Source organism: Nonomuraea sp. NPDC049750 (assembly GCF_040659625.1).
Classification (GTDB): domain Bacteria; phylum Actinomycetota; class Actinomycetes; order Streptosporangiales; family Streptosporangiaceae; genus Nonomuraea.
On the sequence record NZ_JBFANB010000002.1, the window covers coordinates 166,495 to 223,016 of the forward strand.

Sequence of the window (56,522 nt, forward strand, 5' to 3'; positions counted from 1 at the left end):
TCGGCGACTTCACCTCCATGACCCTCCAGGCGCTCATCGGCAAGAACAGCGCCGGCGTCGGCGGCGACGTGCTCCAGCGCCTCAGACTGATCTCCTCCAGCCGGGTGGAGCTGGGCACCCGGGTACAGAACGACCCCTGGGGCTTCAGGCGCGAACTGACCGGCTTCCTGGCCGACTTCGCCGCCGCGGCCTTCGAGGCGGACTGGCCGGGCCTGCGTACCGCCCTGGCCGCCGAGGCGGCGGTGCGCGAGCGGGCGATCGCGGTGCACGGCCCCATGGCGCTGGCCGACTTCCCCACCGCCACAGCCGTCGAGGGCGGGCGTCGAATCGTCCTGGACAAGCTCTACAACGCCACCGCCCGCATCGGCGCCGGCCGGCCCTGCCTGCTCGTCCCCAGCCTGTACGGCCGCCCGCACTTCGTGGTCAAGCACTATCCGGGCTACCCCGTGGTCATCCAGTACGGCGTGGGCACCTCCGCCGGGGTCTCCCTGGAGACCGCCCGGCAACGGCTGGCCGTCCTCCAGCACCCGACCCGCCTCAAGCTCTGCTACGCCATCCTGCGCAACCCGGTGGCCACCTCGGAGCTCGCCAACCAACTGGGCATGACCGCCCCCCAGGTCTCAAGACACCTACGCCACCTGAGGGAGGCCGCATTGGTGCACGTGCACCGGCGCGGCTCGGTCGTCTACTACCAACTCGACGCCGAGGCGATCGAACGCCTGGGCACCGACCTACTGACGGTGCTCTACCGCTGAACCGCTCACATCCGATCACTCCCGCTCCCCGGAGGGGGCCCCTCTCTGAGGACCTCAGTCACGACGGACCGGCTTCTTCCGCTCCCCGGAAGGGGTTCCCCTCCTTGGAGACCTCTGCCACGACGGGCGGTTCTCTTCTTCGCCCCCGGGACGGGGTCTCTCTCCCAGGGCCCCAGCCATGACGGACGGTCCTCTTCCTCGCCCCCGGAGGGGATGCCCTTCCCAAGGACCCCAGCCACTACGGACGGCCTTCTTTCGCTCCCCCGAAGGGGGTATCTCCACAAGGACGCCAGCCACAACAGACCGTCGCAGGGACTGAGACGGTTGTGTGGACGGACCCCTGGGGTGGGCCGCTCTCAGCCGGTAGGCCCCGCCATCCCGGGAAAGGCCGTGGTGATCGCGGGACGGAAGGAGTAGGAGCGGGCCACCGACTCCTGCATGGCCAGCGCCGCGTACCGGCGCAGCGACGCGTCGTCCGACGCCACCAGCTCCAGGTAGGCGGCCGTGATGCCGGCCTCCACGTGGACCGCGAGCTGGACCGCCTGCGCCGCCGTGGACGGCACGATCGGCAAGGCGTAGCCCCCCTCCGGCTCGGTCGGCGTGCCGCCCCGGGTGGTGATGGCGGTGCGCAACTGGTCGCGTCTGGCTCGATGGGCGTCGAAGGCGGTCGTGACCCGTGACCGCAGCGAGCCCGTGGTGCGCGCGCCGATCAGCCCGTACGCGAAGACGGCGGCATGCTCAGCCGACAGCGCCTTGCGCAGCTTCTCCACATCGGCAGGTGTCACGTCGACCTCGGCAGGGCCAGGGCGTGGGCGGCCTCGCAGGCGCCGATGGCGGCGATGAGCTGGGCCAGCTGCGGCGAGACGCCGGCGAGCTGGCGGACGCGCAGCGCCGCCGACCGGCGCTCGGCCTCACGCAGCCGCGACACCGACGTCTTGGGCACGGGAGCGGGCGTCGTGGGCGCGGGGGCGGAAGAGGACGGGGCGGGCCCGCCGGGCAGGCGTTTGCGCAACTCGTCGAGGTGAGCCCGGTGGCGGTCACGGAACGGCGTCAGCTTGGTCGCGCCGCCCGTGATCAGCGCGGAGTAGAGGGCGATCGTGTGTTCCTTGTCGGCGATCAGCTGCCGCAGCAGCACCCGCTCAGGATCTTCCGACGGGGTGGGCGACGGCTGGGGGGTGTCGGACGCGTCGCATCCCGACAGGGCCGCGGCGGCCGCTCCGCCCGCCAGCACGGCTCGCCGTGACAGAGAACGCGGGCGCACGGGCAGGGACCTCCTGTAAACGGAACGCAGATAGCATCGTACGGTCTTGCGCTCGCTCCCCGTGTCAGGCGACGCTCGCCATTCGCACGTGCCGAGTGGCGCTCTCTTCGTGCCCTCGTACAGATAGGGTGTCAACTGTCGTAGCTGGCTGAGCGGCCAGGCGACTTGAGAGCCAGAGGCGAGGTCCGCCCGGCTGAGACATGACAATAGGGAGGTCGATATGGGCAGCGCATCACCCCGCGACCACCTGATGAAGCTCCTTGAGCCCGTCGTCGGCGCGGAGGGCCTCGATCTGGAGGACGTCACGGTCACCCAGGCCGGCAAGCGCCGGCTGCTGCGTGTGATCGTCGACCGCGACGGCGGCGTGAGTCTCGACGACGTGGCCGACGTCAGCCAGGTCGTCTCCGCGGCGCTCGATGACGCCAACGCGATGGGCCAGTCGGCCTACACGCTGGAGGTCTCCTCGCCGGGCGTCGACCGCCCGCTGACCGAGCCGCGTCACTGGCGGCGCGCGGCCAAGCGGCTGGTGAAGGCCGAGATGAGAGATGGTTCCGTGGTGGAGGGCCGCGTGCGCTCCGCGGACGAGAGCGGCGTCGAGCTCGACGTCGACGGCGCCGGGCGCCGATTCGACTATCAGGACCTGGCCCGCGGACGGGTGCAGGTGGAGTTCCGCCGGTTCGACGACGAAGACGTCGACGGCGACGAAGGCTAAGGGGAAAGCCTCGTGGACATCGACATGAGCGTCCTGCGCAGCCTGGAGCGGGAGAAGGACATCTCCTTCGACCTGGTCGTCAAGGCGATCGAAGACGCGTTGCTGATCGCCTACTTCCGCACCGAGGGTGCCGCGCCCAAGGCGCGCGCGGAGCTCGACAGGACGAGCGGGCACGTGACCATCTTCGCCGCCGAGATCGACGACGAGGGCGAGATCGTCAGAGAGTTCGACGATACGCCGGGCAACTTCAGCAGAATCGCGGCGACCACCGCCAAGCAGGTCATCCTGCAGCAGCTGCGTGACGCCGAGGACGAGATCAACTTCGGCGAGTTCGCCAGCCGCGAGGGCGAGCTGGTCTCCGGTGTGATCCAGCAGGGCAAGGACCCGCGCGTGGTGCTGGTCGACCTCGGCAAGATCGAGGCCGTCCTGCCGCACAACGAGCAGGTGCCCGGTGAGGACTACGTGCACGGCGAGCGCATCCGCGCCTACGTGGTGCAGGTGAAGAAGGGCCACAAGGGCCCCTCGGTCACGCTGTCGCGTACCCATCCCGGCCTGGTCAAGAAGCTCTTCGCGCTGGAGGTGCCGGAGATCGCCGACGGCACGGTGGAGATCGCCGCCGTGGCCCGCGAGGCCGGTCACCGCACGAAGATCGCGGTCAGGTCGCGCAGGCAGGGCGTCAACGCCAAGGGCGCGTGCATCGGCCCGATGGGCTCGCGCGTGCGCAACGTGATGACCGAGCTGCACGGCGAGAAGATCGACATCATCGACTGGTCCGAGGACCCCGGCGAGTTCGTGGGGAATGCCCTGTCGCCGGCCCGCGTTTCTCACGTTGAGGTCCTCGATCTCGAAGGCCGGGTCGCGCGGGTGACCGTGCCCGACTACCAGCTCTCCCTGGCCATCGGCAAAGAGGGACAGAACGCCCGGCTTGCCGCGAGGCTCACTGGATGGCGGATCGACATCCGGCCTGACACCCAGGCCGAGGATGCTGCCGGTTCCGTAGATGCGTCAACACGGTAAGCTGGAATATGGTGGCCACGCGACTCCACAGCGCACCTGTGTGGGTTGCAGGGTCCGTACGGCTAAGTCCGACCTGCTCCGCTTGGTGCGGGTCGAGGATCACGTGATCCCTGACCTGCGAGGACGGCTTCCTGGTCGAGGTGCGTCACTGCATCCGTCCGAGAAGTGTCTGGAGCTTGCCGAGCGTCGCCGAGCGTTTCCGCGCGCGTTCCGCGTGCCGGGGCCGCTTGACGTCTCGCGCGTGCGGGTGCACCTGGAGAAGGGGAACCAAGAAATGTCATGTAGGACGCCGAGTTGATGGGCGGAGTCAGATTGCTATGAGCGCCTGATGAGCACGCGGCGATGAAGATGTCAAGGTAGCGACGGTCCGGACGGCACAGCCAGCCTCCCGGGCCGAGTAAGGGAGTGCAGTGGCGAAGGTCCGGGTATACGAGCTCGCTAAGGAGTTCGGCGTAGAGAGCAAGGTCGTCATGGCCAAGCTCCAGGAGATGGGGGAGTTCGTCCGTTCGGCGTCCTCCACCATCGAGGCGCCGGTGGTCCGCAGGCTCACCGAAGCATTGGGCGCATCCAAGGGTGGGTCCTCGAGGGGCGGCGGTTCGTCGTCCAAGCCGCAGCCGCCAAGGGCTGCTCCCCGGCCGGCGGACAGCCTGGCCGGTAACGGCGTCGCGGAGGCGCCGACCCCAACATCAGCTCCGCGTCCGGGTCCGGGCCCCAGGCCTGGTCCGCGTCCGGGTCCGGCAGGTCCCGCGGGCGGCGGTCAGCCGCGCCCGCCGGTGCCGATGCCGCACCAGCCGCAGCCTGAGCCCGAGCGTGCCGACACCTCCGGCGCTCCGCAGGCGCGTTTCGACAGCGGCACCCGTCCCGCGCCCGCTCCGGGCGCCCCCACTCCGGGCCCGCGTCCCGGTCCCGCCGCCCGTCCGGGTCCCAAGCCCGGCCCCGCGGCGCGTTCCGGCGCGCCCTCCGGTGGCGGTGGCCCGGCGGCTCCGCGTTCCGACCGTGGTCCGTCCGATCGTGGCCCGTCCGACCGTTCCCCCTCCGGTGGCGGTCCTCGTCCGGGTCCCGGTCCCAAGCCGGGTCCGCGCGGCCCGCGTCCGGGCAACAACCCGTTCTCGTCCAACGCCAGCGGCATGGGCCAGTCCCGGCCGCCGCGTCCCGGTGCCAACCGCGATGGTGGCGGCACCGGTCCCGGCCAGCGCGAGCGTCGTGACGGTCCGCCGCGCGACGGCGCGGCTCCGCGTCCCCCGCAGGGTCGTGGCGGCGACGGCAGGCCCGGTGCGGCCGGTCCGCGTCCTGGTCCGCCCGGTGCGGCCGGCCCGCGTCCCGGTCCCGGTGCGGGCGGTCCCCGTCCCGGCGGTCCGCGTCCCAACCCGATGATGATGCCTCAGGGTCGTCCCGCCGGTCCCGGCGGTGGCGGCGGCGGTGGCCGTCCCGGTGGCGGCGGCGGTCGTCCCGGCGGCGGTGGCGGCGGTGGCCGTCCTGGCGGCGGTGGCGGCGGCGGTCGTCCCGGTGGTGGCGGCGGTTTCGCCGGTCGCCCCGGTGGCGGCGGTGGCGCCGGTCGTCCGGGCACGAGCACCGGTGGTCCCGGTGGCGGCGGCGGTTTCGCCGGTCGTCCCGGTGGCGGCGGCCGTGGCCGCGGTGGCGGCACTGCGGGCGCGTTCGGGCGTCCCGGTGGCCGTCCCACGCGTGGCCGCAAGTCCAAGCGTCAGAGGCGCCAGGAGTTCGACAACATGTCGGCCCCGGCGATCGGCGGCGTGCAGGTCGCTCGCGGCAACGGTGCGACGATCCGCCTTCCGCGCGGTGCGTCGCTGTCCGACTTCGCCGACCGGATCGGTGCCAATCCCGCCTCGCTGGTGCAGATCATGCTGCACCTCGGCGAGATGGTGACCGCCACCCAGTCGGTCAACGAGGAGACGCTGCAGCTGCTCGGCTCCGAGCTCGACTACAACATCCAGGTCGTCAGCCCGGAGGAGGAGGACCGCGAGCTTCTCGAGGCCTTCGACATCGAGTTCGGCGAGGATGAGGGCGACGAGGCCGACCTGGCCGCGCGTCCGCCGGTCGTGACCGTCATGGGTCACGTCGACCACGGTAAGACCAAGCTGCTCGACGCCATCCGCAAGACCAACGTGGTGGCGCGCGAGGCCGGTGGCATCACCCAGCACATCGGCGCTTACCAGGTCGCCACCGAGCACGAGGGCGAAGAGCGCAAGGTCACCTTCATCGACACCCCGGGTCACGAGGCGTTCACCGCCATGCGTGCCCGTGGTGCCAAGGCGACCGACATCGCGGTGCTGGTGGTCGCGGCCGACGACGGTGTGAAGCCGCAGACCATCGAGGCGCTCAACCACGCCCAGGCGGCCGACGTGCCGATCGTGGTCGCGGTCAACAAGGTCGACAAGGAGGGCGCCGACCCCAACAAGGTCCGTGCCCAGCTCACCGAGTACGGCCTGGTGGCGGAGGAGTTCGGCGGCTCGACGCTGTTCGTCGACATCTCCGCCAAGAACGGGACCGGCATCGAGCAGCTGCTCGAGGCCATCCTGCTCACCGCGGACGCCGAGCTCGACCTGCGCGCCAACCCGGCGATGGACGCTCAGGGCATCGCGATCGAGGCCCACCTCGACAAGGGCCGTGGCCCTACCGCGACCGTCCTGGTCCAGCGCGGCACGCTGCGCGTCGGCGACTCCATCGTCTGTGGCGAGGCCTACGGCCGCGTCCGGGCGATGCTCGACGACAACGGCGAACTGGTCGAAGAGGCCACGCCGTCCCGTCCGGTCCTGGTGATGGGTCTGACGGCCGTGCCGGGCGCGGGTGACAACTTCATCGTCGTCACCGACGACCGGATGGCCCGTCAGATCGCCCAGCAGCGCGCGGCGCGCAAGCGCAGCGCCGACATGGCGAGGTCGAGCCGCCGCCTGACCCTTGAGGAGCTGTTCAGCAACCTCGAGAAGGGTCGCGTCGACGAGCTCAAGCTCATCATCAAGGGTGACGTGTCCGGTTCGGTGGAGGCCCTGGAAGACGCTCTGCTCAAGATCGATGTCGGCGACGAGGTCAGGCTCCGTGTCCTGCACCGTGCCGTCGGTGCGATCACCGAGTACGACGTCAACCTGGCCGTCGCCGACGACAACGCGGTCATCATCGGCTTCAACGTCCGGCCTGAGCCCCGGGCGCGCGACCTGGCCGAGCGCGAGGGCGTCGACATCCGCTACTACTCGGTCATCTACCAGGCGATCGAGGAGATCGAAGCGGCGCTCAAGGGCATGCTCAAGCCCGAGTTCGAAGAGGTCCAGATGGGCACCGCCGAAGTCCGCGAGGTCTTCAAGGTGCCGAAGATCGGCAACGTCGCCGGTTCGCTGGTCCGCTCCGGCACGATCGTGCGCAACAGCAAGGCCCGGATCATCCGCGATGGCGTCGTCGTCGCCGACAACCTCACCGTTTCGTCGCTGCGTCGCTTCAAGGACGACGCGACCGAGGTCCGCGAGGGCTTCGAGTGTGGTATCGGGGTCGGCTACAGCGACATCCGGATCGACGACGTCATCGAGACGTTCGAGATGCGGGAGAAGCCGCGCGCCTAACACGCGGCCGGGCGCCCGGCGGACCATCCGCCGGGCGCCTCTCGCACGCCCGGGCCCGCTTTCCACCGCAGCGGGGCCGGGGTGCGCTTCACACACCAGGACAAGCGGTGGTTGCCAACGATGTATGTGGGTGCTCTGACCCTGGACATCCTGCTCGGCGACGTACATTCGCTGAAGCAGAAGCGTTCCGTCGTGCGACCGCTGGTCGCCGAGCTGCACAGGCGTTTTCCCGGTGTCGCGGTGGCCGAGACCGGTCACCTCGACCTGCACCGCCGGGCGGAGGTCGGCATCGCCGTAGTCTCGGGCTCGGCGGGCAACTGCCAAGAGGTATTGGACGCCTGCGAGCGCATGGTGGCCTTCCGCCCTGAGATCGAGCTGCTGTCGGCGAGACATCGGCTCTACAACGACGAAGACTGAACGACTGCACGGCCTCCGGGTCGTGCGTGAGGGGGAGCGAACATGGTGGATGCAGCACGAGCGCGCAAGCTCGCCGACCGCATCCAGCAGATCGTCGCCGAGATGCTGGAGCGCCGGATCAAGGACCCGCGCCTGGGCTTCGTCACCGTGACCGACACGCGCATCACCGCCGACCTGCGTGAGGCCACGGTCTTCTACACGGTGTTCGGCTCCGATGCCGAGCGGGCCGACACTGCGGCCGCCCTCGACAGCGCGAGAGGCATCATCCGCTCCGAGGTGGGCCGCCAGACCGGTGTCCGCTTCACTCCGACGCTGGAGTTCAAGCACGACCCGCTGCCTGACAGCGCGCGCCAGCTCGACGATCTGATCAACGCCGCCAAGGCCAGGGACGCCGAGGTGGCGCGCAAGGCCGAGGGCGCGACCTACGCCGGCGACCCCGACCCCTACCGCAAGCCGGAGGAGGACGACGAGCCGGACCTCCTCGGCAAGCCTGACGAGGACGGGCAGCCGGCGAAGTGACGCCCGACGTGCGCGACAGAACCGATCGCCCGCCCCGCATGGGTCCGGGCGCGTCGGGTTCAGACGCTGCGGGTCCGGGCTCGTCGAATCCCGACGCCTCAGGTTCGGGCGCTGGGGGGCAGGGTCGTCTTCAGGCTCCGCCGCCCAGCGGCCCGGACGGCGTGCTGCCGCCGTCCGGCTCGGTGATCCCCGAGCCCGCCTGGCGGCGCGCGCTCGACCTGATCGGCAAGGCCGACGAGATCGCGCTGGCCTGCCACGTGTCACCCGACGGCGACGCGCTCGGCTCGATGCTGGCCACCGGCTCCGTCCTGCGGGCCCAGGGCAAGCGGGTCGTCGCCTCCTTCGGCGACCGGCAGTTCGACGTGCCGCGCCTGCTGCGCTTCCTGCCCGGCCAGGACCTGCTCGTGCCGCCGGCGGACTTTCCGGCGGAGCCGGAGCTGATGATCACCTTCGACTCCTCGACGCCCGACCGGTTGGGCCTGCTGGGCCCCAACACGGCCAAGGCCCACGAGGTCATCGTGGTCGATCATCACCTGTCCAACACCGGGTTCGGCACGCTCAGCCTCATCGATCCGCATGTCGCCGCGACGGCCGTGCTGGCCGAGCAGTTGATCTACCGTCTCGGCGGCAGCCTGGACCGTGACATCGCCACCTGCCTGTACGCCGGGCTGGTGACCGACACCGGTTCGTTCCGCCACGCCTCGACCACGCCAGAGGTGCACCAGATGGCCGCCCGGCTGGTCGCCACCGGGCTGCGGACCGACGAGATCGCCCGCGAGCTGTGGGACCGGTCTCCGTTCGGCTACCTCAAGGTGCTCGCCGCCGCGCTCGAGCGGGTGTCGCTGGATGACGGCCTGGTCTGGACATACGTGCCCCGGGTCGACCGGGCCGCGTACGGTCTGCCGTACACCGAGCTGGAGGGCCTCATCGACATCGTGCGGCGCACGGACGAGGCCGAGGTGGCGGTGGTGCTCAAGGAGGACGACCAGGGAGCCTGGCAGGCGTCGAGCCGGTCCAAGGGCGCGGTCGACGTCGGCGCGATCTGCGCCGTGCTGGGCGGCGGCGGTCATCACAACGCGGCCGGATTCACCTCGCACCTCAGCGTCGAGGACACCATCGCGGCGTTCCGGGCGCTGCTGCCGAGTCGAGACGGAGAGGCTTGATGGCCGAAAGTGGCTTGATCATCGTGGACAAGCCGGCCGAATGGACGTCCCACGACGTGGTGGCCAAGATGCGGCGGCTGGCCGGCACCCGGCGGGTGGGCCACGCGGGCACTCTCGACCCCATGGCGACGGGCGTGCTCGTGGTCGGCGTGGAGAAGGCGACCCGGCTGCTCGGGCACCTGGCGCTGACGGAGAAGGTCTACGAGGCCACGATCCGGCTCGGCGTGACCACCAACACCGATGACGCCGAGGGCGAGGTCATCTCGACGGCCCCGGCGGCCGAGGTGCGCCCCGCCGAGGTCGAGAAGGGCATCGCGGCGCTCACCGGCGAGATCATGCAGATCCCGCCGCAGGTCAGCGCCATCAAGGTCGGGGGGCAGCGGGCGTACAAGCTGGCCCGGGCGGGCGAGGACGTCGAGCTGGCCGCGCGACCGGTCACCGTGCGGGAGTTCTCCGTGCTGGACATCAGGGCGCACGACGACGTGATGGACATCGACGCCGTGGTGACCTGCTCCAGCGGCACCTACATCCGGGCCCTGGCCCGTGACCTGGGGGCCGGGCTCGGCGTCGGCGGGCACCTGACGGCGCTGCGCCGCACCCGGGTCGGCCCGTACGACCTGTCGCGGGCTAGGACCATCGACCGGCTGGCCGAGGAATGCGTGGTCCTGCCCATCGGGGAGGCGGTCTCGGCGGCGTTCCCGCGCTGGGACCTCACCGCCGAGGAGGCCAGGGTCGTCAGCCACGGCGGACGGTTGCCCGCCGCGGGGCACGGCAAGGGGCCGATCGGCGTGTTCGGGCCGGAAGGCGAGCTGCTCGCCCTGGTGGAGGAGCAGGGCCGCATCGCCAAGCCCCTGGCCGTGTTCATTTCCTAAAAGGTTCATTTCCTAAAGGTTCATTTCCTAAGGTTCATTTCCTAAGAGCCGCCCGTGGTCTGGTGGGCGACGTTCGACGGCGGCCCGTAGCGGAAGGCGCGCACCCGGTAGGACGCGCGGCTCTCCTCGGGCAGCGTGACCAGGCCGAAGGCGTTGACGTCCGGATCGAGGGCGGCGACGACCCGGAAGTCCGGCCGGCCCGACGGGCGGTCCTCCAGCAGGAAGCCCTCCTCGTCGGAGGTCCGGTCGGTCCACCGGAACGCCACGCCGTCGGCCTGCGTCACGATGGCCCGCAGATCCGACGGCGCCGCCCCCTCGCTCCTGACCGGCCGCGCCCCTTTCGGGCCGCCGGGGATGGTCCGCGGCTCCGACCAGCCGGGCTGCGGCTTGGCGTACGGGCCGCCGCCCAGCGCCACGTCCACCGGCGCGGAGGCCTGGCCGTAGTAGGGCCGCAACCGGTAGTAGAACGGTGTGCGCGGGATCAGATCGGGATGCGTGTACGTGCTCTGCTCCGGCGGCAGGAACCCCAGGATCGTGTACGGCCCCTGTGGCTCGGTGGCGAACTCCAGGACGTGCCCCGAGGCGTCCGGCTCGCGGCCCTCCCAGCGCAGCGTGATGTCGGTCGGCGACACAAGGGTGGCCGTCAGGCGGACCGGCGTCTGCCGCGGCGCCGAGCAGGCGGCCGTCAGCAGGAGCAAAGCCACCAGAGCTGCTCTCATCGCCGCTACTTGCGCCAGAACTGGATGCCGCTCCACTCGACCGTGGCCGGACCCTTGCCGCTGCCCGTCCGGTAGGCGCCGAACTTGTCGTAGAAGCTGCCGCCCTCACTCGACACGGTGTGCTTCAGCGACCCGTTGATGTAGGTCCGATGGGTGCTGCCGACCACATGAACGGTGTTGACGCGGACAGTCGTGCCGATCGTGGCGCCGGTGGCGATGGTGTCGCCGCCGTGCACGGAGTAGAGCCGGCCGCCGCGTTCGACGGCGAGCATGAAGAACGGGCCGGTCGTCTTGAAGGTCTGCTTCAGGCTGATGCGGGTGCCTTCCAGACTGGTGATCTTGAAGTAGCCCTCGAACTGGCGGGTGCCGCTGGAGTAGGTGGCGTAACGCCGCTCGGCCCGCTGGTCGCCGCTGCCGGTGGAGCAGCTCAGCTTGAAGGTCAGGTCGTTGACGTCACCGCAACCCCGCTCCTGGACGGTGAACGTCGGCTCGTATGAGGTCCAAGGTCCCGACTCCACAGGGTCGGCCGCGGCGGGCAGAGCTGGGACGAGTAATCCGATTGCTAGCGCGCCCGTGGCGACTAATCGCATCGTTCCTCCCGATTAGGAAACTTTCCTATCAGGATTCATAGGATCACTCGTCACACTCCTCGTCAAGAGTTGTGATGTGAGCTGTCGGAAGCGGGGGAGAGGTCCGACCTCTTATGGCTTGCGGGCCACCATGATGTCGCGGACGATCGCCTGGTCGACCCAGTGCTCGAAGTCCGGCAGATCGACCACGTCGAGCCCCGCCTTGGCCAGAATCTCGGCCAGGTCGTCGCGGGTGCCGCCATAGGTGTTCCACGAGATGCCGAGGGCGCCGCCGGGCCGCAGCAGCTCCGCCCAGACGGGCGCGGCCTTCCTGATGAGCTCCAGGGGGCTGCGCGACAGCCCACCGCCGCCGCCCCTGCTGCCGTGCTGCACGCCATAGGGGGCGTCGGTCACCACGACGTCGAAGGAGCGCGGCTTGAAGAACTCGCGGCTGCGCAGGGTGTCGGCGTTGACCACGGAGACGCGCTGCGTGTCGCCGGACTTGAACTCCTCCTTCGACCGGCTGAAGGAGATGTTCAGTCGCCGGCCGACCAGCGCCCGCTCGCGCCGTACGGGTACGGTCTCGGCGGTGTGCTTGAACCGCTTGTTCTTCAGCCAGGTCCTGAGGAAGCCGGCGTACGCCTCGAAGTCCTTGCTGTCGACATCGGCCCCATAGGCGTCATATCCGTACATGAGGGCCTGGTTGAGCGTGGTGCCACGCCCGCACAGCGGATCGAACACCGACAGTCGCTCGTCCAGCCGCCGATCGCTGGCCAGCACCGTGACGTTCAGCAGCAGCTTGGTGAAGTGCTCGTTCGTCTTGCCGGCGTATTTCTGGATCGTGATCAGATCGCTGCTGAGCCGGTCGAGCGGCGACACGGTGAGCGGCCGCAGCAGCTCGCCCTCGATCCCATAGAGCGCGTAGACCGAGGAGAGGTTGGACAGCAGCGCGACGTCACCGGCGCCGAGCGGCGCGGCCGTCTCGAAGCTCACGTACGGCAGGCCGCCGATCACGCTCTCCCCGAGGTCCGACACCTCGGTCTCCAGGGCCCGCCGGCCGAAGAAGGCCAGCTCGGCGAGGGTCAGGCGGACCGCGCTCTCACCGTAGACACGGTTGAAGGCAGGCAGGATCAGAAGTGCGTATCGAGGCATGGTGCGGCCGATCGTACCCCCTCGATTGGAGCTGACGCGGCGCCGCATGGCAGGCTGGTGGGGGATTGATCCGCGACAAGCGAATGGGGCCGGGCGTGCAGGGTTCGGATAGGTCCGCCGTCACGATCGGCGTGTTCGACGGCGTGCACCGCGGGCACCAACAGGTGGTCGAGCGGGCCGTGGCCGCCGCCCGGGAGCGCGGTCTGCGCGGCGTCGCGGTCGTCTTCGAGCCGCACCCCGCCGAGGTGGTCCGGCCCGGGTCCCACCCGGCCCGCCTGACCACGCCGAGGCGCAGGTCGGAGCTGCTGACCGGGCTCGGCGTGGGCGAGGTGTGCGTCGAGGAGTTCACGCTGGAGCTGTCCAGGATGAGCCCCGGCGAGTTCGCCCAGTCGATCCTGGCCGACCGGCTGCGGGCCGCCGTGGTCGTGGTGGGGGCGAACTTCACCTTCGGCCACCGCGCGGCCGGCACCACCGAGACGCTGGTCGCGCTCGGCGAGAAGTACGACTTCGCCGTCGAGGTGGTCCCCCTGCTCGACGGGGTTTCCGCCACCGAGATCCGCGGCCGGCTGACGGCCGGTGACGTCGAGGGCGCCACGGCGGGCCTGGGCCGCCCGCACCGGGTGGAGGGCGTGGTCGTGCGCGGCTACCAGCGCGGTCGCCGGCTCGGCTTCCCCACCGCCAACGTCGAGACGCCGCCCCACACGGCCATCCCCGCCGACGGGGTCTACGCGGGCTGGCTGGAGTGCGTGCCCGTCGCCAACCTGCCCGCCCTCTACGCGGGCGAGCGCTGGCCCGCCGCCATCTCCGTCGGCACCAACCCCACCTTCGAAGGGGTCCCGCGCACGGTCGAGGCGTACGCGCTGGACCGCGACGACCTGGAGCTGTACGGCGTGCACGTGGCGGTAGACTTCGCCGCGAGACTGCGGGGAAACACCCGGTTCGACTCGATCGAGGAGCTCATCGCCCAGATCCACAGCGACGTCGACCAGGCCAGGCGGCTGACCTCGGGCTGAGGATTGATGACGCGGCGCTTGACCGCGATGGTAACCTTGCATGTCGGTCCAGTGACGGCGGCGCTGCGCGCTGCTCTGACGGCCTTCGCCGCGGCGACTGTAGGCACGCACGGTCGCTCGCATCATTTATCTATTCGCGCGTGCCTGTAGCTCAAAGGAGAGCCGTGTCCCTCGACACCGCTGCCAAGAAGACCATCATCGCTGAATACGCGACGGCCGACGGCGACACCGGGTCGCCCGAGGTGCAGATCGCGCTGCTCAGCAAGCGCATCAGCGAGCTGACCGAGCACCTGAAGACGCACAAGCACGACCACCACAGCCGTCGTGGCCTGCTGCTGCTCGTCGGGCGTCGGCGCCGCCTGCTGAAGTACCTGCAGAAGGTCGACATCGCGCGTTACCGTGCGCTCATCGAGCGCCTCGGCCTGCGCCGATAGAGTGAGAGGGAGCGGCGTTCGCGTCGCTCCCTTCTCATTGCACCACCGGCGCGTCGAGCGCCGTACAACTGAATATCCGAGACACACTTAAGAGCCCCCGCGTCCGCACAAGCACCAAGCGACCCGCGACGCATGCGGGCCGGTCCTCGGTAGTGGCTTCCGGTAACAGTGACAGTTCTGACCGGGCGCTTCGATCGAAGACCGGCGCTGCACCTAACGAGGGTGCCGGTGAGAAAGAGGGCGCGGGAGACTGACTGACCAAGGAGGTCCCCCGTGGAGGGTGTCCACACCGCTGAAGCCGTCATAGACAACGGCTCATTCGGCACACGCACGATCCGGTTCGAGACCGGTCGTCTGGCGCGCCAGGCGGCGGGTTCCGCCGTCGCCTATCTCGACAACGACACGATGGTCCTGTCCGCGACCACCGCCTCGAAGTCGCCCAAGGAAAACCTCGACTTCTTCCCGCTGACGGTGGACGTCGAGGAGCGCATGTACGCCGCGGGACGCATCCCCGGCTCGTTCTTCCGCCGTGAGGGCCGTCCCTCCGAGGACGCCATCCTCACCTGCCGCCTGATCGACCGGCCGCTGCGCCCGTCGTTCGTCAAGGGGCTGCGCAACGAGGTCCAGGTCGTCGCCACGGTCATGTCCCTCAACCCCGACCACCTCTACGACGTGGTCGCCATCAACGCGGCCTCGCTGTCGACGCAGCTCGCCGGGCTGCCGTTCTCCGGCCCGATCGGCGGCGTCCGCGTCGCGCTGATCGACGGCCAGTGGGTCGCCTTCCCGACGCACCACGAGCTCGAGCGCGCCACGTTCGACATGGTCGTGGCCGGGCGGGTGCTCGGCGACGGCGACGTCGCGATCATGATGGTCGAGGCCGAGTCCACCAAGGACACGCTGAAGCTGATCGCCGAGGGCGCCGTCGCGCCCAACGAGGAGACGATCGCGCAGGGCCTTGAGGCCGCCAAGCCGTTCATCAAGGTGCTGTGCGAGGCGCAGTCGCGGGTCGCGCAGGTCGCGGCTAAGGAGACCGCCGAATACGCCGTCTTCCTCGACTACCAGGAGGACGTCTACGCCGCCCTGGAGAGCGCGGTCAAGACCGAGCTCGCCGCCGCGCTGACCATCGCCGGCAAGAAGGAGCGCGAGACCGAGCTCGACAAGGTCAAGGCGCTGGCCGTCGAGAAGCTGCTTCCCGAGTTCGAGGGCCGCGAGAAGGAGATCTCCGCCGCCTTCCGCTCGGTGATGAAGAAGCTCATGCGCGAGCGGGTCATCAAGGAGGGCCTGCGCATCGACGGCCGCGGCACCAAGGACATCCGCGCGCTGTCCGCCGAGGTCCACGTGGTGCCGCGGGTGCACGGCTCGGCGCTGTTCGAGCGTGGTGAGACCCAGATCCTGGGCATCACGACCCTCAACATGCTGCGCATGGAGCAGGTCATCGACACGCTCAACCCCGAGCGGACCAAGCGTTACATGCACAACTACAACTTCCCGCCCTACTCCACCGGTGAGACCGGCCGCGTGGGCTCGCCCAAGCGCCGGGAGATCGGTCACGGCGCGCTGGCCGAGCGGGCGCTGATCCCGGTCCTGCCCTCGCGCGAGGAGTTCCCGTACGCCATCCGCCAGGTCTCCGAGGCACTGAGCTCCAACGGCTCCACCTCGATGGGCTCGGTCTGCGCCTCCACGATGGCGCTGCTCGACGCCGGTGTGCCGCTGCGCGAGATGGTCGCGGGCATCGCGATGGGCTTGATCGGCGAGGGTGACCAGTACGTCACGCTGACCGACATCCTCGGCGCCGAGGACGCCATGGGCGACATGGACTTCAAGGTCGCCGGCACCAAGGACGTCATCACCGCGCTTCAGCTCGACACCAAGCTCGACGGCATTCCCGCCTCCGTGCTGGCCGCCGCGCTGAAGCAGGCCAAGGGCGCCCGCCTGGCCATCCTCGAGGTGATGCAGGAGGCGATCGACTCTCCGGCGGAGATGAACCCGACCGCGCCGCGCATCATCACCATCAAGGTCCCCGTGGACAAGATCGGCGAAGTCATCGGCCCGAAGGGCAAGATGATCAACCAGATCCAGGACGACACGGGCGCCGAGATCACCATCGAGGACGACGGCACCATCTACATCGGTGCCACCGACGGCCCGTCGGCCGAGGCCGCCCGCACGGTGATCAACGGCATCGCCAACCCGCACATGCCGGAGGTCGGCGAGCGCTACCTGGGCACGGTCGTGAAGATCGCCGCCTTCGGCGCGTTCGTCTCGCTGATGCCCGGCAAGGACGGCCTGCTCCACGTCTCCCAGATCCGCAAGCTGCACGGCGGCAAGCGCATCGAGAACGTGGAAGACGTCATGAGCGTCGGCGAGAAGGTCCAGGTCGAGATCGCCGAGATCGACGGCCGGGGCAAGCTGTCCCTGGTTCCGGTCGAGGTGATCGAGAAGGAGGCCGCCGAGAAGGAGGCCAAGGGCGAGGCCGACTCCTCCGAAGGTGCCGAGGCGCCGGCCGCCGCGTCGGATGACAAGCCACGCGACGACCGTCCCCGCCGTACCCGCACCCGGGTGCGCGCGCCCCGCGCCGACGGTTCCGATGGAGACGACCGCAACTCGTGAGAACCACCACGCTGCACCCCGGCCGTGACGGGGCCGGGGTGGTAAGGCGCACCGTCCTTCCCGGTGGGCTGCGCGTGGTGACCGAGACCATGCCGACCGTGCGTAGTGTCGCGGTCGGCATGTGGGTCGGCATCGGCTCGCGTGATGAGGACTCCCAGCACATGGGGGCCACCCACTTCCTCGAACACCTGCTCTTCAAGGGCACGCCCACGCGCGACACCATGGAGATCTCGGCGTCCATCGAGGGCATCGGCGGGGAGATCAACGCCTTCACCGCCAAGGAATACACCTGCTACTACGCCCGGGTGCTCGACGAGGACCTGCCGGTCGCGGTGGATGTGCTCGCCGACGTGGTGACCAGCTCGCTGATCACCCCCGACGACGTCGAGTCCGAACGCGGGGTGATCCTCGAAGAGATCGCCATGCATGACGACGACCCGTCCGATGTCGTGCACGAGCAGTTCGCGGCGGCGCTCTACGGAGACTCGCCGATCGGACGGCCCATCCTCGGCACGGTCGAGTCGATCAACGAGCTTCCCCGCGACCGGATCGCCGGCTACTACCAGCAGCACTACGAGCCGCGCCGCACGGTCGTCTCCGTCGCCGGCAACATCCGGCACGAGGATGTCGTCGAGCTGGTCGTGCGCGCCTACGAGCGGGCGGGCGCGCTCGGCGGACCGCTGGAGGCCGACCCGCCCCGCACGAGCGGGCCGGGCGCCCGAACCTGGTCGGGGGTCAAGGTGCTCGACCGTCCAACCGAACAGGCCAACCTGGTGCTCGGTACGACCGGCATGTCCCGTACGGACGACCGGCGCTTCGCCCTCGGCGTGCTCAACGCGGCGCTCGGCGGCGGCATGTCGTCTCGTCTCTTCCAGGAGATCAGGGAGAAGCGCGGGCTGGCCTACTCCGCCTACAGCTACACCTCTGCCTACGCCGACACCGGCCAGTTCGGTATCTACGTGGGCTGCCTGCCGTCGAAGATCGACGACGTGCTCAAGATCTGCCGTGACGAGGTCGTCAGGGTGGTCGACGACGGCCTCGAGGCCGACGAGATCATGCGCGGCAAGGGGCAGATGCGGGGCGGGCTGGTGCTCGGGCTGGAGGACACCGGCTCACGCATGTCGCGGATCGGGAAGAACGAACTGGTCTACGACGAGCTGCTGTCCGTGGACGAGGTGCTGGCCAGAATCGAGGCCGTCACTCCGGACGAGATCGCCGAGGTCGCGGCCGACGTCCTCAACCGGCCGCTCACGCTCGCCGTGATCGGTCCGTACGGCGACAAGGACTTCTCCAGCGCCATCGCCTGATGCCTTGCCGAGGCGCGTGTGACCCTCCTCCCCGGAGGGTCCGCGCGGTTCGGCAGGTATAGGGTTGACCTGTGATTAAGGTAGGTGTGCTGGGCGCGCGTGGTCGCGTGGGCGTCGAGGTGTGCAAGGCGGTAGAGGCGGCTCCCGACCTGGAGCTGGTGGCGGCGCTCGACAAGGACGACGCCATCGAAGGGCTCCAAGGGGCAGAGGTGGTCGTCGACTTCACCCATCCCGACGTCGTCATGGGCAACCTCGAATGGGCGATCGCCCACGGGATCCACCCGGTGGTCGGCACCACCGGCTTCGGCGCCGAGCGGCTCGACACCGTGCGCGGGTGGCTGGCCAAGTTTCCCAGCACCAACTGCCTGATCGCCCCCAACTTCGGCATCGCCGCCGTGCTCATGATGCACTTCGCCCAGATGGCGGCCAAGCACTTCGACTCCGTCGAGATCGTCGAGCTGCACCACCCCAACAAGGCCGACGCGCCGTCCGGCACCGCCCGCCGCACGGCCGAGCTGGTCGCGGAGGCGCGCGCCAAGGCCGGGATGGGCCCGATGCCCGACGCCACCTCCGCCGAGCTCGACGGGGCGCGCGGCGCCGACGTCGGCGGCGTCCACGTCCACGCCGTACGCCTGAGCGGGCTGATCGCCCACCAGGAGGTGCTGCTGGGCGGCGACGGGGAGATCCTCACGATCAGGCACGACACGATGAGCCGCTCGTCGTTCACCCCGGGCGTGCTGCTCGGTGTGCGCCGGGTGCGCGAGCTGCCCGGCCTGACCGTCGGCCTGGAGCCGCTGCTCGACCTCTGAACACACGTCATGCCCACGACCTGACCCGGGTCATGGGCACGACGTGAGGAGGGGATCCCGGCACCGCACAGCCGAGCCTGTGCTCACCACATTAATATCCAGGGGCGCGAGCAGGCCGAACATGAGAACGTGTCGGCATGGCGCGATGGGTCGAGCCGGGGGAGCTGCCCGGACTGGTCGATGTGGAGCTGGCGGCCGACGGGCTGTTCGAGCAGGTGGGGATCGTTTTTCCGCCGGGGACGACCATGATCGAAGAGGTCACGGATCCGTCCGTCGTGCTGGTCGAAGGGGAGCCGCCTGCCGGGTTCGCGCTGATCGGCTGGGTCGACGGCAACCTGCACCTGGACCAGCTGGCCGTACACCCGTCGAGGATGCGGCAGGGGATCGGCGGGCGGCTCGTCGCGGCGGTGCGCGACCACGCGACCGCGAGCGGCGCGGCCGCGGTGACGCTGACGACCTACCGGGATGTCCCCTGGAACGCGCCCTGGTACGCGCGGCACGGCTTCTCCGTGCTGCCCGAGCCGGAGTGGGGGCCGGAGCTGCGGGCGCTGGTCGAGCACGAACGCGAGCTGGGCATCGAGGTGGCGCCGCGCGTGGTCATGCGGTCGGTCGTGGCAGGTTAAGCCGTGGCAGGTCAGGCCGTGGCGGATGCCGTGACAGATGCCGGGCCCGGTCGAGTCGTGGCGGGTCAGACGCCGAGCTCGTCGGCCAGTCGCTTCAGGTATGAGGCGAACTGCCGGCGGTCGTAGTCGTCCCACCCCACGGTGAGCTCGTCGAAGGCGCGGCGCTGCCACTGGCGCGAGCCCGCCAGGAGATTCTCGCCATGCGCGGTGAGCTGCAGCGACGCGCGCCGGCGGTCGTATTCGGACGAGGCGCGGGCCAGGTAGCCCGCCTTGGTGGCGTCCTTGACGATGCGGCTGGCCCCGGAGTGGTCGAGACCGAGCTGATGGGCCACGGTGCCGACGGTGGCCTCCTCGGTGGCGTCGTTGCCGGTGTCGACGGCCTCCACGGCCAGGATGTGCTGCACGTGGCGGGTCTCCCCGGTCTGCTCCTCCGAGGCGCTGTTGATCCACCGGCGCGACCAGAAGCGCACCAGCCGGAAGAGCGCGGGACCGCCGTCGCCGTCAGCGGGGGTAACGCCGTGCGCGTTCATGCCCACACTGTACCCCCGGATGGATGCGATATGCACATATAGTGTGTGCGAATCGCATATATTGTCTCTCGTGAGGGTAGGCGACATGTCCATCGTCCTGAACCATCTGATCGTCCCGGCGGCCGACAAGACGGCCGCCGCCACGTTCCTCGCCGACCTGCTCGGGCTGCCGGTCTCCGAGCCGTCCGGTCCGTTCGTGCCCGTCAGGGTCAACGACGACCTGGCGTTCGACTTCGACGACCGGCACCAGGTCCAGCCGGGCCACTACGCGTTCTTGATCGACGACGACACCTTCGACGCGGTGCTGCGCCGCCTCCAGGAGTCCCCGTCGATCTCGTACGGCTCCGGCCCGGGCCACGGCTGGGACCGCGAGATCAACCACCTCGGCGGCGGCCGTGGCGTCTATGTCAGGGACCCCAACGGTCACAGTTACGAGCTGTTCACGGCCGTCCCCTAGCGGAGTAGGGTGGCGACCGTGACTGCCGGGTCGGCCAAGTGCCATGACGAGACGGGGCGCCCGGTCACGCCTTGATCACCGAGCGGGCCCGTGGCCCGCCGCCTCTCGCGTACCCCCAGCGGAGATCGCAGAGGAAGGAGGTGATCGCATGTCCAGTGCTTGGGAAGGCTTCACCGCGCGGCACACCGTCGGTGACGTGCTCGACGGGCGAGTGGCCAGTGTCTTTCCGTTCGGCGCCTTCATAGAGGTCGCCGGCGGCATCCATGGGCTGCTCGTCGGGCCGGAGCAGCGACAGGTCGGGTCGAGCGTCTCGGTACGGATCGCCGAGGTCGACCATGACAACCGGCGGCTGAGACTCACCGCGAGCTGAGGCTGATGGCGCGTGCGGGGGCCCTTACCGGCCCCCGCACGTCGCGTAACCGCCTACAGGGTGACCGACCGCAGAGCTACAGGGTGATCGCGAGGCCGAGGGTGAACAGCAGCCCGTACGCCAGCTGCAGCTTGCCGGTCTGCTGCAGGACGCCGATCAACGCCGGGCCGACGGCGCCGTTCAGGACCGTCTTGACCGGCGCGATCGCCAGTGGCGCGGCGAGCACGGCCGCCGCGGCCAGGGGGGCGACCAGGATCATGGCCAGGGCGATCACGAACGGCACGATCAAGCACGTCGCGTACAGCGTACGAGTGCGCGCCGCGCCCAGCACGACCGCCAGCGTCCGCTTGCCCGACTCGCCGTCGGTCGCCACATCGCGCAGGTTGTTCACGACGAGCATGGAGCACGACAGGAGCCCGATGGGGATAGAGGCCACCAAAGCGGCCCAGGACAGGTGCTCAGTCTGCACGTACGCGGTGCCGACCACGGGCACGATGCCGAAGAAGACGAACACCGCCACCTCGCCGAGCGCGCGGTAGCCGTACGGAGACTTGCCGCCGGTGTAGAACCAGGCGGCGGCGATCGCGGCGGCGCCCACGAGCAGGATCCACCACGCCTGGGTGGCCAGGACCAGGATCAGCCCGAGCACCGCGGCGACGCCGAAGCAGCCGAGCGCGGCCGCGAGCACCTGCGGCGGCGTGGCCACCCGCGAGCCGACCAGGCGCATCGGGCCGACCCGCTGGTCATCGGTGCCGCGGATGCCGTCGCTGTAGTCGTTGGCGTAGTTGACGCCGATCTGCAGCGACAGGGCCACGAGCAGCGCGACGATCGCGCGCCACCAGACGAAGCCGTCCTCGCCGATCGCCACGCCGGTGCCGACCATGACGGGCACGATGGCGTTGGGCAGGGTGCGGGGACGTGCGCCGGCGATCCACTGGCCGGGGGTTGCCATATCGACGAATCCTCTAGCTGATGTCGGTGGTGAGCCTGACCATGCGGATAGGACGCCCCATGTCGAGCACGCGCTCGGCCATGTCCTCGCCCCAGCCGGCCGACTCCAGGAAGCCCAGCACCGCGTAGTTGTCGGCGAACACCCAGGTGACGATCTGCCGGAAACCGTCCTCCCGCAGGTGGTCGACGGTGGCGTTGAGCAGCCGGCTGCCATGCCCGCGCCGGACGAAGTCGGGATCGACCAGCAGGGTCAGCATCTCGGCGACGATGGTCGGGTCGAGGTCGGGGTCTTCGGCGGGGGCGTGTGAGGCCAGGCCGACCACCCGCTCACCGCCGCGCGGCGTGGCCAGGGCGGCGCTGCCCCCCACGCCCAGAGCCGGGAAGCCCTCGGTGTCGAGGATGGTCTCCACCGCCACCAGCACCCGGTGCATGGGTGTGGGCGGGGCGACGATCGCCTCGTCCCACTGCCGCAGCCACATCTTCTCCGCCGCGGCCCCCGTCATCTGCTCGAGCGGCCCCTCGGGGAGGAACTCCCGATAGCCGTAGCGCCAGGCGCGGATCTGAGTGTTCGCAACCTGGAGCACATCCTCGCGCCGGGCCGCCCGGACGCCTACGTCTGCCATCTCGGCCCGCTCCTTCGCCTGCCGTCCATGCCACAAGGCACGAGTTACACCGTATCGGTGTTTGAGCCTTGGAGATGACGCGAACCCTGCTTCCTCGCCCGGTAGGCGCGCGTTTTGGTGCGGTTGCCGCATACCCGCATGGAACACCACGAGCGTGATCGGTTCTTCGAGGAGTCGATGAACGCCCACTGGCACATGCTCTCGGCGCAGACCTTCAGCCGGTGCCACGACTGATCCGTCACGGCGGCGGCGATCCTGGCCAGACCGCCCCGGACGCCGTCCTCGACGGGGATCAGATCCGGGGTGGCGCCGACGCGTACCAGCAGCGGAAAGGCCAGCAGTCCGGGCATCTCCGGAGTTTCGCGTCTTAACCCCATCCGCAGGACTTCCCGCAGGGTGAGCGCGGCGGTGAGGTCCTCGTCGGTCGCGCGGTCGCGCGTGCCGATCAGACCCCGCTCCCGGAGCCAGATGGCCAGCTCGGCGGGTGAGGCCAGCTCGTCGGCATCGGAATCGAGAGCGTAGGTGTTCACGAAGTCGCGCACGAGCTCCGCGGGCGCCAGCATGTCACCACTGTACGGCAATAGCAGGTTGCGCCATCATGGGTCCCATGATCGTTCGCACCTGGCGGGGCTGGACCCGGGAGTCCGATGCCGCGGCCTACGAGGACTACCTCCTGCGCACCGGATTTCCCGGCTACACCGAGACGCCGGGCAACCGCGGCGCCTACTTCACCAGGCGCGCCAGCGGGGACATGCCCGAGTTCTTCCTGATCTCGCTGTGGGAGTCTGCCCGTCGGGTGAGGTGCAGACGAGGCTGCGGCTCGGGCAGTACGACGAGGCGCCCAAGGCTGCCGCGAAATACCAGGAGATCTTCGGCAAGGACAACTTCTACCTGGAGATCATGGACCATGGCCTCCACATCGAGCGCCGGGTCCGCGACGGCCTGAGCCGCATCAGCCGAGACCTTGCCATCCCGCCGCTGGTGGCTGAGAAGGCCGATCCGAGCGGGTTCTTCGCGTTCAAGAACCAGCCGGTAGACAAGCGACAACAACACCTAGCGATGGTCGCAGTCGCTGGCTTGATCATGCAGCAAACCCCAGTTCAGAGTACGAAACCGTATTTCCGAGCGGGACACGATGTCACGCTAGGCCAGACGCTGACCTGCACGATCGCGCCGGACCGCCGTGCCCGCAGGTGGGGAAGGGCGGCGCGGGTCAGCGCCGCGGGGCCGAAGAAGTGGACCTCGAACAGGGCCCGCTGCTCGGCCTGGCCGGTTTCCTCCACGGCACCGACGTGGCTACGTCCGGCGTTGTTCACGAGGATGTCGATGCGACCATGTCGAGCGATGACCTCGGCCACTGCCTCGTCATGGCTCGGGTCTCGGGGAGGGCGCTAGCTTCTGCGCGGATCACGCCTGCTTCAAGCTGATCTGCTTGAGCACGGGCTGCGGACCTGTCGCAGCAATTAGTGACCTCGTTCCCGGCCGAGGAAGCACGACAGGAGCCGCCTGAAGTCGTGCGGGTGCTCGAGCGCCGGCACGTGCCCGCATCGGCCGAGCACGTACAGACGGACATCGGCCAGGTGTTCGAGCAGGGGCAGGGCTGCCGTCCCGAGCGGGGTGACTCGGTCCTCGGCGCCGTGGACGAGCAGCACGGGCGCGCGGACCCCTGCCAGCGTTTGCGCCGAGAGGGTGAGCTCGTCGGCCCAACGTGCCCTAGGTGGAGGGAACAGCGACGCGAATGCGGCCGCCCCCGCTCGCATCGCAGCCGCACGGGCAGCGACGGCCGACTCGGTCACGAGCGCTTGGTCGAGGACGAGGCGACTCAGCATGTCTCGTGCCCCGAGCGGGCCGGCGGGGGCGGCCCAGATCGCGTCGAGCTCGGCGGACAGCGGCGCCCCGGGGGCGCCCATCGTCGAGACCGCCACGACACGGGTGACCTGCTGGGGACGCGCGGCCGCCAACGCCAGCGCCACGGCACCGCCCATGGAGTGACCCACCACGGCGTAGTGCTCGACACCGAGAGCATCCATCAGGCCCGCGGCCTGCTCCGTCCACAGCCGGAGCCCACCCCTGGAGCCCGCCGGGATTGGTGTACGGCCGAACCCCGCCTGGTCAGGAGCCACCAGGTGCCAGGACGTGCCCAGCGCCTGTGTCGTCGTTGCCCAGGCGCCGGATCCGGTCGTACCGGGTCCGGAGCCGTGCAGCATCAGCACCGCGGGCCCGGTGCCGCTCTCCAGGACGTGGACGGGGGAGCCCTCGACTGTGACGGTCCGAAGTGCCGTCACCGGGACAGGTCAGGTGTGCTCATGCCGATGCGGAGTTGATGGACTTCGAAAAGAGCTCCATCATCGCCCTGCCGAATTGCGGCATGTCGGGCCACCCCCGGCAGGAGACGAGGTTGCCGTCCACGACGTCGGGAGCGTCGACGACCGTCGCGCCCGCGTTCTCCATGTCACCGGTGATGGGGGGGAAGCACGCCGTCCTCCGACCCTTCAGTAGCCCGTACACAGCCGGCACCTGCGCGCCGTGGCACACCAGGGCAATCGGGAGGTCGCGCGCGAAGAAGTGCTCGGTGATGCGCCTGACGTCGGCGTCGACCCGGATCCACTCGGGGGCACGTCCCCCAGGGATGATAAGGGCGTCATAGCGCTCGACGTCGACCTCGGCCCAGGGCACGTCGACCGGCAACTTTCGGCCGTTCTTCTCCACGTAGGCGTCGGAGTTGGGGTCGAACTCGTGGATGACCAGCTGAACGTCACGCATCGTCCGTGACGAGACGTCAACGTCCCAGCCGCCCTCCTGCACGCGATAGTAGGGATACATGGTGTCGAGCTCCTCGGCGGCGTCGCCGGTCAGGAGCAGCGCTCTGGGCACCTGCTTCTCCTCGCATCTGAGGCGGGTGAGGTGGATCCAATCCGATCCGATCCGATCCGATTGCGTTAGCATTCCTCGGCCCGGCCCGCCCGTCAAGCCTCCACTGCCATTCCGTCCGCGCCCTCGGCCTCGTCGAACAACCGTCGGAACCGCTCGCCGGACAGCAGGATGTGCCGACGCATGGCGTAGGCGGCGGCGTCGGAGTCACGCGCGGCGATCGCGGCCACGACTTCTTCGTGCTCGGCCATGGCCAAGTGAGTGACCTGGGTGTCGTGGAGAAGCCGGAACAGGTGCACGTGTGTGTGCAGGCGAGCGAGCGCTTCGCGGATGACCTGGTTCTCCGCGCTCAGGGCGACGAGATCGTGAAAAGCGGCGTCGCGCAGCCCGAAGGCGCCATAGGCCATGGGCCCATCGCCCCCCTCCAGCTCCGCCATCTCCTCCAGCAGTCGTCGCAGGTCGGCCACCTGCTTCGAGGATGCGCGTTCTGCGGATCTGCGCGCCGCCGCCGGCTCGAGGAGCAGGCGGAGCTCAAGCATGTCCTCGAAGCGGTGACGGGTGATTTGGGGGGGAATGCGATAGCCGGCATGGGGCACACGCACGACCAGGCCCTCGGCCTCCATGCGGTTCAGAGCGTCTCGGATCGGCGTCTGCGAGACCCCCAGCTCCCGCGCCAGGACGTCGATCGTGACGCGGGAGCCAGGCTCGATCCGTAGCGACATCAGCTGTCCGAGCAGCGTGTCGTACACCTCGTCGGCGAGCCGGCCGCGAGATCTTCCCGGCGGCATTCCGTCCGTCGTGGCCCCACGGCGCCGCGCGATCGTCGCTTCGTCGTCCATCGTGACGTGAGGTCCTTTCTTGCGTTTTCGGGAACCTGTTGACATCGGTCGCAACGCTCCGGGATGTTGACGCTCCCACTCGGATCGTATAGGAAAGGTGGCGGATGCCAGCCATCCTTCACCCATCGCGGAACCGCCCGCCATCGCTCCGCTTCGGTTAGTTGGAGCTCCTATGAGCATGCTCGACGTCCTACTCGATTCGCCACCGGGCCGCACAGGGACCGAAGGACTTCTTGACTGCTTGAAGCCCCATTACGTCGCGGCGTACTAGTGACGCCGGTCTGCGGGTCAGCCCCTGCGACAGCCGGCAACACGTCTGAACAACCCAGCAACTGCTCGGCGAAGCACGCAGCAAGGCTCCAGAGGTCCCCACCCAGAAAGCAGGCAAGAAGATGCGGTATCCGAAGCGAATAGGACTGGCGGCGGCGGCCATGTTAGTGGCCACGACCATGGCGGCTTGCGGTCAGGACGACGGCGCGGCGAGCGCCCCCAAGGCACCGGCGACTATCCCGGAGCTCACCAAGGACCCGCTGACCCTCAGCTTCGTCTGGTTCGACTGGCCCCCCGCCCACGCGCTGGAAGCCTTCGCGAACGCGGAGTACACCAAGGAGCGGTCGAATGTGACCATCAAGGTCAACACCGTGCCGAACGCGAACTGGCACGACGCGATATTCACCCAGTTCGCAGCGCACAAGACCGACTTCGACATCCCGATCCTGGACTCGCAACACATCGGCGAGGCCGTGACGAACGGCAACATCCTCGACATCACCGACTTCGTCAAGAAGAACATCGACGTCAAGGCCTACAACCCGTACCTCCTGGCGGCCTACGGCCAGTTCCCCCAGGCGGAGACCGGGAAGCGCGACGAAAACGCCAGCCTGTACGGACTGCCGCTGCTCGGCGACACCTGGACGATGATCTACCGCAAGGACCTGATCGGCGAAAAGCCACCGCAGACCTGGGACGAGATGATCTCAGTCGCCGAGAAGTGCCAGGCGGACCACCCCGGCGTCAGCGGGCTGGCTTTCCACCAGGCCAACGGCTCCGACGCCGCGGCCGTGACCTACAACACGGTCAACGGCATCTACGGCGGCAACCTCTGGGACTCCAAGACGCGCAAGATCCAGGGCGTCCTCAACGACGCTGCGGGCCAGGAGGCGATGGACGTCCTGGTCAACAAGATGAAGCCGCTGACCGCCAAGGGCTCAGGCAACTGGTTCATCGACGAGGTGAACGCGGCGGTCGCCCAGGGGAAGGCATGCATCGCGTTCAACTGGATCGCCGCGAGCGGCGGCCTGCTCGACCCGAAGCAGTCGACGCTCGGCACCACGCGGGAGCAGATTCTCGACAAGCTGGGTTTTGCCCCCCTGCCGAGCCAAAAGACGAACCTGGTGCCTCTCGGCGGCATGGGGATGCACGTGTCGGCCTACTCCTCCACGACGAAGCAGGCGGAGGCCCTGAACTTCATGAAGTGGTTCGAGCAGGCTGACATCCAGAAGAAGTGGGCCGCCGCCGGCGGCGTGCCATCGCGTACGGACGCCCTGGAGTCGCCCGAGTTCCTCAACGCCCAGCCGTTCAACAAGGTGTACACCGACTCGGTTCCGCGGATGCGGGACATGTGGAACGTCCCCGAGTACGCGCGCCTCGTCGACATCGAGAACACCAACGTGAACGCGGCTCTCAACGGCGCGAAGAAGCCGAAGGACGCGCTCGACGACATCGCCAAGGAGCAGCAGGGCGTGCTCGACTCCAGCAGCCGCAAGGGCGGCGGCGGACTGTGAGTAACCCCGTCCCTCTGACGACCGACCACCCCGGGCAGGTGGCGTCTGCGACGCCGCCCGCACCGGGTTGGTCCCGCCACTTGAGCGACCGCCGGCTCACCGTGGCCTTCATCTCCCCCGCGTTGCTGCTGTTGCTCGCAATGTCGGTGTTCCCGCTGCTGTGGGCGTTGTACCTGTCTTTCACCGACTACTCGGCCACCCGCGGGGGGCCCGCCCATTTCATCTGGTTCGAGAACTACACCGCCATCCTGTCTTCGGCGCAGGTCCACCTGAGGACCTTGACGACGTTGATCTACGTGATCGGCGCGGTCACCCTGCAGACCGTGCTCGGTTTCACCATCGCCTACCTGATCTCACGGCGCACGCACGGGCGAGGACTGCTGACCACTCTGTTCCTGGTTCCGATGATGCTGTCGCCGGTCGTGGTCGGGCTGTTCTGGCGATTCATGCTCGACGCGCAATTCGGCGTGATCAACAGCATGCTCAGCTCGCTCGGCCTGGGGCAGGTGGAGTGGCTCACCCGGCAGCGAACAGCATTGATTTCCCTGATCGTGGTCGACACCTGGCAATGGACGCCGTTCATCATGCTCATCGCACTCGCGGGCCTTACCGCGGTCCCCAAGTACTTGTACGAGGCCGCCTCGATCGACCGGGCGTCCGAGTGGTTCCGGTTCCGCACCATCACTCTTCCGCTGGTGTGGCCGCTGCTCCTCATCGCTGTGTTGTTCAGGGCCATCGAGGCCTTCCGGCTGTTCGACCTCGTCTACATCCTCACCAGCGGAGGTCCGGGGGTCTCCACCGAGACGTTGTCGTTCCACGTCTACAAGGTCGCGTTCCTGGGTTTCAACACCGGAACCGCGTCAGCGTACGGGATCCTCATGGTCCTCATCGTCATCGTCCTCACGCAGCTCTACATGCGCTACTTGAACAAGCTCAAGGAGGACTGATGGGCGTATCTGTCGACGAGACCGTGTCCACAGGTCCTGTCCGGGATCACACGCCCCCCGCGCGCCGCCTTGGCGGCCGGGGCCGCTCCGTGCTGGAGGTCGCGCTACTGACCGCGCTGGCCGTCGTGATGCTCTTTCCGGTGCTGTGGATGATCGAGACGTCCATCAAGGAGAACCGGGACGTCTACGCCATCCCGGCCAAGTTCTTCGACTTCAAGGTCACTATGGACCATTTCAAGGACGTGTTCTTCGCCTCCGGCGGCGGTCGCTCGGCCTTGTCCGTCTCGTTCCTCAACTCCGTCGTGGTCGCCGGGGTCTCCACGGTGCTGGCCACCGTACTGGGGGTCCCGGCGGCCTGGGCCTACTCACGCTTCGCCGTGAAGGCCAAGAAGGACCAACTGTTCTTCATCCTGTCCACCCGCTTCATGCCGCCCGTGGTGGTCGTGATCCCGATCTTCCTCATGTACCGCCAAGTCGGACTCTTCGACACCAAGCTCGGCCTGATCCTCATCTACACAGCGTTCAACGTCCCGTTCACGATCTGGATGATGAAGGGGTTCGTCGACGAGGTGCCCGCGGAGTATGAGGATGCCGCCATGCTCGACGGCTACACCCGCTTGCAGGCGTTCTGGCGATTCACCCTTCCCCTGCTCGTGCCCGGCATCGCCGCGACGGCGGTCTTCGCACTCATCTTCTCGTGGAACGAGTTCGTGTTCGCCATCTTCCTCACCTCCAGCGACAACGTGCGGACGGCCCCGCCCGCCATCGCCGGCCTCATCGGTGGAACCACTGTGGACTGGGGTCTCGTGGCCGCCGCCTCAGTGGTGTTCGCCCTACCGGTGCTCGTCTTCGCCTACCTGGTGCGCAAGCACCTCGTCGCCGGTGTGACGCTCGGGGCGGTGCGACGCTGATGGCGGGCATCGAGGTGACCGCCCTGCACAAGCGCTACCCGGACGGGACGGTCGCAGTCGATCACGTGGATCTGTCCATCGGGGACGGCGAGCTGTTCGTGATGCTCGGCCCTTCGGGTTGCGGCAAGACGACCACGCTGCGGGCCATAGCCGGCCTGGAGAGGCAGACGACGGGCGACATCCGCATCGGCGACACGCTGGTCAACGACCTGCCGCCCGCCGAGCGCGACATCGCCATGGTGTTCCAGTTCTACGCTCTCTACCCGCATCTGAGAACCCGCGACAACCTGGCGTTCCCCCTGCGGGCCGAGGGACTGCCCAAGCCGGAGGTGCACGAGCGGGTCGAGGAGGCCGCCCGGCTGATGCGGCTTGGTCCGCTCCTGGACCGGCGACCGCACCGGCTGTCCGGCGGGGAGCAGCAGCGCGTTGCGCTTGCTCGCGCCCTGGTGCGACGACCGCGCGCATTCCTCATGGACGAACCTCTCACCAATCTGGACGCGGAGCTGAGGGCGGACATGCGCACGGAGATCAAGCACCTGCAGGGGGAACTGGGGACGACGTTGGTCTACGTCACCCACGACCAAGTCGAGGCGATGTCGCTCGGTCACAGAATCGCCATCCTCAACAAGGGCCGCGTCGAGCAGATCGGCACGCCGCTGGAGGTCTACGACCGTCCGGCGAGTCTTTTCTGCGCCGCGTTCATCGGCTCCCCGCCGATGAACCTGATCGAGGTGGAGGTGGCCGACGGGAAGTTGCGCAGTCAGAGCGGACTGGTCCTCACGCCACCGCCAAGCCTGCCGCGCGACCGTTGCCTGGTCGCAGGCGTCCGGCCGGAGGCGCTGGAAGTCACGGAACCAGGGGAGGAATGTTCGGTCCCGGCCCGCGTGGTCTCGGCGGAGTGGCTGGGCGACGAAATCATCTACGTGGTTGACCACGGCGGCCAGCGCGACGTACGGGTTCGGATGCCACCGACTGTCCGTTTCGCTGCTGACGCACCGGTCGGGCTGCGGCACACCGGCGGGCCCCCGCCGGTCTACGACGTGAGCACGGAAGAGCTGGTGGCCTGATGGGAACCGTGGCAGTGCACGGGCTGTGCAAGTCCTTCGGTAAAGTCCAGGCCCTGGACGGGGTGACGCTGGACGTGCCGGACGGCTCGTTCTTCGTCGTGCTCGGGCCCTCCGGGGCAGGCAAGACGACGACCCTGCGAGCGATCGCCGGCCTTGAGAAGCTTGACGCCGGGTCGGTGCATCTGGACGGGAGGGACGCGACCGGTGACGCCCCGGCCGCACGCGACCTGGCCATGGTCTTCCAGAGCTACGCCCTCTATCCGCGACACACGGTGTACGAAAACATCGCTTCGCCGCTGCGGGCACGCCGCTGTTCTTCGAGCGAGGTCGCCGCTGCCGTCGAGCAGATGTCGAGCCTGCTGCACATCGAACGTCTGCTGCAGCGTCGTCCCGCGCAGTTGTCGGGCGGTGAGATGCAGCGTGTCGCCCTGGCCCGGGCGCTGGTCCGTCGCCCGCGCGCGTTTCTCATGGACGAGCCGCTGACGAACCTCGACCTCAAGCTCCGCGTCGAGATGCGCACCGAGCTCACCCGCATCCACCGGAGCCTCGGGGGAACCTTCGTCTACGTGACCAACGACCAGGTCGAGGCCCTGTCCATGGCCGACCAGGTCGCGGTCCTCAAGGAGGGGAAGGTGCAACAGGTCGGAACGCCGACCGAGGTGTACGAGCGTCCAGCCAACCAGTGGGTCGCAGGCTTCGTCGGGAGCCCGCCGATCAGCCTGCTCGCCTGCCACGCCGAGGGAGATCGTCTGCTCGGGGCGGAAGGCTGGACGCTGCCGCGGCCCCGCTGGACCACGGCTGAGGACGGTCGTCCGCTGCTGCTGGGCCTGCGCGCAGAGGACCTGTCCGTCGAGCAGCGTGGGAACGCGTCGTTGTCGGGTGAGCTCTACGGCCTTGAGCCGCTCGGTGACCGAACGGTGGTCGACGTCCGAGTGGGGACGGAGATCCTCAAGGTCAAGGCACGACCCACCGTCACCGGTACGCCGGGCGAGCGGCTGCTTGTCACGGTCGACCTGGACCGTGCGCACCTGTTCGATGCGGGCACCGGGCTGGCGCTGTCCGAGGCTGGGAGGTAACCGCGCAGGGCGGCGACGTCAACATGCGCCCGCACGTGGCAATCGAGCCTCGGCGGACCGTCACCGGTGAGCACGGCCTGACGACGCTGAGGCAGCCATGGCCCGAGAAGGCGATCGGTGGCGCGGGGCGTCGCCCTGCGGCCAGGGCCAAGGCCACGTTCGACCCGCTCGGCAACCTCGACCCCGACGAGGTCGTGTGACCCGTTCGTCAACGCGCGTGGCGCGATCGCTGAGGTCACGCTGGACATCACCAAGAACATCACAGGAGGCGACGCAATGAGTGACCCGATGAACGTCCTGGCCCCCGAGCACCGGCGGCTCCGGATTGGCGACGCCTGGCGCGACGCCGCCAGCGGAGCCACCTTTGTCGTCGAGGACCCGGCCACCGGCAAGACCATCGCCGAGGTGGCGGACGCCGACGTCGTTGACGGGCTCGCCGCTCTGGACGTGGCGAGCAAGGCAATGGCGGAGTGGGCGGCGACCCCGCCGCGAAAACGGTCAGAGTTGTTGACCGCGACGTACCGGGCACTGACCGAGCGATCCGAGGAGGTCGCTCGGCTGATAACGCTCGAGATGGGCAAGCCGCTCGCCGAGGCCCGGGGAGAGGTGGCCTACGGCGCCGAGTTCTTCCGTTGGTTCGCCGAGGAGGCGGTGCGCGTCGAGGGGCGCTACAACACCGCTCCCGCTGGTGGATATCGCATCCTCACCGTGCCGAAGCCGGTCGGACCGTGCGTCTTCGTGACGCCCTGGAACTTTCCGTTGGCCATGGGTGCCCGCAAGATCGCTCCTGCGCTGGCGGCGGGCTGCACGACGATCACCAAGCCAGCAGCCCAGACGCCACTCACCATGCTGTTCCTGGCCCGCATCATGGAGGAGGTCGGCGTTCCCCCGGGCGTCGTCAACGTCGTGACAACCAAGCGTGCCGGCGAGGTGGTCTCAGCACTGCTAGCCGACCGTCGGACCCGCAAGCTTTCGTTCACCGGGTCGACCGAGGTCGGGCGCGTGCTGCTACGACAGGCGGCGGACAACGTGCTGCGCACCTCCATGGAACTGGGCGGCAACGCGGCCTTGATCGTGTGTGCCGACGCGGACCTGGACGTCGCGCTCGACGGTGCCATGGTGGCCAAGATGCGCAACATCGGGGAGTCCTGCATCGCGGCCAACCGAATCTACGTCGAGGAGCCGGTGCGCGAGGAGTTCACGGCGCGCTTCGCCAAGCGGATGGGCGCGCTCTCGGTGGGCCATGGTCTCGACGACGGCGTGGACGTCGGGGCGTTGATCGACGAGGCCTCGGTCACCAAGATCGACGAGCTCGTCGCCGACGCGGTCAATCGCGGCGCCCGTGTCTTGGTGGGCGGCGAACGTCCGGATGGGCCGGGCCACTTCTACCCGCCTACGGTCCTCGTCGACGTGCCCGAAGACGCGCGGATGCTGGAGGCGGAAATCTTCGGCCCGGTGGCGCCGATCATCTCGTTCACGTCCGACGACGAGGTAATGGCGAAGGCCAACGACACCGAGCACGGCCTGGTCGGATACGTCTTCACCCGTGACCTCCAGCGGGCGCTCCGGTTCACCGAGGGGCTAGAGACGGGGATGGTCGGCATCAACCGTGGTCTGATCTCGGACCCGTCAGCTCCGTTCGGAGGCGTGAAGCAGTCCGGGATCGGCAAGGAGGGATCGCACGAGGGCATCCTTGAGTACCTCGACGTCACCTACGCGGCGATCGACCTACCGTGACCGGCCTGCTGCTCCGGGTGCCCGCCGAGGATCACCGCGCCCTGTGCACACATGACCTGACCCGCCTCCACCCGTGGGGCGGGACCCGGGCCATGGTCGGCACGAATCCGCTGGCACCCGGGGACGCCGTCGACTCCGCCGGTATGCGCGCCACAGACGCGGCCGCGGCGGTGGATGGGGCGATCAACCCTTTCGGCCTCATCGCGATGGACCCGAGAGCGCCCGGGCACGACCGAGTCTGGGAGCCTGGCGCGCGCCTGCGCCACCCGGCAGCCGACCTTGCCGACGCCGTCCCAGTCTCGCAGGTGACCTGGACGTCCGCCCAGCAAATCTCCGCCGACGTTCCAGAGAGGCACTGACATGCTTGAGACCGTCCGCGGACCACGCCAGCTGATAGTGGGCGAAGGGGTCGCGCAGAACATCCCACGAGTGGTGGCCGAGTGTGGCTCGCGAGTCCTCATCGTGACCGACCGGGTTCTTCTGGGGCAGCCGGGCGTGGCCGAGATCGTGGCCGCCGTGCGGGAGAAGGTCGAAGTCGTCGGGGTGTTTGCCGACGCGACTCCGGACGTGCCACTCGCCGATGTCGCCCTGGCCGTCTCGGTCGCCGCAGAGGTGGACGCCGACGTAATCCTCGCCATCGGGGGTGGCACGGTGATCGACCTCGCCAAAATCGTCGGCGTCATCCGGCGCCACGGTGGGACGCCGCGCGACTTCTACGGCGAGTCGAAGGTGCCGGGGCCGACGATTCCTCTCGTCGCGGTCCCGACGACGTCAGGCACCGGCTCCGAGCTCACGCCCGTCTCGGTGTTGACCGACCCGGACCGCGAGCTGAAGGTGGGGGTCTCCAGCGTCCACATCGTGCCCGACTTCGCCATCGTCGACCCCGAGCTCACCTACACCTGCCCTGCGACCGTCACTGCCCACTCCGGCATCGACGCGTTTTGTCACGCGGTGGAGAGCTACACCGCGCGACCCCGGGCCCACGGACCGCGCGACCCGGTGGAGCAGGTCTTCCTCGGCCGCAACCCGATCACCGATCACTACGCGCTCCTGGCCGCGGAGCGGATCGCCCGCAGCTTGCCCCATGTCGTCAGGGACGGAGGCGACAAGGACGCGCGCGCGGACATGTCCTATGGGTCCATGCTAGCCGGGCTCGCATTCTCCCACGCAGGCAACGCGGCTCCGCACGCCCTCCAATACCCCATCGGCGCAGCCACCCACACGCCGCACGGCCTGGGCGTCGGGCTGCTGCTGCCCTACGCGCTGGACGCGGCCAGGGATGCCATCGGCGACCGGTTGGCCATCCTCGCCGGGGTGTGCGGGCTCAACGTGACCGATGCCTCGGATGCCGAGGCCGCAGATACGTTCCTCACCTGGCTCGACGGGCTCCTTGCCGACATCGGCATCCCTACCACCTTGGCGGACATCGGCGTGGCACGCGCCGACCTCCCGCGCTTCGCGGAGATGGCCAGTGGCGTCACCCGATTGATCCAGAACCATCCAGGCCCGACCGACGGCGCCAGCCTGACCGCGATCCTCGAAGCGGCCTGGATCGGGGACCGGACCCGACACGGCCTGACTCCGGAGCAGAGATAGTGACGGTGCGCCTGCTGAAAATTACATCCATGCAGGTCAAGCGGCATATGAGTAATCGTGGAGGATGCCGGCGAGCCGGTCTCGCCGGCGTATTTTCAGGTCGATGATCCGCTCGGGATCTGTGATCGGATCGGGGACGGGACGCAGCGGGGCGGCAGGACTGCATCCATCGCTCCATGATCGAGTTCATTCGCGGCATCCGGATGCCGGTGAGTACGGCCTGGATACCACTGGCGCTGGCCGCTGAGCGTGACGGTCTCGATGAAATCGCAGGCCAGCATGGCGTCGGCTTGCGAGCGCAGGAAGTCGGCTCACGTGGTGGAAGCCCGCTCGGGCACCGGATCGGCCGCCGGTACTTGACGCTCGCCCGAACCTGCGGGTCGGCGCGGCGTTCGGTGATGGTGTCGTTGCGGCGGCGTCTTCCCCGCCTAGGTTGCCCAGGTTCGACAGTGGGGTTGAACCGCGATGCGGCTGGCAACACGCGAGTCCCGAATCTTGTATGAAAACGCTGTGACCTGCAAAAACATAGGGCCGTCGCATGTAAAGAGGGAGGCGAACGGCTCGCCCGCGAGGAGCGGGTCTACCTGGCCGACGGCCGGCTGGCGAAGGCGACCACAGGAGTGCTCCGACCGCGACCAGGCGGCCACCCAGCTCCGGGAGCACCTGTGGATCGCCGAGGAGATCGACTACCAGTAGCTCGGCCCGAGGGGCCGCGGAACGCGGCCCCTCTCCTCACGGTTCACGCTTTCCCGGGAGATGCTTACATGGCGCTCAGCCCACCTCCCTGCCCGACCTGATTGCCGCCCTGACGGGCTTGCGCAGCTACCCCGCATCCCGCCACGCCGGCAGCGCCCCCTGACGTGTCAGCGCCCAGGCGTCGGCGGATCTGCGACGCACGCTTGGCTTACTGGGCAGGCATAACCGCGTACCCACTGCCCAGCGCAACGCAGGGCCGAAGCCGTCGCTGATCTGGGATCGCATGTACCGCGGACAACGGTCTTTCGCCGCCTCACGCAGAGGCGACGGCCAGGCCCTGGTGAGAATCGCGGACGGCTGCGGTCTTGTCGGTTATCCGAGTTGCCGTGCACGCATGTACGGCCAAAAAAGATGGCGTCCTATAGGGACCGGCCACCGAGGGTCACCAGCTTCGGCCTGGCGAGGTGGAGGTGCGCACCTTTGACGGGCGCGTGCGCGCCTTCGACCTTCCGAAAGTCGGTGTCGAGCGGGGCCGGTGGAGGTATGACGTTCGTTGCCTGACTAACCCCCATCCGGCCGGGTATGACCCCCTTGCGCGAGAACGGCGTACGACCGATCCGGCCGAGGGGGACGGCGATGGGGCGGCAGGTCTGGTCGCGCTGCGCGTGGCCGACTCGTACGAGACCCGTGACGCCTTGCAGCGAGGCCGCTGCCGAGGTCGCCCACTGGGATCGGGACGCCCTGGAGCCGACCCCGCCCGCTGGGCGCACTAAGCGCACCACAACCTGTGAGGGGATGAGCATGGTCGACCGCGAACAGCTGCCCGTGCCCGTCGAGGGGCTCGTAGTCACGCACTTTCTGACTGTCCGGGACGTGGCCCGCTCGCGCGCGTTCTACGCGGACGTCCTGGGCGGCGAGGTCGTCCTTGAAGAGAACCCGGCGATCGTGAAGGTTGCCAACACGTGGATCATCATGAACCCCGGCGGCGGCCCCACCCCGGACAAACCGGACGTCACGCTGCGGGCGCCCGAGCCCGGCGACCCGGTGACCGCGTTCATGAACGTCCGCGTCGCTGACATCGCCGCCTTCCACACGCACGCGACGTCGCTCGGCGCCCGGTTCCTCACCGAGCCGATCGACCGCAAGGCCGAGATCCGCTGCTACATGCGCGACCCGGACGGGCACCTCATCGAGGTCGGCCAGGCCACCGGCATGCTGCACGACGTCTACGCCGACCCGCCCGCCTGATCCCGTCCGGCCGGGGACGGGTGCGAGCGGCGCATGCCGAGGTCAGTGGATCATCCGCGCACAAGCCAGGCGCGGGAGTCGCACCACGGCGTGTCCGGCGCGGGCAGGCTCGCGGCGTCCGGGTTCGCCTGGACGTTCACCAACACCGCCGACTCTGCGCCTGCCGAAAATTTCATCCATGTAGGTCAAGCGGCATGTGAGTATTCGTGGAGGACGCCGCCGAGCCGGTCTCGTCGGCGTATGTTCAGGTCGATGATTCGTCCGGGATCGGTGATCGGGTTCGGGGCGGGACGCAGCGGAGCCGCTTGGTTTAGGGCTTGGTGGGCTCGGTGCCGGTTGTAGAAGTGTTCGTACTCGCGCAGGGCGTGCCGCAGGTGGCTTTCGTTCCATGCGAGGCAGCGGTCGAGAAGCTCGGGGCGGCACGATTGGACCCATCGCTCCATGAGCGAGTTCATCCGCGGCATTCGGATACCTGTGAGCACCGTCTTGATGCCGGCCTCGGCGAGAATCTCGTCCATGAGCGCCGGGAACTTCCCATCCCGATCGCGGAGCAGAAAGCGTGCCCGGCAGCCCGCATCGTCCAGGTCCATCACCAGGTTCTTGATCGCCTGTGTGACCCAGTTTCCGGTGGGGTGAGCGGTGGTGCCGAGCACGTGGACGCGTCTGGTGGCCTGCTCGATGACCGCACGATGGCGGTCCGCAGCCGGTTCTCCCGCGGCGCGGATCCCTTGATCACGGCCCGGTCCCACCTGTCAATGACGGGGCCGTGATCAGGGAAGCGCGCTGACGGTCAGGCGCAGGTGTAGCCGGACGGCAGGGCGGCGTTGCCGTCGGGCCTGCTCGCTTGGAAGCCGAAGCTGGTGGTGCTGGCTCCCGGCGCGAGCGTGCCGTTGTGGCTGAGACTTCTGGCCGTGACGGTCTGGCCGCTGGTGGTGATGGTGGCGTTCCACGAGCCGGTAAGGGTGTGCCCGGCCGGCAGGGTGAAGGTGACGGTCCAGCTGGTGATCGTCGAGGTGCTGGTGTTGGTGATGGTCAGCGGCTGGATCACATACCCGTTCCCCCACTGGGACTGCACGGCCGGGGTCGCCGAGCAGGCACCGGTCGTGCCTCCCTGAGTGGTGATCTGGACAGTGTTGGAGACCGGTGAGACGTTACCAGCGGCGTCGCGCGCCCGGACCTGGTAGCGGTAGGTGGTGTTCGCAGTCAGGCCCGTGTCGGTGAACGAGGTCGTGGCCGAGGTGCCGACCTGGGTGAATGTGCCGCCCATCGCGCCGGTAGCGCGCAGGATGTCATAGCCGGTTACACCGGTGTCGTCAGTGGAGGCCGTCCAGGTCAGGCTGGTGCCGGTTGTGCTGGTGTCCGAGGCGGTGAGCCCGGGCGGGGCGGTCGGCGGTGTGGTGTCGCCTCCGGTGGCGGCCGTGGTGAAGGTGGCCGGCGCGGAGTTGCCCGACAGGTTGCCCGCGCCGTCACGCGCCCGTACGTACACCTGGTATTGGGTGTTGGCACTCAGCCCGGTCAGGGTGATCGAGGTGGTGGTGGACTGGCCAAGCTGCGGGTCGTTGGTGCCCTGCTCCCGGTAGACGTTGTAGCCGGCCAAGCCGGAGCCGCCCTGGTCGGTGGACGCGGTCCAGATCAGCGTGGCACTGGCGGCGGTCACGTTGGACGCGACCGGGGTGCCTGGCGTGGTCGGCGGCGTGGTGTCGGTCGGACTGGTGGTCAAGCCGAAGAACTCGATGGCGTAGAGTCCCATACCGCTCTGCGGAAGAGTATGCCCGGCGCCCTGGATGCTGTACGCCTCCACCTGCGCGGTGCCGGACAGATTGGCGTATCGGCTGCGGTTCCAGTTTGCCTGCGGGGTGTCGGTGCTGGTCGGGGTCTGGCTCAGCCCGAACACATTGGTCCACTGCTCGGTCGACTCTCGCAGCAGCGAGTAGGGCACGAGGGTGTCGCTGGTGCCGTGCCACAGCTGCATGCGCGGGCGGGGGCCGGAATATCCCGGGTACGCCTGGCGGACCGCATCGCCCCACTGCTGGGGTGTTCGGTCCATGCTCCCGCCGGTGCACCTGCTGCTTCCGGGCGGGTAGTCGGAGGCGCCGGCGAAGCAGTTGAACGGCACACCCATGAAGGAGGCCCCTGCCTTGAACACGTCCGGGTAGACGGCGAGCATGTGCTGGGTCATCATGCCGCCGGACGAGCTTCCAGTGGCGTAGACACGGTTCGGGTCTCCCTGATAGGTCCGCTCGACATAGTCGATCATTGAGATGATCGAGACCGGATCGCTGCCGCCGCCGCGCCGCTTGGCCGCGTCCGACCAGGTGTCGAAGCAGTTGCCGAACCCTGCCGACTGGGTGGCGGTCGGGTAGATGACGATGAAGCCATATCGATCCGCCAGCGAGGCGAACTCACTGCCCTGGTAGAAGCCGGGACCGGAGCCGCCGCAGCCATGCATCGCCACCACGATCGCCGGCGAGGCCGGGTGCGAGTCCGGCACATAGACGTGCATCCGCATGTTGCCCGGGTTGTTGCCGAAGCTGGTCACCTCCACCAGGGTGGCGGCGACGGCCGGCGATCCGAGTACCACGGTCATGACGGCAAAGAGCGCCGCGGCGCAGGCACGAGCCAGCACCGTGGTCAATCGTGTCATTCGTGCTCCTCCTCTCCATAGCCGCGGCGCGCCGCGGACCGGTCCGCCGCGTATTGACATCGGTTGCTGGAAAATAGAAGAGCCACAATCCACCGTCAATGCACGCTGGGTGTGCATGTCCGCCAGTTCATCTGGCAGGGAGCTGTTTCCCCTGGCTATCAAGTAACTTGTTATCAAGGTCCTTGATAACGTTCTGGGAAACTTACATTGGAGCCCGTTCTGACGGGGCGCGATATCGTCTCCTGGTGACCGATCCGGGTGTCCCCGCGGCCGCCGCGCCCGACGCACCGCCGCCCCGTGTGAGCTACCTGGTGTTCCGGCTGGAACGCCGCATCCGCGCCTGCCTGGATGAAGCGCTCGCCCGGCACGGCATGACGACCACCGGATACATGGCGCTCAGCGAGCTGCGCCTGCGCGACGCCCCATCCTCGGCCGACCTGGCCCGCATCGCCTTCGTCACCCCGCAGGCGATGAACCTGGTCATCCGCGATCTCGAACAACGCGGCCTGATCCGCCGCGACCCGCATCCCCGTGGCGGCCGCGCTCTGCGCACCCGCCTTACCCCAAAAGGCCTGAACACCCTCCAGCGATGCGACCGCTCCCTCGACAGCATCGAAGCCATCATGCTCGCCGAGATCGACGACCCGGCCCGCACGACACTCGCGGAAACGCTCACGCTGTGCGCCCGAGCCCTCCACCCGGACACGCGGCCCTGATCCCAGTCCTTCGCTCGCAGAAGCCACCACCGTCGCCCTGGCCATGCTGTGGTCCGTGGCCATCCACGGGCCACAGCGCCGGACTCGACCAACCGCAGAAGCGATCGAATCGGGACTCCTGCGAGTACGGCACTGCACCGGCAGGAATTCGACGGAGACACACCCCGCGGCAGTTCAAGCGCTGGTCCTATGGGATGTGGCCCGGTCCCCGCCTCCGCGCGGGGACCGGGCCGATCACCCCGAGGGCCGCCTCCAGTTTGGCCTCAGCGGACGGCGAGGTCGAAGCTGCCGATTGCGGCCTTCTCCTGCTGGTAGATGCGGACGGTGACGGCGTTGGGGTCGTTTCCGCAGTGTCTCCCGGCCCGTAGGCGCTGATGGTCTGGCCAGCAGGTGCGGGGCAATACCGGCGAGTTCTTCCAGAGCTGCCCGTACCGCCTCGGTGATCAACTCCAGCCGGGTCAGATCGCGTACCGAAGCCAGCACGTGGGTGGAGTCGGTACGCTGCGTGGTGCGCTCGCGCACGAGCCCGGCATCTTTGAGACGGGCCAGCGCGAGGTCCAGGAGGCGGTCGGCGCGATCGCCCTGGGCGAGACGGTCACGGAAGTCAGCTATCACGCTGTGGTGGAAGCCGGGATCGTCCAGCTCCAAGGCCAGGGCGTATTTGAAGTCGATGCGGCAGCGGACCGCCTCGGCAGCCTGCCGGTCCGACAGATCGAGCAGGAACTGCAGCACACTGACGGTGGCAAGCTGAGCGGGCGAGACACCGGGGGCGCCCATCGCGCGGGTACCAGTCGGCGAAGTCTTCGTCGCACCACAGCTCATCCAGCAGGTCTCTCACCCACATAGCCGTCGTACCGCCCGGATTGCTCGCCCGCGCGACCTGCGCGGTCAAAGCCGGAACCTGCTCACCGGAACGGGGACGAAGGGACACAGACCACCTCGGGGAAGTAGTGATCGACTTCACGGCCCGAAAGTCTGTCGGTGGCCAACCCGTCATTCACCGTGACTCGCCGACGATTCCCAAGATTCCCGACAGAGTCAAGCTTAGATTGTGCGGGTGAGGTACTTGCAGACCGGGTCGGTGGCGTACTTCGTGTCGAAGACGGTTCCGCCGTGCACGTAGACCGCGTCCCCGAGCGGCCTGCGAAACGAGATGTTCATGGAGCCGGACTTCGAGACGTCGTTCATCTTGAAGACCTTGAGCAGGCTGTCCGGGCTGCCTTTCTTCCAGAACTCGAAGTAGACGTCGTTGTTGCTGCCAACGTCGCCGACGATCTTCCAGGTGAGCTTCGTGAAGAAGTGCTGGCCTCCGGCGTTGCCGTACGTGACTGACGCCGCGAGTTGGAAGTCGCCCTTGCTGCAGCGTCCGCTGAGGACGGAGGAAGCCGAGGCTGGAGTGGCCGAGAGTGAGAGGGCCAGGCCCAGGGCGCCGACGATGGCCGCTGTTCGCATAATTTTCATGTCGCCAGATCTTAGAGATCGGCGGTATATCGGAAGTATGCCGCTAAGAGAGCATCTGATCTTCTTGCGTCATGATCTGTCCGTATCGGGGCGGCGGTTCGGTCGTTGATCTTCACATGGCTTCTCGGCGCGCCGACTTGTCCGATGCCCGGTGGGTGTTGATCGAACTGACCCTGACGGCATGGCGGGCGGCCCGGCGCGGGCCGGGTACGGCGACTTTCTCCACGTCGATACGGTGTTCCTCAAGCGCCTGTACGTGTTGTTCGTCATGGAGATCGAAACGCGGCGCGCTCGCCACTAGCGAACGCGTTCGCAGAGCGGTTCGTCGGCACGCTCCGGCGCGAATGCCTCGATCGCCTTCTGGTCCATGGTGAGCGGCACCTGCGACAGATTCTGGCCGGGTACGAGCGCCACTACAACCAGCACCGGCTGCATCAGGCACTGGCACTACGCCAACTGCCTCTCCTGGTGGCCGGAGCTCGCGCACGCTACGCGAAGCCTCCACATGGCCATGACCTGGACAGGTGTAATTATCGGCAGTCGCAGTGTCGGCGACCGAACCACCTACAACGACACGTTCGCGCCTTCCAGCACGCGCATGAAGGCACGCGACCATCCAGGCAGGTCCGGCCAGCCACGACAGGAGAGCACCATCCAAGTCACGCCGACGTCGTCGCGGTCGAGCCGACCCAGCGATGCTGGCGATCTGCGCCGCGCGCTGCGGGCCATCCATGCCCTGCCGGGTAGCGCCGAGACGATGCCCCTGCCGGACGCGTCCGTCGATGCGGTGCACGCCGGCCTGGCCGACGAGATCAGCGCCCGCTTCCGGCGGCTGTGCGAGCAGTCCGGTTTCGCGGAGAACTTTGATGCGCCCACCGGCGAGGGCCTGCGCGACCGCGCCTACACCTGGACGGCCAGCGCCTACCTCATCCTCGCTGCCGCTCACGAGCAGCGCGGGCAGTGGCTTTGACACGGCTGATGCGAAGGGTGGGATCAGGGCTGGTGCCTGGACGCGGCCAACAACGGCACCGGTAAGGGCACTCGACTCCAGCTCTACCCCTGCTGGGGCGGCAACAACCAGAAGTGGACCTGGAACCGAGGCTGAGCGCCTATCCAGAAGTTCTGCGCGTAACCGGTGACAAGGGCCGCGCCAGGGGTGGGAACGAGGTTGCTCAGCCCAACTCTCCGGCCCCGGCGAGGTCCTGGTCGGTTGCGCCCTCCTGTTGTATTCGTCAATCCCTGGCCGGCCGAATTCAGCGCCGGACGCCCATGCGGTGCCGCCAGGCGAGGGCGATCCAGGCCGCGAGGGCGACGAGCGCCACGAGGACGATGATGCCGATCTTGAGAGGAGTCCCCATCGCACCTTGGTCGTCCATCACGGTCGCCGGCGCGGCGGCCTTGTTCCGCGCGGGCGCCGTCGCCTGGCCCGTTGCGGGGGCGGTCGCCGCCACGGGTGGGGCGGCGATAACGCCCGCCTTCACCTTCACCGTCGCTTTCGCCTTGGAGGGCTCGGTCGCGGTCACGGTGACCCGCCACTCGCCGCTCGGCAGCGGCTCGGCGGAGTGGTAGAGGTTCTGGCCCTCGGGCGCCGACCTGAGCGGCACCGGCCCGAAGGAACGGCCGTCTGCCGAGGTCGCCTTCAGCGTGGCCTCGACGATCTCCGTTACGGGATGGCCGTCCTTTTTGTAGGTGACCAGCACGTTGACGTTGTCGGCGCCGTCTCCCGTCACCTCCAGATTGATCGGCCCGCCGTGGGCGGAGGCCGCCGGTGCGCCGAGCACCAGCATGAGCCCGGCCAGCAGGACGGTGAGGACGTATGCCGGTACCTTGTTCACGAGTCGTGACTCCCCTCGGGTTCGGTGTCGGGGGTGAGCGCCCCTTCGCCGGGTGATGTCGGTAGGAACACATGCTGGTGGCCGTAGCCCGCGTCGATGTTCACGGCGTCGAGAGCGGTGGCTCCGATCGACCAGGTGAAGAGCGCGTCGGCGCGTTGCCGTACGGCCAGATCCATGGCGGCGGCGCGGGCCGGTCCTGTCAAACCCCGCGCGGCCGCGTAGGTGTCGACGGTCGTGGCGATCTGCCGTACGGCGGAGGCGAGACTCGACCGCGCCACGTTGGTGGCGGTCTCACCGGACGGCGGGTCGGCGAAGCCGCCGGCGGCCGCGGTGGCCGCCTTCTGCCAGTTCCCGACGTCGGCGGCGGTCACCGCAACAGGCCCCGCGACTCCGTCGCCGGGCATGGCCCGGCCCAGCCCGTCGAGCACGGGGACGAGCCGGGCCCGCGTGGTGCGGGCCAGCTCCGTCAGGGTCTTGATCTGCGTCTTGTCCCGGAGGGCGGACTCGGTACGGAGCCGGTCCGCCATCCGCTCAATCGAGTTCGGCCGGGTCAGCGCGAACACCACACCGCCGGCGACGATCGCGCCGAGCGCGAACGCGAGGGCGAGGGCGAGCACATGGGCCCACGTTGCACCCTGTGCGGGGGCCGGTTGCCTGGGTCGGTTGATGGTCGCCACCTCCTGAGGGCGGATGTCGATGGCGCTCACGCCTCCTGAGGCGTGCCTTTGCTGTGGAGCGTGATCAGCTTCTCGATGCGCTTGCGGCGCCAGGCGGCGCCCAGCCGGATGGCGAAAGGGGCGAGGACAAGGAGGACGAGGAGGGCGAGCTGCGGCCACGGCAGGGCCCAGACCGTGGTGTCGATCGCCATCCGCTGGGCGGTGACGCCCGGGATCGGCTTGCCCGCGGGCGAGGGGATCACCGTGACCGTCGTGCCGATGGGACCCAGCGGCCAGGCGCCGGGCACTCGTGCGACGAACGTGCGGCTGCCGCCCGGCATGAGCTCCCTGGCCTTGGCCGCGGACGGGTCACTCCAGTTGTTCTCGCCTACGAACGTGGACGTCAGGACCCGGTTGTCCGCGACCAGCCGCACGTTGCCGACGTTGGCCACGGTGTAGGTCACCTCGACGGATCCGGCGGCGAAGGGATTCCACGATCCCGTGTACTCGGCTTGCACGTCGGTTACTGCCACCTTGGCCGCATAGTCACCGGTGACGCGGATGTTCAGGCGGACGCCCACCCGGTTCTGGACCCGTACCTGGCCGGAGACGGTCTCCAGGGACGCGGTCACACCTGCGGGGTGATCGCCCGGCGTCGCGTTCTGGGGGATCGACACTGTCACCGGCACTACGGAGGTGGCCCCGGCGGCGATGGTCACCTTCTCGGGAACCGCTATCCAGGAGCCGCCGTCGGTCGGTTTCGCGTCCGAGGGCCGCATGTCGAAGTAGCCCTTGGAGGTCAGGTAGCCGTCGTTGGCGTCGATCGCGAAGTCGACCGGCTGAGTGGAGCGGTTGATGACCGCCACATGCTCGACCACCTGCTGCCCGCCGGCGAGTTCGAGGTCGATGACGCTGCGGCCGTCAGGACCGTCGGCGTTGGCCGGAACGGCCGACCAGGTGGTGTCGGCGTCGGACGGGGTCGCGAACGCGACCGTGGTGACCAGGACGGCGACCAGCAGGGCAACGCCGACAGCGGGTAAGACGGCGAGGCGGGCGAGGGCGCCTCGCGAACGGCTTGTGGTCAACAGAGGTGTCTCCAGTCTCATCGTGGGCGTCCGGGACCTGCGCCAGGAGGCGCAGGTCCCGGACGCCCACAGCGGGCGATGGCGTCCTGCCTTCGGTTCAGGACTGGTTGAAGAGGGAGAGCGTCAGAGTCGAGTGGTACTCGCCGGCGGCGACGTCGGCGGGAGTGCGCAGCGCGAGGCCGGCGTTGACCTGCCAGGTGCCGATCTCGTCGGCGGAGTTCGCCGTCGACACCAGCAGCTCCTGCCCCTTCAGACCGACGGTGGGCGCGCCCGAGCCGTCTGAGATGACGCTGGAGACGGGCTCACCGGCCGCCACCGCCCCGGAGGAGGAGTCGCTCAGCATGCGCGGCCGCCAGCCCAGGTACTGCGGGCCGATGGGCGGCACCGAACCGCTCGTCGCAGTGAACTCGCTGGCCTGGCCGACGACCGCCCAGAACTCACCGGCGGGGATCTCCTCGGGCCGGCGGGTGTCGGTCACCGTGACCGTCGGCAGGGTGCCGACGAACTGACGGGCGGTGGCGTTGGACCCGTCCTCCTTCAGGGACACTCCGCCGTTGTCGGCGACGGTCATGGACACCTGACCGGGAGTGGTGTTGGGCTCGATCGTCACCGACACGTCGATGCCGTTGTCAGGGTCGTCGTCCGCCAGCGCGGGACCGGCCACGCCGACGCCGGCGAGCGCGACACCGAGCACCGCAGCGGCGAGCAGCTGCGTGGTCCTGTTGATCTTCATGTGATCGCTCCATTGATGGGGGGCGGGGCCGGCCGGCCGATCGGCCGGCCGACCCCGGTTCTGCTATGGCGGTCAGCGGCAGCTGAGCGCCGGGTAGGCGGCGTCGTAGGACGAGGTGATCTCCTTGCCGCCGATCGTCGCGGTCCCCTTCACGGTCGCCGTGCCCGCGTCGACCTGCCCGGCCCGGCTGTTGAAGGACTGGTAAGCCTGCTTGCCCGGGGCCACGCCGGCCACGGTCTTCGTACCGAACGGGGTGGTCAGCGTCACCGTGGCCGGCACATCGGAGTTGTTGACGGCCGTGACCGCCACGTACGCCGAGGTGCCGATGCAGCGGGACGTGGCGGTGACCGTCAGCTTGACCTGCGGCGCGGTCGCCGAGATCGTCAGCGTCAGCGTCTTGGCCTCTTCGACGTTGCCCGCCTTGTCCGCCGAGCGGTACTTCAGCTCGTGCTGCCCGTCGCCGGTCACGGTGACCGGTGCGGTGTAGGCGGTCCAGTCGCCGCCGTCGAGCTGGTACTCGGTCTTGTCGACCCCGCTGCCGCCGTCCTCGTCGGCGGCCTTGAGCGTGACCGACACCGGACCGATGAACGTGCCGCCCACCGGCGGCTCCGGATCGGTCGTCGCCGTCGTCACCGGCGCGGTCTTGTCCTGGTTCGAGCCTCCCTTGGCCAGGTGGAAGTAGTCGAACGTGACCGTCTTCGACGCCGACTGGCTGGTGCCGATGGTGTACACGCCGACCTTCGCGCCGGTGGCCACCGCGGAGTTCTCCACCGGCGCGGAGAGATCCGTCCAGGCCTGGCCGTCGGAGGAGTAGGAGCCGGTGAAGGTGGTGCCCACCTTCTTCAGCCGCAGCCACCACACGCCGCTGGTGAGGTTGTTCACCTGCGGCTGCGGGTTCTGCACGGTGCCGCCGACCTCGCTGCGCAGCTCGATGCTCCGGGCCACCGTCGAGCCTGCCGAGTTGGTGGTGAGGAAGTCGAGCTTCACGTAGTCGTCGTCGCCGGTGTACACCATCAGGCCGCCCTGCTGGTACTGCTCGCTGAGGGCCGAGGCGTCCACCTTGGTCTCCAGCGTCCAGTCGCCGCTCGGGGCCGGCTGCAGGATGAAGTTCTTCGGGCCGCTGTTGCCGGTCCCGTAGATGTCACCCGTCGTGGTGTCCAGCGCCAGCTTGCCGTCGCTCACGCGCGCCGCCGTGGCGTCGGGGCGCACGATCGCGCTCCAGCGGCAGGTGTCGAGCGCGGTGCCGTCGAACTCATCGGCCGGGTCCGGCCCGGTCGCCTTGTCGTCCGGCGTGATGTGGAACCAGTCGAAGGACGCGTCCACGACCGGGTGGTTGGCCCCGGCCAGCGAGATCAGGCCGATCTTCGGGTTGGCGATTCCGGCCAGCGCCTTGGTCTGCGGCATCGCGGTGAACGTGGTGCCGTCCGAGGAGTAGTGGGCGGTGATGTTGGTGCCGTCGCTGACGAACCGCACGTACACCGTGTCGGGGTAGGAGTCCCCGAGGTTGGCCGTGTTGCTCTGCGACACCTCGTTCGGGGCGGCGTTCTCCTCCCGGATGAACTGGAAGATGCGGCTGGCGTGGTTGGAGCCCGAGGTCGACCGCGCCTGGAGCACCATCTTGGCGTAGTTGTCGTCATCGCCGTAGATGATCAGGCCCGCCTGCTGGTACGCGTCACGCGCGTTCAGCGTGAGCTTGGCGGTGGCGGTCCAGGCACCCGACGGCGCCGGCTGCACGACGATGTTCGAGGTGTTGCCGCCCGTGCTGTAGATGTCGGTGGTCGAGGTCGGGATCACGAGCTTGCCGTCCGCGACCTTGAGGTCCTGGTTCTCCCGGATGACCGACCAGCGGTCACGGCTGAGCTGGCTGCCCAGGAAGTCGTCAGAACGGCCGGTGAAGCACACCGTGGCCGCCGCGTCCACCTTGACCGGGACCTGGGCGGTGGCCGACGCGCCCTTGTCGTCGGTTACGGTCACCATGGCCGTGTAGCTGCCCGGCGCGGTGTAGGTGTAGCTCGCCTCGGCCGTGGTGGGCTCCGGCGCGCCGTTCACCCCGAAGTTCCACTTGTAGGTGATCGGGTCGCCTTCGGGGTCGGTGGCCGTCGCCTTGAAGTCGACCTTCAGCGGGGCGACGCCCGTCGCCGGGGTCGCCGTCGCGGTCACGGCCGGATGCTGGTTGTCCGTGGCACCCTTGCCGACAAAGTCGACCCAGTTGACGTTGGCCAGGTAGGTGTCGTTGGCCGCGCTCGCCGGCTTGCGCACGACGAAGTACAGCGGTCCGCTTTCTGTCGGTGGGTTGGTCAGGTTGAGTGTGACGTCGGTGAACGTCTGCCAGCCGCCGGTGGGCGCTACGTCGACCGAGCCGACCAGCGTGCCGGTCTCGGGGTTGCCCGCCCGGACCTGCACGGTCCCGCCGGTGCCGCCCGAGGAGGCCCGGAGCCGGATCGCGGTGACGTTCGACAGGTTCACCGGGTCGAACGACCACCAGTCGCCGTCCTGGACGAACGCGATGTGCTGGTTGCCGCCCTGGGTGTCGGTCGTGGTCTCCGCCTGGACGCCCGCGGCGTCGGTGCCCTTGCCGTCGGCCACCCGGCCGGTCTGCGCGAAGTGCTCGGCCTGCTTGCGCTTGGGCTCCAGGATGATCTGGCCCCGCCCGGTCAGCGGCTTGGCGCCGTTGGCGCCCCCGTCGGTGTAGCTGGCCTCGATGGCGTAGAAGAGGTTGTCGTACTCGCCGTGGCCCGCCTGCTGGGTCTGCAGGGTGCCTTCACAGCCCTTGAGCTGGTCGAGCGGGTGGCCGTGGCTGTCGTGGCCGAGGATCGCCTGGATCTGGACCTTGTCGCAGTCGATCGTGCCGTCCTCGGCGTCGGTGACGGTGACCTTGAACTTCACCTGGTCGCCGAACTCGAAGAAGGCGCCGTTCGGCGGGACGTCCACCTTGACGACGGGACGGATGTTGCCCGCGCTGACCGTCACGCTGGCGGTGGCGGTCTTGCCGTCAGGGGTCCTGACGGTCAGGACCACGCTGTAGTCGCCCCCCTTCTCGTAGGTGAAGGTGGGGTTGGGGTCGGTGGAATCGGTGTCACCGTCGCCGTCGAGGTCCCAGGCGTAGGTGAGTGCCTTGTCCTCCGGGTCACGGCTGCCCTCGCTGGAGAACTTGACGGTCAGCGGCAGGGGCCCATCGGTCTTGTCCGCCGCGGCACGGGCGATCGGCGGGCGGGTGCCCTTGGTGTACACGATGCGGTAGACGCCGGAGTCGGCGTTGTCGCCGCCGAAGCCGGAGCCCCACTCGATCATGTACAGCGCGCCGTCGGGGCCGAACTTCATGTCCATCGGCTTCTTGAACGACAGGGAGCCGAGGATCGGGTTCATCTCGACGAGCTTGGTGCCGTTCTCGTCGAGCTGGAACGACCACACCTTGTTGTTGTTCCACTCGCCGAAGACGGCCTTGCCGTCCCAGTACGCCGGCCACTTCACGTCCGACTGCAGGTTCGGGTCGGAGCGGTAGACCGGGCCGCCCATCGGCGCGCCACCGCTCAGCTCCGGGAAGTTCTGCGCGTCGGCTGCGTAGTGGTACCAGATCGTCGCCGGGATCACCGCCGGCAGGCTGGTCAGGCCGTCGTTGTTCGGCGAGTCGTTGACCGGCGCGGCGCAGTTGAACGGCGACCCCGACTGCTTGGTGGCGAAGTTGTAGTCGACGTACGGGGTGTTGTTGCCGACGCAGTACGGCCAGCCGTAGTTGCCCGGCTTGGAGATGAGGTTCCACTCGACCGTGTTCTGCGGGCCCCGGGTGGAGCTCGCCGAGTTGGCGTCGGGGCCGTACTCGCCGAGCATGATGTTGCCCGTCTTGGGGTCGAGACCCATGCGGAACGGGTTGCGGAAGCCCATGCCGTAGATCTCCGGCTTGGTCTTCGCCGTGCCCGCCGCGAACAGGTTGCCGGACGGGACAGTGTAGGTGCCGTCGGTCTCCGGGTGGATCCGCAGCAGCTTGCCGCTCAGGCTGTTGGTGTTGCCCGCGGTGCGCTGGGAGTCCCAGCTGGCGCGGCCGGACTGCTCGTCGAGCGGCGCGTAGCCATCGGAGGCGAACGGGTTGGTGTTGTCGCCCGTGGCCAGCCACAGATTGCCGGTCTTGGGGTCCATCACCATGCCGCCGCCGTGGTGGCAGCACTCGGCCCGCTGCACCGGGACGTCGAGGATCTTCTTCTCGCTCGTCAGGTCCACGCTGTCACCGGTGACGGTGAACCTGCTCAGCCGGTCGACGTTTGTCCCGGTGGGCGAGTAGTAGAGGTACGCCCAGTGGTTGGAGTCGAAGGCGGGGTCGAGTGCCAGCCCGAGCAGGCCGCTCTCGTTGGCGGTGAAGACGTTCAGCTTCGCCGCCGTCACCGTGCCGCCGGCAGGCTTGATGATCTTGACCTCGCCGAGCCGGTCGACGTAGAAGACCCGGCCGTCCTTGGCGATGTCCACCATCATGGGGTTCGAGGTGTTGTCGTCGAGCGTGACCTTCTCGAAGCTGGCGCTCTGCGAGGCCGAGCAGTCGGCCTTGACCGCGCCGGCGGCGGTCTGGATGCCGCCGAGCAGCAGCTTCAGGAAGTTGGGCTCGCTGTAGTTCTCCTTGAGGTGGCCGAGCCCGGTGTACCACGAACGGCCGCCGTCGAAGTCCTGGCACCATGTGTTCGGGTGGTCGGCGCCCATCGTGGCGCCGGTGTAGGACTTCTCGTCCATCGACGTCAGCACGTGGACCGTGCCACGCGGGTTCGCCTGGTAGTCGTACCACTCGTCGGTCCGGGTCCAGGTCGTCGGCAGGTCCTTGGTCGACGGGTGGGCCGGGTCCTCGACCTTGACCGTGGCCTGCTGGATCGCCGGGTGCTGCTTGAAGTAGGCCCCGACGAGCTTGCCGTACCAGGCCCAGTTGTAGCCGCTGTCGGCGGCGGCGTGGACGCCCGCGAAGCCGCCGCCCCGCTGGATGTAGCGCTGGAAGGCGTCCTTCTGCTCCTGTGTGCCCAGCGGGTCACCGGTCGTGGACATGAAGACCACGGCCTGGTACTTCGCCAGGTTCTCGTCCGTGAACAGGGTGCTGTCCTCGGTCGTGTCGACCGCGAAGTTGTTCTCCTGGCCGAGCTTCTGCACGGCCGCGATGCCCTCGGGGATGGAGTCGTGCCGGAAGCCGGTCGTCTTCGAGAAGACGAGCACCTTGAAAGCGGGCTCAGCCGCCGTGGCGGCCTCGGCGCTCACCGGCGCCGCGAGGAGCGTGATGAGAGGGACGATGAGGGTTAAGGCCATCGTGGTCGCGGTTCGACGCCTCGGGCGTCGTCCGCCTTCTGGCAGGGCCGCGTTGAACAGCCTGGCCCACGTTCGATGACGTGGTGACATGAAGAACCCTTCCTGACTGGGGGGATGTCAGCAAGGCGCGCGCCGCCGCGCTTGTTGCCACTTGGTGGTAGCGGATGTTGCGGTTGCTGGAGGGTGCCGTCTCCAGGTCTGTGGGGCCGTCAGTACGGTGCCGGCCTGGGCGAATCCATGATCGTCGTCGGATCGTCGATGATGTGGTTGACCACCATGCTCGCCGCGCCGCGGGAGGCGGCGCCGAAGCCGAGCGTGGAGGCGACGAATCGGCAGTGGGCGGCGGGAGCGGCCACCACGAGCCGTTGCAGCTGATCTTGTGCGTGTGGAAGCAGCCACTGGGCCAGTGAGGCGAAATAGCCTCCGATGACGATCACTCGCGGGTTGAACAGGTTGGCCAGGATCGAGCCACCGAGCCCGAGCCACTCGCCGACCTGTGCCACCGCCATCGTCATCCGCCGGTCGCCGGAGGCCAGGCCCCTGGCGATATCGGCCACCCGTTCGCCGGGGTCGGGCACCGGCATGCCGGGCAACCCGTACGCCTGCTCGGGCATGGCCGCACGTACGAGCGCGGCCAGGCCGACCTTGGTCTCCCAGCAGCCGATGCGGCCACAGCCGCATCGGTCGCCGTTAGGGTCGACCCGCAGATGTCCGACCTCGCCGGAGAATCCGTCCGCTCCGCGCAGAAGTTCGCCGCCTGAGATGATGCCGCCGCCCACGCCCACCTCTCCGGTGAGATAGACCAGGTGGGGCGTGCCGGCGGCGACGCCGGAGGTGTATTCGGCCAGGGCGGCGAGGTTCGCGTCGTTGTCCACCCACACCGGCACGCTCCGCGGGCCGAGTATGGAGCTCAGCTGTTCGGCCAGGGGCAGGTCGCGCCAGTGGAGGTTCGGCGCGAGTGTCACGACGCCGCGTGTCACGTCCACGAGTCCGGGGACGGCCACCGCGATGCCGATCGGGACCGCCCCGGCTCGCCGCATCGCCTCCACAGCCTCCTTGGCCACGAGCCCGAGCCGGCGCACGGCGCTGTCCGGGCCGCTGCCCATCGCGTCGTGGACCACCCGGCGCTCCACCAGGCCCCGGCCGCTGAGGTCGGTGCCGTGGACCGCGATGTAGTCGACGTTGATCTCCATGCCCAGGGCGCCGACGTGCGCGCCGTGCAGCGCCACCGCACGTCTGGGCCGCCCGATCGCCCCGACGTGCTTGACACCGACCTCCCGCACCAGCCGCCGTTCCAGGAGCTCGGCCATGAGGTTGGAGACGGTGGCCCGATGCAGTCCGGTCGCCTGGGCGATGTCGGCGCGGGACAGGGATGCGTGCTCACGCAGCTCGCGCAGCACCAGCGAGAGGTTCGCCCGGCGCAGCGTGGCGGGACCCGCCGGCGGAGCGCCGCCCGGGGCGCGGGTGAAGGGCGGCCTGTACGTCACCCGCACCACCTGCCCTTTGTTTGTCTCCGAGATCAATTAATCAGGAGTTGTAACACGGCGATGTCGGACCGTGCACCCCTCAAGTCCGTAACGAGTTGGCATCGCTCACATCTGTGCACTTCAGCCACTTTTCTCGCTCTGGTTACCGGAACGTTACGGAAGGTGCGAACGATTTAACACTTGTGTCCTCGGGGTATCGCTGCCTTTAATTCGGCTAGTCATCCGAACTAATCGAGGAGGAGCGTGGACCACAGCCGACCCGACGGCCACGTGACCGACTCGATGAGTCGCGGCGGGTCCGCGGGAGTTCCCGCGGACCAGGCCACCGTGCGCCGTTCCAACCTCGCCCTCGTGCTGCGTCACGTGAGCGCGTGCGGCCCGTGCACCCGATCGGCCGTCGCAGCGGCGACCGGGCTGAACAAGGCGACCGTCACCAGTCTGGTGAGCGAGTTGCAGGCGCGCGGACTGGTCAAGGAGACGGGGCCGCAGCACGCGGGTTCCGTCGGCCGCCCGGGTGTCGCGCTCGTCCTGGACGGCTCCCGCGTCGGCGCCCTCGGCATGGAAGTCAACGTCGACTACATCGCCGCGATCGCCACCGACCTGGCCGGCAGAGTGATCGTTGACCGGCGCATCGGTTTCGACGCCATGGGCTCCGGCCCGGAACGCTCACTGGACGAGCTGGCCCGTATGGCCGAGATGATCGTCGACGACCTCGACCGGCTCGGGGTCACCCCGGCCGGGATCACCGTGGCCGTCCCCGGCCTGATCGACACCACCGGCACCGTCGTCGTCGCCCCGAACCTCGGCTGGCGCGGGGTGGCGGTGGCGGAGCGGCTGTCCCACGCGAACATCGCGGGGCACATCCCCATCACGGTGGACAACGACGCCAACCTCGCCGCCCTGGCCGAGTACACCTCAGGCGTCGCGGCGGGCACCTCCGACCTGGTCTACCTCACAGGCGAGGTGGGTGTCGGCGGCGGCGTCATCTCCGGCGGGCGGCTGCTGGGCGGAGCGGACGGTTTCGCGGGGGAGGTCGGCCACGTCATGGTCGACGCGTCCGGTGAACTGTGCCGCTGCGGCCGTGTCGGCTGCTGGGAGACCAAAGTCGGGCTGGCCGCGCTGGTCCGCATGGCCACACCTGATCGTGCGTACAGCATGGGCCCGCAGATCGTCCGTGACCCGGAGGAGCGGCTGGCCGAGATCGAGCAGCGGCGAGCCGAAGGAGATCCCCGCGTCGACGTCGCCGTCGCGGAGGTGGGCCGGTGGCTCGGGATCGGGACGGCCATGCTGGTCAATCTCTTCAACCCACGGGTGATCGTGCTGGGCGGGTACTTCGCGCGACTCGCCGACCTGCTCATCCCCGCGGCGCAGCAGACGCTGGCATGCCTGGGCATGAGCAGCGCCGTCGAGCGCTGCCGGTTCGCCGCCTCAGACCTCGGCTTCGGCGCCGCCTCACGCGGAGCGGCCGGAGTCGTCGTCGAACGGGCACTCTACGACCCCACAAGCGTCAAGATCCTAACGCCCTCAGCCATCGGGATGATCGAGGGAACCCCGATGGCCTGATTGCCACACCCCCTGACCCGCGTGTCCGCCACCCGGCCCCGACCTGCCGCCTACCCCTGAACAACTCGTCCGCTTGACCCGTCCTGTCCCGCACCGCCTCGGCACACCCGCTCATCCCGCGTGCCGCGGCCATGGGGCATGCGGTCAAGCGGACGGAACCCCCTGCGCCCTTTCCCCACCGTGCCCTCTTCCCACCCAGAACGTCCCGCCCGCCTGATCGGCCGCCCGGAGCCGCACCGGCATCGTTGACGCCGACCTCGGTGCCGTCGCGGCGGTGCCTACCGGCGCCGTCAGGCGGGCGGGGCCATCAGGCGAGCACGGCCACACCGTAACCGAGGGAGGCCCCTGTGCCGCGGTCACCATCCGACTCGTCATCTCTGCTCGTGATGCGAGGAATCGTCAAGCAGTTCCCCGGCGTGCGCGCTCTGGACGGCGTGGACCTTGAGGTCAGAGCCGGTGAAGTGCACTGCCTGCTCGGCCAGAACGGCGCCGGGAAGTCCACGCTCATCAAGATCTTGTCCGGTGCCCACGAACCCGACGAGGGCGAGGTGCTGCTCGACGGCTCGCCCGTACGGCTGGCGCCGCCGACCGCGGCGATGGGCCACGGAATCGCCACCATCTACCAGGAACTCGATCTGGTGGACGGGTTGAGCGTGACGGAGAACATCTTCCTCGGCCACGAGATGGCGACCTTCGGATTCTCCCACCGGGCCGAGGCCGACCGGGCGACGGCCGAGCTGCTCAAGCGGCTGGGGCACAGCGAGATCCGCCCCCGCACCGAGGTGGGCTGGCTGTCGCCGGCGCACAAGCAGATCGTCAGCATGGCCAGGGCGCTGTCGCACTCGGCCCGGCTGATCATCATGGACGAGCCGTCGGCCGCGCTGGACCACGACGAGGTCGGCAACCTGTTCCGGGTGATCCGCGACCTCACCTCCCAGGGCGTGGCGGTGATCTACATCTCGCACCGGCTGGAGGAGATCCGCGAGATCGGCGACCGCGTCACCGTGTTGAAGGACGGGCGCACGGTCGCGGTGGGGCTGGCCGCCAAGGACACCCCGACCTCGAAGATCGTGGCGCTGATGACCGGCCGCAACGTCGAGTACGTGTTCCCGCCTCGGCCGGACAGGGGCGCCCACGAGGGGCGGCCCGAGGTGCTGCGGGTGGAGAACCTGACGCTGCCCGGCCGGTTCGCGGACGTGTCGTTCAGCATCAGGGCCGGGGAGATCGTCGGCCTGGCCGGCCTGGTCGGCTCCGGCCGCAGCGAGATCATCGAGGCGATCTACGGCGCGCGGCGGGCCAGCGGCCGGGTCGTGCTCGACGGGCAGGCGGTGCGGCCGGGCAGCACGACTCGCGCGGTGCGGATGGGCATGGGCCTGGCCCCCGAGGAACGCAAGGCGCAGGCGTTGCTGCTGGACCACTCCGTCGCGCAGAACATCACGCTGGCGAGCCTGAGCCGCTACACCAAGCCGCGGTGGCTGGGCTGGCTCGACCGCCAGACCGAGTTCGCCGAGGCCAAACGGCTGTCGGAGGCGCTGGACATCCGTCCGCCCGATCCGCGCCGGCCGATCAGGACCTTGTCGGGCGGCAACCAGCAGAAGGCGGTGCTGGGACGCTGGCTGGCCGAGGACCGCAAGCTGCTGTTGCTGGACGAGCCCACACGCGGTGTGGACGTCGGCGCCCGGGCCGAGCTGTACGCGCTGGTGCGCAAGCTGGCCGACGACGGCATCGGGGTGCTGCTGGTGTCCAGCGAGGTGCCCGAGGTGCTCGGCCTGGCCGACCGTGTGCTGGTCATCCGCGAGGGCCGGATCGTCCATGAGGCGCCGGCCGAGGACCTGGACGAGCAC

54 protein-coding genes and 3 pseudogenes (2 of these 57 only partly in view) are annotated in these 56,522 nt (G+C 68.9%); 34 read left to right on the plus strand and 23 right to left on the minus strand.

Going from position 1 to position 56,522, the window contains the following annotated elements; translation table 11 throughout:
- Window positions 1-755: the 3' portion of a DUF5937 family protein gene (locus AB0J16_RS05995; protein WP_358535153.1), read on the plus strand. Its footprint begins 292 nt before the window's first position; the window shows 755 of its 1,047 coding nt (coding positions 293-1,047); its start codon lies off the left edge, out of view; it ends in the stop codon at window positions 753-755.
- 356 nt (window positions 756-1,111) lie between these two features.
- On the opposite strand, the gene AB0J16_RS06000 is transcribed toward AB0J16_RS05995, so the two are convergent.
- Window positions 1,112-1,540, minus strand: a complete 429-nt coding sequence (locus tag AB0J16_RS06000; protein WP_358535155.1) for a ferritin-like domain-containing protein — start codon at window positions 1,538-1,540, stop codon at window positions 1,112-1,114.
- Window positions 1,537-2,016, minus strand: coding sequence for a hypothetical protein (locus AB0J16_RS06005; protein ID WP_358535157.1), 480 nt, complete (start codon window positions 2,014-2,016; stop codon window positions 1,537-1,539). Before AB0J16_RS06005 ends, AB0J16_RS06000 begins: the two co-directional genes overlap by 4 nt.
- Before the next feature lie 220 nt (window positions 2,017-2,236).
- Here AB0J16_RS06005 and rimP point away from each other — a divergent pair, with 220 nt between their 5' ends.
- The 8 genes from rimP (at window position 2,237) to truB (ending at window position 10,285) form a co-directional block, all read left to right on the plus strand.
- Entirely contained in the window at window positions 2,237-2,728 is a 492-nt protein-coding gene (gene rimP / locus AB0J16_RS06010; protein WP_357654418.1) for a ribosome maturation factor RimP, read from the plus strand.
- 12 nt (window positions 2,729-2,740) lie between these two features.
- Window positions 2,741-3,745, plus strand: a complete 1,005-nt coding sequence (nusA, locus tag AB0J16_RS06015) for a transcription termination factor NusA (protein ID WP_357654416.1) — start codon at window positions 2,741-2,743, stop codon at window positions 3,743-3,745.
- Complete coding sequence (locus AB0J16_RS06020; protein WP_358535159.1) at window positions 3,729-4,043, plus strand: YlxR family protein; 315 nt, start codon at window positions 3,729-3,731, stop codon at window positions 4,041-4,043. Before nusA ends, AB0J16_RS06020 begins: the two co-directional genes overlap by 17 nt.
- A 112-nt stretch (window positions 4,044-4,155) precedes the next feature.
- Window positions 4,156-7,314: a translation initiation factor IF-2 gene (infB, locus tag AB0J16_RS06025; protein ID WP_358535161.1), complete on the plus strand. Its 3,159-nt coding sequence runs from the start codon at window positions 4,156-4,158 to the stop codon at window positions 7,312-7,314.
- Between the two features lie 120 nt (window positions 7,315-7,434).
- Window positions 7,435-7,731, plus strand: coding sequence for a DUF503 domain-containing protein (locus AB0J16_RS06030; RefSeq protein WP_225299410.1), 297 nt, complete (start codon window positions 7,435-7,437; stop codon window positions 7,729-7,731).
- 42 nt (window positions 7,732-7,773) lie between these two features.
- Window positions 7,774-8,250, plus strand: a complete 477-nt coding sequence (gene rbfA, locus AB0J16_RS06035; RefSeq protein ID WP_358535163.1) for a 30S ribosome-binding factor RbfA — start codon at window positions 7,774-7,776, stop codon at window positions 8,248-8,250.
- A 161-nt stretch (window positions 8,251-8,411) separates the two neighbouring features.
- The gene (locus AB0J16_RS06040; RefSeq protein WP_358535165.1) at window positions 8,412-9,413 is read left to right on the plus strand and encodes a bifunctional oligoribonuclease/PAP phosphatase NrnA; all 1,002 of its coding nucleotides are present in this window, start codon (window positions 8,412-8,414) and stop codon (window positions 9,411-9,413) included.
- On the plus strand, window positions 9,413-10,285 hold the full coding sequence (gene truB, locus AB0J16_RS06045; protein WP_358535167.1) for a tRNA pseudouridine(55) synthase TruB: 873 nt from the start codon (window positions 9,413-9,415) through the stop codon (window positions 10,283-10,285). Before AB0J16_RS06040 ends, truB begins: the two co-directional genes overlap by 1 nt.
- Before the next feature lie 41 nt (window positions 10,286-10,326).
- On the opposite strand, the gene AB0J16_RS06050 is transcribed toward truB, so the two are convergent.
- The 3 genes from AB0J16_RS06050 to AB0J16_RS06060 form a co-directional block, all read right to left on the minus strand.
- Complete coding sequence (locus tag AB0J16_RS06050) at window positions 10,327-11,004, minus strand: fibronectin type III domain-containing protein (RefSeq protein WP_358535169.1); 678 nt, start codon at window positions 11,002-11,004, stop codon at window positions 10,327-10,329.
- Window positions 11,005-11,009: 5 nt separating this feature from the next.
- Window positions 11,010-11,594 (minus strand): hypothetical protein, encoded by a 585-nt coding sequence (locus AB0J16_RS06055; RefSeq protein ID WP_358535171.1) that lies wholly within the window; start codon window positions 11,592-11,594, stop codon window positions 11,010-11,012.
- A 111-nt stretch (window positions 11,595-11,705) separates the two neighbouring features.
- Window positions 11,706-12,725 (minus strand): SAM-dependent methyltransferase, encoded by a 1,020-nt coding sequence (locus AB0J16_RS06060; protein WP_358535173.1) that lies wholly within the window; start codon window positions 12,723-12,725, stop codon window positions 11,706-11,708.
- 83 nt (window positions 12,726-12,808) lie between these two features.
- On the opposite strand from AB0J16_RS06060, the gene AB0J16_RS06065 reads away from it, so the two are divergent.
- The 6 genes from AB0J16_RS06065 to AB0J16_RS06090 all read left to right on the plus strand — a co-directional run bounded on the left by AB0J16_RS06065 (window position 12,809) and on the right by AB0J16_RS06090 (window position 19,521).
- Window positions 12,809-13,738, plus strand: coding sequence for a bifunctional riboflavin kinase/FAD synthetase (locus AB0J16_RS06065; protein ID WP_358536129.1), 930 nt, complete (start codon window positions 12,809-12,811; stop codon window positions 13,736-13,738).
- A gap of 164 nt (window positions 13,739-13,902) precedes the next feature.
- Entirely contained in the window at window positions 13,903-14,172 is a 270-nt protein-coding gene (gene rpsO / locus AB0J16_RS06070) for a 30S ribosomal protein S15 (protein ID WP_214642971.1), read from the plus strand.
- A gap of 273 nt (window positions 14,173-14,445) precedes the next feature.
- Window positions 14,446-16,782, plus strand: a complete 2,337-nt coding sequence (locus AB0J16_RS06075) for a polyribonucleotide nucleotidyltransferase (RefSeq protein ID WP_358535175.1) — start codon at window positions 14,446-14,448, stop codon at window positions 16,780-16,782.
- Window positions 16,779-18,089 (plus strand): pitrilysin family protein, encoded by a 1,311-nt coding sequence (locus tag AB0J16_RS06080; RefSeq protein WP_358535177.1) that lies wholly within the window; start codon window positions 16,779-16,781, stop codon window positions 18,087-18,089. The genes AB0J16_RS06075 and AB0J16_RS06080 overlap by 4 nt, the downstream gene beginning before the upstream one ends.
- Before the next feature lie 71 nt (window positions 18,090-18,160).
- Window positions 18,161-18,898, plus strand: coding sequence for a 4-hydroxy-tetrahydrodipicolinate reductase (gene dapB / locus AB0J16_RS06085; RefSeq protein WP_358535179.1), 738 nt, complete (start codon window positions 18,161-18,163; stop codon window positions 18,896-18,898).
- 137 nt (window positions 18,899-19,035) lie between these two features.
- Entirely contained in the window at window positions 19,036-19,521 is a 486-nt protein-coding gene (locus tag AB0J16_RS06090) for a GNAT family N-acetyltransferase (protein ID WP_358535181.1), read from the plus strand.
- A 65-nt stretch (window positions 19,522-19,586) separates the two neighbouring features.
- Here the strand turns inward: AB0J16_RS06090 and AB0J16_RS06095 are convergent, their stop codons facing one another.
- Entirely contained in the window at window positions 19,587-20,051 is a 465-nt protein-coding gene (locus AB0J16_RS06095; RefSeq protein WP_357946797.1) for a MarR family winged helix-turn-helix transcriptional regulator, read from the minus strand.
- An 85-nt stretch (window positions 20,052-20,136) separates the two neighbouring features.
- Between AB0J16_RS06095 and AB0J16_RS06100 the strand changes: the two genes are divergently transcribed.
- Both AB0J16_RS06100 and AB0J16_RS06105 read left to right on the plus strand, forming a co-directional pair.
- Window positions 20,137-20,508 carry a VOC family protein gene (locus AB0J16_RS06100; RefSeq protein WP_358535183.1) on the plus strand — a complete coding sequence of 124 codons (372 nt, stop codon included), beginning with the start codon at window positions 20,137-20,139 and terminating at the stop codon, window positions 20,506-20,508.
- 148 nt (window positions 20,509-20,656) lie between these two features.
- Window positions 20,657-20,878 carry a S1 RNA-binding domain-containing protein gene (locus AB0J16_RS06105; protein ID WP_358535186.1) on the plus strand — a complete coding sequence of 74 codons (222 nt, stop codon included), beginning with the start codon at window positions 20,657-20,659 and terminating at the stop codon, window positions 20,876-20,878.
- A gap of 76 nt (window positions 20,879-20,954) precedes the next feature.
- On the opposite strand, the gene AB0J16_RS06110 is transcribed toward AB0J16_RS06105, so the two are convergent.
- The 3 genes from AB0J16_RS06110 to AB0J16_RS06120 are packed head-to-tail and all read right to left on the minus strand — an operon-like array spanning window position 20,955 to window position 23,015.
- A complete protein-coding gene (locus tag AB0J16_RS06110) occupies window positions 20,955-21,830 on the minus strand; it encodes a 1,4-dihydroxy-2-naphthoate polyprenyltransferase (RefSeq protein WP_358535188.1) in 876 nt (291 codons plus the stop codon).
- Between the two features lie 13 nt (window positions 21,831-21,843).
- Window positions 21,844-22,452: a GNAT family N-acetyltransferase gene (locus AB0J16_RS06115; RefSeq protein WP_357946807.1), complete on the minus strand. Its 609-nt coding sequence runs from the start codon at window positions 22,450-22,452 to the stop codon at window positions 21,844-21,846.
- A 44-nt stretch (window positions 22,453-22,496) separates the two neighbouring features.
- The gene (locus AB0J16_RS06120; protein ID WP_358535190.1) at window positions 22,497-23,015 is read right to left on the minus strand and encodes a CGNR zinc finger domain-containing protein; all 519 of its coding nucleotides are present in this window, start codon (window positions 23,013-23,015) and stop codon (window positions 22,497-22,499) included.
- Window positions 23,016-23,238: 223 nt separating this feature from the next.
- Between AB0J16_RS06120 and AB0J16_RS06125 the strand changes: the two are divergent.
- A pseudogene (locus AB0J16_RS06125) lies at window positions 23,239-23,436 on the plus strand (PHP domain-containing protein); the annotation flags it as partial.
- 116 nt (window positions 23,437-23,552) lie between these two features.
- Here the strand turns inward: AB0J16_RS06125 and AB0J16_RS06130 are convergent.
- The 4 genes and pseudogenes from AB0J16_RS06130 to AB0J16_RS06145 all read right to left on the minus strand — a co-directional run.
- A pseudogene (locus AB0J16_RS06130) lies at window positions 23,553-23,813 on the minus strand (SDR family NAD(P)-dependent oxidoreductase); the annotation flags it as partial.
- Between the two features lie 102 nt (window positions 23,814-23,915).
- A complete protein-coding gene (locus AB0J16_RS06135) occupies window positions 23,916-24,737 on the minus strand; it encodes an alpha/beta hydrolase (protein ID WP_358535192.1) in 822 nt (273 codons plus the stop codon).
- 19 nt (window positions 24,738-24,756) lie between these two features.
- Complete coding sequence (locus AB0J16_RS06140) at window positions 24,757-25,326, minus strand: DJ-1/PfpI family protein (protein WP_358535195.1); 570 nt, start codon at window positions 25,324-25,326, stop codon at window positions 24,757-24,759.
- A 92-nt stretch (window positions 25,327-25,418) separates the two neighbouring features.
- Complete coding sequence (locus AB0J16_RS06145; RefSeq protein WP_358535197.1) at window positions 25,419-26,162, minus strand: GntR family transcriptional regulator; 744 nt, start codon at window positions 26,160-26,162, stop codon at window positions 25,419-25,421.
- Between the two features lie 431 nt (window positions 26,163-26,593).
- Between AB0J16_RS06145 and AB0J16_RS06150 the strand changes: the two genes are divergently transcribed.
- The 10 genes from AB0J16_RS06150 to AB0J16_RS06195 all read left to right on the plus strand — a co-directional run bounded on the left by AB0J16_RS06150 (window position 26,594) and on the right by AB0J16_RS06195 (window position 37,224).
- Window positions 26,594-27,946 carry an extracellular solute-binding protein gene (locus tag AB0J16_RS06150; protein WP_358535199.1) on the plus strand — a complete coding sequence of 451 codons (1,353 nt, stop codon included), beginning with the start codon at window positions 26,594-26,596 and terminating at the stop codon, window positions 27,944-27,946.
- Between the two features lie 80 nt (window positions 27,947-28,026).
- Entirely contained in the window at window positions 28,027-28,893 is an 867-nt protein-coding gene (locus tag AB0J16_RS06155; RefSeq protein ID WP_358535202.1) for a sugar ABC transporter permease, read from the plus strand.
- Window positions 28,893-29,804, plus strand: coding sequence for a carbohydrate ABC transporter permease (locus AB0J16_RS06160; RefSeq protein ID WP_358535203.1), 912 nt, complete (start codon window positions 28,893-28,895; stop codon window positions 29,802-29,804). Before AB0J16_RS06155 ends, AB0J16_RS06160 begins: the two co-directional genes overlap by 1 nt.
- Window positions 29,804-30,871, plus strand: a complete 1,068-nt coding sequence (locus tag AB0J16_RS06165) for an ATP-binding cassette domain-containing protein (protein WP_358535205.1) — start codon at window positions 29,804-29,806, stop codon at window positions 30,869-30,871. The genes AB0J16_RS06160 and AB0J16_RS06165 overlap by 1 nt, the downstream gene beginning before the upstream one ends.
- Window positions 30,871-31,947, plus strand: coding sequence for an ABC transporter ATP-binding protein (locus AB0J16_RS06170; protein WP_358535207.1), 1,077 nt, complete (start codon window positions 30,871-30,873; stop codon window positions 31,945-31,947). The genes AB0J16_RS06165 and AB0J16_RS06170 overlap by 1 nt, the downstream gene beginning before the upstream one ends.
- 35 nt (window positions 31,948-31,982) lie before the next feature.
- Window positions 31,983-32,147 carry an FAD-linked oxidase C-terminal domain-containing protein gene (locus tag AB0J16_RS06175; protein WP_358535209.1) on the plus strand — a complete coding sequence of 55 codons (165 nt, stop codon included), beginning with the start codon at window positions 31,983-31,985 and terminating at the stop codon, window positions 32,145-32,147.
- Window positions 32,148-32,223: 76 nt separating this feature from the next.
- On the plus strand, window positions 32,224-33,684 hold the full coding sequence (locus tag AB0J16_RS06180) for an NAD-dependent succinate-semialdehyde dehydrogenase (RefSeq protein ID WP_358535211.1): 1,461 nt from the start codon (window positions 32,224-32,226) through the stop codon (window positions 33,682-33,684).
- Window positions 33,681-34,043, plus strand: a complete 363-nt coding sequence (locus AB0J16_RS06185; protein ID WP_358535213.1) for a hypothetical protein — start codon at window positions 33,681-33,683, stop codon at window positions 34,041-34,043. Before AB0J16_RS06180 ends, AB0J16_RS06185 begins: the two co-directional genes overlap by 4 nt.
- A gap of 1 nt (window position 34,044) precedes the next feature.
- The gene (locus AB0J16_RS06190; protein WP_358535215.1) at window positions 34,045-35,280 is read left to right on the plus strand and encodes an iron-containing alcohol dehydrogenase; all 1,236 of its coding nucleotides are present in this window, start codon (window positions 34,045-34,047) and stop codon (window positions 35,278-35,280) included.
- Between the two features lie 1,491 nt (window positions 35,281-36,771).
- Complete coding sequence (locus AB0J16_RS06195; protein ID WP_358535217.1) at window positions 36,772-37,224, plus strand: VOC family protein; 453 nt, start codon at window positions 36,772-36,774, stop codon at window positions 37,222-37,224.
- 185 nt (window positions 37,225-37,409) lie between these two features.
- On the opposite strand, the gene AB0J16_RS06200 is transcribed toward AB0J16_RS06195, so the two are convergent.
- Together AB0J16_RS06200 and AB0J16_RS06205 are read right to left on the minus strand one after the other, a co-directional pair.
- The gene (locus tag AB0J16_RS06200; protein WP_358535219.1) at window positions 37,410-37,877 is read right to left on the minus strand and encodes an integrase core domain-containing protein; all 468 of its coding nucleotides are present in this window, start codon (window positions 37,875-37,877) and stop codon (window positions 37,410-37,412) included.
- Window positions 37,878-38,014: 137 nt separating this feature from the next.
- Window positions 38,015-39,868 (minus strand): PHB depolymerase family esterase, encoded by a 1,854-nt coding sequence (locus AB0J16_RS06205; RefSeq protein WP_358535221.1) that lies wholly within the window; start codon window positions 39,866-39,868, stop codon window positions 38,015-38,017.
- 245 nt (window positions 39,869-40,113) lie between these two features.
- On the opposite strand from AB0J16_RS06205, the gene AB0J16_RS06210 reads away from it, so the two are divergent.
- Complete coding sequence (locus tag AB0J16_RS06210; RefSeq protein WP_358535223.1) at window positions 40,114-40,584, plus strand: MarR family transcriptional regulator; 471 nt, start codon at window positions 40,114-40,116, stop codon at window positions 40,582-40,584.
- A gap of 234 nt (window positions 40,585-40,818) precedes the next feature.
- Here AB0J16_RS06210 and AB0J16_RS06215 read toward each other — a convergent pair whose 3' ends face one another.
- A complete protein-coding gene (locus tag AB0J16_RS06215) occupies window positions 40,819-41,406 on the minus strand; it encodes a transposase (protein WP_358535225.1) in 588 nt (195 codons plus the stop codon).
- A 222-nt stretch (window positions 41,407-41,628) separates the two neighbouring features.
- The gene (locus AB0J16_RS06220; protein ID WP_358535227.1) at window positions 41,629-42,045 is read right to left on the minus strand and encodes a hypothetical protein; all 417 of its coding nucleotides are present in this window, start codon (window positions 42,043-42,045) and stop codon (window positions 41,629-41,631) included.
- A gap of 342 nt (window positions 42,046-42,387) precedes the next feature.
- Between AB0J16_RS06220 and AB0J16_RS06225 the strand changes: the two are divergent.
- The 3 genes and pseudogenes from AB0J16_RS06225 to AB0J16_RS06235 all read left to right on the plus strand — a co-directional run.
- Window positions 42,388-42,432 (plus strand): annotated as a pseudogene (locus AB0J16_RS06225) (hypothetical protein); the annotation flags it as partial.
- A 118-nt stretch (window positions 42,433-42,550) separates the two neighbouring features.
- Window positions 42,551-43,015 carry a hypothetical protein gene (locus tag AB0J16_RS06230; protein WP_358535229.1) on the plus strand — a complete coding sequence of 155 codons (465 nt, stop codon included), beginning with the start codon at window positions 42,551-42,553 and terminating at the stop codon, window positions 43,013-43,015.
- A 36-nt stretch (window positions 43,016-43,051) separates the two neighbouring features.
- A complete protein-coding gene (locus AB0J16_RS06235) occupies window positions 43,052-43,150 on the plus strand; it encodes a hypothetical protein (protein WP_358536131.1) in 99 nt (32 codons plus the stop codon).
- A 148-nt stretch (window positions 43,151-43,298) separates the two neighbouring features.
- On the opposite strand, the gene AB0J16_RS06240 is transcribed toward AB0J16_RS06235, so the two are convergent.
- The 6 genes from AB0J16_RS06240 to AB0J16_RS06265 form a co-directional block, all read right to left on the minus strand.
- Window positions 43,299-43,880 (minus strand): hypothetical protein, encoded by a 582-nt coding sequence (locus AB0J16_RS06240; RefSeq protein WP_358535231.1) that lies wholly within the window; start codon window positions 43,878-43,880, stop codon window positions 43,299-43,301.
- The gene (locus tag AB0J16_RS06245) at window positions 43,877-44,587 is read right to left on the minus strand and encodes a hypothetical protein (protein ID WP_358535233.1); all 711 of its coding nucleotides are present in this window, start codon (window positions 44,585-44,587) and stop codon (window positions 43,877-43,879) included. The genes AB0J16_RS06240 and AB0J16_RS06245 overlap by 4 nt, the downstream gene beginning before the upstream one ends.
- A complete protein-coding gene (locus AB0J16_RS06250) occupies window positions 44,584-45,621 on the minus strand; it encodes a DUF916 domain-containing protein (protein ID WP_358535235.1) in 1,038 nt (345 codons plus the stop codon). Before AB0J16_RS06250 ends, AB0J16_RS06245 begins: the two co-directional genes overlap by 4 nt.
- 97 nt (window positions 45,622-45,718) lie before the next feature.
- Window positions 45,719-46,354 (minus strand): hypothetical protein, encoded by a 636-nt coding sequence (locus tag AB0J16_RS06255; RefSeq protein ID WP_358535237.1) that lies wholly within the window; start codon window positions 46,352-46,354, stop codon window positions 45,719-45,721.
- Between the two features lie 72 nt (window positions 46,355-46,426).
- Entirely contained in the window at window positions 46,427-51,628 is a 5,202-nt protein-coding gene (locus tag AB0J16_RS06260) for a ThuA domain-containing protein (RefSeq protein WP_358535239.1), read from the minus strand.
- 209 nt (window positions 51,629-51,837) lie between these two features.
- Entirely contained in the window at window positions 51,838-53,115 is a 1,278-nt protein-coding gene (locus AB0J16_RS06265; RefSeq protein WP_358535241.1) for an ROK family transcriptional regulator, read from the minus strand.
- 243 nt (window positions 53,116-53,358) lie between these two features.
- On the opposite strand from AB0J16_RS06265, the gene AB0J16_RS06270 reads away from it, so the two are divergent.
- Together AB0J16_RS06270 and AB0J16_RS06275 are read left to right on the plus strand one after the other, a co-directional pair.
- Window positions 53,359-54,678, plus strand: coding sequence for an ROK family transcriptional regulator (locus AB0J16_RS06270; RefSeq protein WP_358535243.1), 1,320 nt, complete (start codon window positions 53,359-53,361; stop codon window positions 54,676-54,678).
- Window positions 54,679-55,064: 386 nt separating this feature from the next.
- On the plus strand, window positions 55,065-56,522 hold the 5' portion of the coding sequence (locus tag AB0J16_RS06275; protein ID WP_358536133.1) for a sugar ABC transporter ATP-binding protein. Its footprint extends 84 nt past the window's final position; 1,458 of the gene's 1,542 nt are visible here — the first part of the coding sequence; its start codon is at window positions 55,065-55,067; its stop codon lies off the right edge, out of view.

What these genes read in the sequence shown, in the direction of transcription:
- AB0J16_RS06190 (WP_358535215.1), top strand. Translation starts at nt 34,045, where the DNA reads ATGCTTGAGACCGTCCGCGGACCACGCCAGCTGATAGTGGGCGAAGGG.
- truB (WP_358535167.1), top strand. Translation starts at nt 9,413, where the DNA reads ATGGCCGAAAGTGGCTTGATCATCGTGGACAAGCCGGCCGAATGGACG.
- AB0J16_RS06100 (WP_358535183.1), top strand. Translation starts at nt 20,137, where the DNA reads ATGTCCATCGTCCTGAACCATCTGATCGTCCCGGCGGCCGACAAGACG.
- AB0J16_RS06180 (WP_358535211.1), top strand. Translation starts at nt 32,224, where the DNA reads ATGAGTGACCCGATGAACGTCCTGGCCCCCGAGCACCGGCGGCTCCGG.
- AB0J16_RS06195 (WP_358535217.1), top strand. Translation starts at nt 36,772, where the DNA reads ATGAGCATGGTCGACCGCGAACAGCTGCCCGTGCCCGTCGAGGGGCTC.
- AB0J16_RS06150 (WP_358535199.1), top strand. Translation starts at nt 26,594, where the DNA reads ATGTTAGTGGCCACGACCATGGCGGCTTGCGGTCAGGACGACGGCGCG.
- rimP (WP_357654418.1), top strand. Translation starts at nt 2,237, where the DNA reads ATGGGCAGCGCATCACCCCGCGACCACCTGATGAAGCTCCTTGAGCCC.
- AB0J16_RS06060 (WP_358535173.1), bottom strand. Translation starts at nt 12,725, where the DNA reads ATGCCTCGATACGCACTTCTGATCCTGCCTGCCTTCAACCGTGTCTAC.
- AB0J16_RS06105 (WP_358535186.1), top strand. Translation starts at nt 20,657, where the DNA reads ATGTCCAGTGCTTGGGAAGGCTTCACCGCGCGGCACACCGTCGGTGAC.
- AB0J16_RS06055 (WP_358535171.1), bottom strand. Translation starts at nt 11,594, where the DNA reads ATGCGATTAGTCGCCACGGGCGCGCTAGCAATCGGATTACTCGTCCCA.
- AB0J16_RS06020 (WP_358535159.1), top strand. Translation starts at nt 3,729, where the DNA reads ATGCGTCAACACGGTAAGCTGGAATATGGTGGCCACGCGACTCCACAG.
- AB0J16_RS06120 (WP_358535190.1), bottom strand. Translation starts at nt 23,015, where the DNA reads ATGCTGGCGCCCGCGGAGCTCGTGCGCGACTTCGTGAACACCTACGCT.
- AB0J16_RS06170 (WP_358535207.1), top strand. Translation starts at nt 30,871, where the DNA reads ATGGGAACCGTGGCAGTGCACGGGCTGTGCAAGTCCTTCGGTAAAGTC.
- AB0J16_RS06110 (WP_358535188.1), bottom strand. Translation starts at nt 21,830, where the DNA reads ATGGCAACCCCCGGCCAGTGGATCGCCGGCGCACGTCCCCGCACCCTG.
- rbfA (WP_358535163.1), top strand. Translation starts at nt 7,774, where the DNA reads ATGGTGGATGCAGCACGAGCGCGCAAGCTCGCCGACCGCATCCAGCAG.
- AB0J16_RS06095 (WP_357946797.1), bottom strand. Translation starts at nt 20,051, where the DNA reads ATGAACGCGCACGGCGTTACCCCCGCTGACGGCGACGGCGGTCCCGCG.
- AB0J16_RS06090 (WP_358535181.1), top strand. Translation starts at nt 19,036, where the DNA reads ATGGCGCGATGGGTCGAGCCGGGGGAGCTGCCCGGACTGGTCGATGTG.
- AB0J16_RS06050 (WP_358535169.1), bottom strand. Translation starts at nt 11,004, where the DNA reads ATGAGAGCAGCTCTGGTGGCTTTGCTCCTGCTGACGGCCGCCTGCTCG.
- AB0J16_RS06215 (WP_358535225.1), bottom strand. Translation starts at nt 41,406, where the DNA reads ATGAGCTGTGGTGCGACGAAGACTTCGCCGACTGGTACCCGCGCGATG.
- AB0J16_RS06260 (WP_358535239.1), bottom strand. Translation starts at nt 51,628, where the DNA reads ATGGCCTTAACCCTCATCGTCCCTCTCATCACGCTCCTCGCGGCGCCG.
- AB0J16_RS06145 (WP_358535197.1), bottom strand. Translation starts at nt 26,162, where the DNA reads ATGGACGACGAAGCGACGATCGCGCGGCGCCGTGGGGCCACGACGGAC.
- AB0J16_RS06065 (WP_358536129.1), top strand. Translation starts at nt 12,809, where the DNA reads ATGGGGCCGGGCGTGCAGGGTTCGGATAGGTCCGCCGTCACGATCGGC.
- AB0J16_RS06255 (WP_358535237.1), bottom strand. Translation starts at nt 46,354, where the DNA reads ATGAAGATCAACAGGACCACGCAGCTGCTCGCCGCTGCGGTGCTCGGT.
- AB0J16_RS06165 (WP_358535205.1), top strand. Translation starts at nt 29,804, where the DNA reads ATGGCGGGCATCGAGGTGACCGCCCTGCACAAGCGCTACCCGGACGGG.
- AB0J16_RS06030 (WP_225299410.1), top strand. Translation starts at nt 7,435, where the DNA reads ATGTATGTGGGTGCTCTGACCCTGGACATCCTGCTCGGCGACGTACAT.
- AB0J16_RS06160 (WP_358535203.1), top strand. Translation starts at nt 28,893, where the DNA reads ATGGGCGTATCTGTCGACGAGACCGTGTCCACAGGTCCTGTCCGGGAT.
- AB0J16_RS06205 (WP_358535221.1), bottom strand. Translation starts at nt 39,868, where the DNA reads ATGACACGATTGACCACGGTGCTGGCTCGTGCCTGCGCCGCGGCGCTC.
- AB0J16_RS06115 (WP_357946807.1), bottom strand. Translation starts at nt 22,452, where the DNA reads ATGGCAGACGTAGGCGTCCGGGCGGCCCGGCGCGAGGATGTGCTCCAG.
- AB0J16_RS06230 (WP_358535229.1), top strand. Translation starts at nt 42,551, where the DNA reads ATGGCCATGACCTGGACAGGTGTAATTATCGGCAGTCGCAGTGTCGGC.
- AB0J16_RS06220 (WP_358535227.1), bottom strand. Translation starts at nt 42,045, where the DNA reads ATGAAAATTATGCGAACAGCGGCCATCGTCGGCGCCCTGGGCCTGGCC.